Source organism: Chitinophaga sp. RCC_12, assembly GCF_041360695.1.
Classification (GTDB): Bacteria; Bacteroidota; Bacteroidia; order Chitinophagales; family Chitinophagaceae; genus Chitinophaga.
Genome location: NZ_JBFUPS010000003.1, coordinates 718,402 through 776,072 on the forward strand (window position 1 = coordinate 718,402; position 57,671 = coordinate 776,072).

At 47.4% G+C, this 57,671-nt stretch carries 45 protein-coding genes, 1 other RNA gene and 1 pseudogene (1 of these 47 running past the window's edge); 19 read left to right on the forward strand and 28 right to left on the reverse strand.

Annotated elements, in window-relative coordinates; genetic code table 11:
- The 3 genes in view from hutU to hutG are tightly spaced (at most 30 nt apart) and all read left to right on the forward strand, a layout consistent with a single transcriptional unit that may run on beyond the window.
- A protein-coding gene (gene hutU / locus AB6805_RS12615) for a urocanate hydratase (protein ID WP_370909777.1) crosses the window boundary here: on the forward strand, nucleotides 1-890 show its 3' portion. 781 nt of this gene lie to the left of the window's left edge; the window shows 890 of its 1,671 coding nt (coding positions 782-1,671); its start codon lies off the left edge, out of view; the stop codon is at nucleotides 888-890.
- A gap of 30 nt (nucleotides 891-920) precedes the next feature.
- The gene (hutI, locus tag AB6805_RS12620) at nucleotides 921-2,147 is read left to right on the forward strand and encodes an imidazolonepropionase (protein ID WP_370909778.1); all 1,227 of its coding nucleotides are present in this window, start codon (nucleotides 921-923) and stop codon (nucleotides 2,145-2,147) included.
- The gene (gene hutG / locus AB6805_RS12625; RefSeq protein WP_370909779.1) at nucleotides 2,144-3,148 is read left to right on the forward strand and encodes a formimidoylglutamase; all 1,005 of its coding nucleotides are present in this window, start codon (nucleotides 2,144-2,146) and stop codon (nucleotides 3,146-3,148) included. Before hutI ends, hutG begins: the two co-directional genes overlap by 4 nt.
- Nucleotides 3,149-3,178: 30 nt before the next feature.
- On the opposite strand, the gene AB6805_RS12630 is transcribed toward hutG, so the two are convergent.
- Together AB6805_RS12630 and purU are read right to left on the reverse strand one after the other, a co-directional pair.
- On the reverse strand, nucleotides 3,179-4,012 hold the full coding sequence (locus AB6805_RS12630) for a CHAD domain-containing protein (RefSeq protein ID WP_370909780.1): 834 nt from the start codon (nucleotides 4,010-4,012) through the stop codon (nucleotides 3,179-3,181).
- 33 nt (nucleotides 4,013-4,045) lie between these two features.
- Nucleotides 4,046-4,915: a formyltetrahydrofolate deformylase gene (purU, locus tag AB6805_RS12635; RefSeq protein ID WP_370909781.1), complete on the reverse strand. Its 870-nt coding sequence runs from the start codon at nucleotides 4,913-4,915 to the stop codon at nucleotides 4,046-4,048.
- Between the two features lie 56 nt (nucleotides 4,916-4,971).
- On the opposite strand from purU, the gene AB6805_RS12640 reads away from it, so the two are divergent.
- Complete coding sequence (locus AB6805_RS12640) at nucleotides 4,972-5,442, forward strand: metallophosphoesterase (protein WP_370909782.1); 471 nt, start codon at nucleotides 4,972-4,974, stop codon at nucleotides 5,440-5,442.
- A 31-nt stretch (nucleotides 5,443-5,473) separates the two neighbouring features.
- On the forward strand, nucleotides 5,474-6,523 hold the full coding sequence (locus AB6805_RS12645; RefSeq protein WP_370909783.1) for a DUF4421 domain-containing protein: 1,050 nt from the start codon (nucleotides 5,474-5,476) through the stop codon (nucleotides 6,521-6,523).
- Here AB6805_RS12645 and AB6805_RS12650 read toward each other — a convergent pair.
- From AB6805_RS12650 to AB6805_RS12660, 3 genes are all read right to left on the reverse strand, one after another.
- On the reverse strand, nucleotides 6,520-7,101 hold the full coding sequence (locus tag AB6805_RS12650; protein ID WP_370909784.1) for a TIGR00730 family Rossman fold protein: 582 nt from the start codon (nucleotides 7,099-7,101) through the stop codon (nucleotides 6,520-6,522). The two genes, AB6805_RS12645 and AB6805_RS12650, sit on opposite strands and share 4 nt — an antisense overlap.
- A 9-nt stretch (nucleotides 7,102-7,110) precedes the next feature.
- Complete coding sequence (locus AB6805_RS12655; RefSeq protein WP_370909785.1) at nucleotides 7,111-7,728, reverse strand: metal-dependent hydrolase; 618 nt, start codon at nucleotides 7,726-7,728, stop codon at nucleotides 7,111-7,113.
- 85 nt (nucleotides 7,729-7,813) lie between these two features.
- Nucleotides 7,814-10,084: an aconitate hydratase gene (locus tag AB6805_RS12660; RefSeq protein ID WP_370909786.1), complete on the reverse strand. Its 2,271-nt coding sequence runs from the start codon at nucleotides 10,082-10,084 to the stop codon at nucleotides 7,814-7,816.
- Between the two features lie 209 nt (nucleotides 10,085-10,293).
- Here AB6805_RS12660 and AB6805_RS12665 point away from each other — a divergent pair, with 209 nt between their 5' ends.
- Nucleotides 10,294-10,515 (forward strand): PspC domain-containing protein, encoded by a 222-nt coding sequence (locus tag AB6805_RS12665; protein WP_089894158.1) that lies wholly within the window; start codon nucleotides 10,294-10,296, stop codon nucleotides 10,513-10,515.
- A gap of 70 nt (nucleotides 10,516-10,585) precedes the next feature.
- Here the strand turns inward: AB6805_RS12665 and AB6805_RS12670 are convergent, their stop codons facing one another.
- Together AB6805_RS12670 and kdsA are read right to left on the reverse strand one after the other, a co-directional pair.
- Nucleotides 10,586-10,987: a hypothetical protein gene (locus tag AB6805_RS12670; protein WP_370909787.1), complete on the reverse strand. Its 402-nt coding sequence runs from the start codon at nucleotides 10,985-10,987 to the stop codon at nucleotides 10,586-10,588.
- Between the two features lie 118 nt (nucleotides 10,988-11,105).
- A complete protein-coding gene (gene kdsA, locus AB6805_RS12675; RefSeq protein ID WP_370909788.1) occupies nucleotides 11,106-11,927 on the reverse strand; it encodes a 3-deoxy-8-phosphooctulonate synthase in 822 nt (273 codons plus the stop codon).
- 245 nt (nucleotides 11,928-12,172) lie between these two features.
- Between kdsA and AB6805_RS12680 the strand changes: the two genes are divergently transcribed.
- On the forward strand, nucleotides 12,173-13,111 hold the full coding sequence (locus AB6805_RS12680) for an NAD-dependent epimerase/dehydratase family protein (protein ID WP_370909789.1): 939 nt from the start codon (nucleotides 12,173-12,175) through the stop codon (nucleotides 13,109-13,111).
- Nucleotides 13,112-13,342: 231 nt separating this feature from the next.
- Here the strand turns inward: AB6805_RS12680 and AB6805_RS12685 are convergent, their stop codons facing one another.
- The 9 genes from AB6805_RS12685 to AB6805_RS12725 all read right to left on the reverse strand — a co-directional run bounded on the left by AB6805_RS12685 (nucleotide 13,343) and on the right by AB6805_RS12725 (nucleotide 21,193).
- Entirely contained in the window at nucleotides 13,343-14,593 is a 1,251-nt protein-coding gene (locus tag AB6805_RS12685; RefSeq protein WP_370909790.1) for a sulfate adenylyltransferase subunit 1, read from the reverse strand.
- An 81-nt stretch (nucleotides 14,594-14,674) separates the two neighbouring features.
- Complete coding sequence (gene cysD / locus AB6805_RS12690) at nucleotides 14,675-15,583, reverse strand: sulfate adenylyltransferase subunit CysD (protein ID WP_370909791.1); 909 nt, start codon at nucleotides 15,581-15,583, stop codon at nucleotides 14,675-14,677.
- A gap of 34 nt (nucleotides 15,584-15,617) precedes the next feature.
- Entirely contained in the window at nucleotides 15,618-16,301 is a 684-nt protein-coding gene (locus tag AB6805_RS12695; RefSeq protein ID WP_370909792.1) for a phosphoadenylyl-sulfate reductase, read from the reverse strand.
- A 389-nt stretch (nucleotides 16,302-16,690) separates the two neighbouring features.
- The gene (locus tag AB6805_RS12700; protein ID WP_142683316.1) at nucleotides 16,691-17,110 is read right to left on the reverse strand and encodes an Rrf2 family transcriptional regulator; all 420 of its coding nucleotides are present in this window, start codon (nucleotides 17,108-17,110) and stop codon (nucleotides 16,691-16,693) included.
- A gap of 151 nt (nucleotides 17,111-17,261) precedes the next feature.
- Nucleotides 17,262-17,981: a 4-hydroxy-tetrahydrodipicolinate reductase gene (gene dapB, locus AB6805_RS12705; RefSeq protein WP_370909793.1), complete on the reverse strand. Its 720-nt coding sequence runs from the start codon at nucleotides 17,979-17,981 to the stop codon at nucleotides 17,262-17,264.
- Nucleotides 17,982-18,022: 41 nt separating this feature from the next.
- Complete coding sequence (locus AB6805_RS12710; RefSeq protein WP_370909794.1) at nucleotides 18,023-18,661, reverse strand: DUF5683 domain-containing protein; 639 nt, start codon at nucleotides 18,659-18,661, stop codon at nucleotides 18,023-18,025.
- Nucleotides 18,662-18,722: 61 nt separating this feature from the next.
- Entirely contained in the window at nucleotides 18,723-19,640 is a 918-nt protein-coding gene (locus tag AB6805_RS12715) for a ParB/RepB/Spo0J family partition protein (RefSeq protein ID WP_370909795.1), read from the reverse strand.
- Complete coding sequence (locus AB6805_RS12720; protein WP_370909796.1) at nucleotides 19,624-20,445, reverse strand: ParA family protein; 822 nt, start codon at nucleotides 20,443-20,445, stop codon at nucleotides 19,624-19,626. Before AB6805_RS12720 ends, AB6805_RS12715 begins: the two co-directional genes overlap by 17 nt.
- A gap of 67 nt (nucleotides 20,446-20,512) precedes the next feature.
- The gene (locus AB6805_RS12725) at nucleotides 20,513-21,193 is read right to left on the reverse strand and encodes a metal-dependent hydrolase (protein ID WP_370909797.1); all 681 of its coding nucleotides are present in this window, start codon (nucleotides 21,191-21,193) and stop codon (nucleotides 20,513-20,515) included.
- A gap of 344 nt (nucleotides 21,194-21,537) precedes the next feature.
- On the opposite strand from AB6805_RS12725, the gene AB6805_RS12730 reads away from it, so the two are divergent.
- The 4 genes from AB6805_RS12730 (at nucleotide 21,538) to lon (ending at nucleotide 27,204) form a co-directional block, all read left to right on the forward strand.
- Nucleotides 21,538-22,803, forward strand: a complete 1,266-nt coding sequence (locus tag AB6805_RS12730) for a metallophosphoesterase (protein WP_370909798.1) — start codon at nucleotides 21,538-21,540, stop codon at nucleotides 22,801-22,803.
- A gap of 123 nt (nucleotides 22,804-22,926) precedes the next feature.
- Nucleotides 22,927-23,847: a hypothetical protein gene (locus tag AB6805_RS12735; RefSeq protein ID WP_370909799.1), complete on the forward strand. Its 921-nt coding sequence runs from the start codon at nucleotides 22,927-22,929 to the stop codon at nucleotides 23,845-23,847.
- Between the two features lie 113 nt (nucleotides 23,848-23,960).
- Nucleotides 23,961-24,578 carry a porin family protein gene (locus tag AB6805_RS12740; protein WP_370909800.1) on the forward strand — a complete coding sequence of 206 codons (618 nt, stop codon included), beginning with the start codon at nucleotides 23,961-23,963 and terminating at the stop codon, nucleotides 24,576-24,578.
- Nucleotides 24,579-24,801: 223 nt separating this feature from the next.
- A complete protein-coding gene (gene lon, locus AB6805_RS12745) occupies nucleotides 24,802-27,204 on the forward strand; it encodes an endopeptidase La (RefSeq protein WP_370909801.1) in 2,403 nt (800 codons plus the stop codon).
- Nucleotides 27,205-27,353: 149 nt separating this feature from the next.
- On the opposite strand, the gene AB6805_RS12750 is transcribed toward lon, so the two are convergent.
- The gene (locus AB6805_RS12750) at nucleotides 27,354-28,085 is read right to left on the reverse strand and encodes a pyridoxine 5'-phosphate synthase (RefSeq protein WP_370909802.1); all 732 of its coding nucleotides are present in this window, start codon (nucleotides 28,083-28,085) and stop codon (nucleotides 27,354-27,356) included.
- A gap of 97 nt (nucleotides 28,086-28,182) precedes the next feature.
- Complete coding sequence (gene ahcY, locus AB6805_RS12755) at nucleotides 28,183-29,511, reverse strand: adenosylhomocysteinase (RefSeq protein WP_370909803.1); 1,329 nt, start codon at nucleotides 29,509-29,511, stop codon at nucleotides 28,183-28,185.
- 517 nt (nucleotides 29,512-30,028) lie between these two features.
- Between ahcY and AB6805_RS12760 the strand changes: the two genes are divergently transcribed.
- Genes AB6805_RS12760 through AB6805_RS12775 form a run of 4 tightly spaced genes read left to right on the forward strand, consistent with a single transcriptional unit; the run spans nucleotide 30,029 to nucleotide 44,967 of the window.
- Nucleotides 30,029-39,295 (forward strand): Calx-beta domain-containing protein, encoded by a 9,267-nt coding sequence (locus tag AB6805_RS12760; protein ID WP_370909804.1) that lies wholly within the window; start codon nucleotides 30,029-30,031, stop codon nucleotides 39,293-39,295.
- 58 nt (nucleotides 39,296-39,353) lie between these two features.
- Nucleotides 39,354-40,268 (forward strand): type IX secretion system membrane protein PorP/SprF, encoded by a 915-nt coding sequence (locus AB6805_RS12765; protein WP_370909805.1) that lies wholly within the window; start codon nucleotides 39,354-39,356, stop codon nucleotides 40,266-40,268.
- A 21-nt stretch (nucleotides 40,269-40,289) separates the two neighbouring features.
- Nucleotides 40,290-42,440: an OmpA family protein gene (locus AB6805_RS12770; protein ID WP_370909806.1), complete on the forward strand. Its 2,151-nt coding sequence runs from the start codon at nucleotides 40,290-40,292 to the stop codon at nucleotides 42,438-42,440.
- A 43-nt stretch (nucleotides 42,441-42,483) separates the two neighbouring features.
- Nucleotides 42,484-44,967 carry a Calx-beta domain-containing protein gene (locus AB6805_RS12775; protein ID WP_370909807.1) on the forward strand — a complete coding sequence of 828 codons (2,484 nt, stop codon included), beginning with the start codon at nucleotides 42,484-42,486 and terminating at the stop codon, nucleotides 44,965-44,967.
- A 277-nt stretch (nucleotides 44,968-45,244) separates the two neighbouring features.
- Here AB6805_RS12775 and AB6805_RS12780 read toward each other — a convergent pair whose 3' ends face one another.
- The 7 genes from AB6805_RS12780 to rplU all read right to left on the reverse strand — a co-directional run bounded on the left by AB6805_RS12780 (nucleotide 45,245) and on the right by rplU (nucleotide 50,132).
- Complete coding sequence (locus tag AB6805_RS12780) at nucleotides 45,245-45,739, reverse strand: N-acetyltransferase family protein (RefSeq protein ID WP_370909808.1); 495 nt, start codon at nucleotides 45,737-45,739, stop codon at nucleotides 45,245-45,247.
- 4 nt (nucleotides 45,740-45,743) lie between these two features.
- A complete protein-coding gene (locus AB6805_RS12785; RefSeq protein WP_370909809.1) occupies nucleotides 45,744-46,379 on the reverse strand; it encodes a DsbA family protein in 636 nt (211 codons plus the stop codon).
- 62 nt (nucleotides 46,380-46,441) lie between these two features.
- Nucleotides 46,442-47,146, reverse strand: a complete 705-nt coding sequence (locus AB6805_RS12790; RefSeq protein WP_370909810.1) for a PrsW family intramembrane metalloprotease — start codon at nucleotides 47,144-47,146, stop codon at nucleotides 46,442-46,444.
- Nucleotides 47,143-48,831 carry a helix-hairpin-helix domain-containing protein gene (locus AB6805_RS12795; RefSeq protein WP_370909811.1) on the reverse strand — a complete coding sequence of 563 codons (1,689 nt, stop codon included), beginning with the start codon at nucleotides 48,829-48,831 and terminating at the stop codon, nucleotides 47,143-47,145. The genes AB6805_RS12790 and AB6805_RS12795 overlap by 4 nt, the downstream gene beginning before the upstream one ends.
- 120 nt (nucleotides 48,832-48,951) lie before the next feature.
- Nucleotides 48,952-49,383 (reverse strand): hypothetical protein, encoded by a 432-nt coding sequence (locus AB6805_RS12800; protein ID WP_209863763.1) that lies wholly within the window; start codon nucleotides 49,381-49,383, stop codon nucleotides 48,952-48,954.
- 64 nt (nucleotides 49,384-49,447) lie between these two features.
- Nucleotides 49,448-49,726, reverse strand: a complete 279-nt coding sequence (rpmA, locus tag AB6805_RS12805; protein WP_079468897.1) for a 50S ribosomal protein L27 — start codon at nucleotides 49,724-49,726, stop codon at nucleotides 49,448-49,450.
- A 49-nt stretch (nucleotides 49,727-49,775) separates the two neighbouring features.
- Nucleotides 49,776-50,132, reverse strand: coding sequence for a 50S ribosomal protein L21 (gene rplU, locus AB6805_RS12810; RefSeq protein ID WP_235015888.1), 357 nt, complete (start codon nucleotides 50,130-50,132; stop codon nucleotides 49,776-49,778).
- Between the two features lie 384 nt (nucleotides 50,133-50,516).
- Between rplU and AB6805_RS12815 the strand changes: the two genes are divergently transcribed.
- The 4 genes from AB6805_RS12815 to ssrA all read left to right on the forward strand — a co-directional run bounded on the left by AB6805_RS12815 (nucleotide 50,517) and on the right by ssrA (nucleotide 55,141).
- Nucleotides 50,517-52,016 (forward strand): GH3 auxin-responsive promoter family protein, encoded by a 1,500-nt coding sequence (locus tag AB6805_RS12815; protein ID WP_370909812.1) that lies wholly within the window; start codon nucleotides 50,517-50,519, stop codon nucleotides 52,014-52,016.
- Nucleotides 52,017-52,105: 89 nt separating this feature from the next.
- Nucleotides 52,106-53,272: a 1-deoxy-D-xylulose-5-phosphate reductoisomerase gene (locus AB6805_RS12820; protein ID WP_370909813.1), complete on the forward strand. Its 1,167-nt coding sequence runs from the start codon at nucleotides 52,106-52,108 to the stop codon at nucleotides 53,270-53,272.
- Nucleotides 53,273-53,356: 84 nt separating this feature from the next.
- A complete protein-coding gene (gene rseP, locus AB6805_RS12825; protein ID WP_370909814.1) occupies nucleotides 53,357-54,691 on the forward strand; it encodes an RIP metalloprotease RseP in 1,335 nt (444 codons plus the stop codon).
- 76 nt (nucleotides 54,692-54,767) lie between these two features.
- Nucleotides 54,768-55,141, forward strand: a transfer-messenger RNA (tmRNA) gene (gene ssrA / locus AB6805_RS12830).
- Between the two features lie 91 nt (nucleotides 55,142-55,232).
- Here the strand turns inward: ssrA and AB6805_RS12835 are convergent.
- From AB6805_RS12835 to AB6805_RS12845, 3 genes and pseudogenes are all read right to left on the reverse strand, one after another.
- Nucleotides 55,233-55,409: a helix-turn-helix domain-containing protein gene (locus AB6805_RS12835; RefSeq protein WP_370909815.1), complete on the reverse strand. Its 177-nt coding sequence runs from the start codon at nucleotides 55,407-55,409 to the stop codon at nucleotides 55,233-55,235.
- Nucleotides 55,410-55,629: 220 nt separating this feature from the next.
- Nucleotides 55,630-55,963, reverse strand: a pseudogene (locus tag AB6805_RS12840) (sigma-54 factor interaction domain-containing protein); the annotation flags it as partial.
- A gap of 115 nt (nucleotides 55,964-56,078) precedes the next feature.
- Entirely contained in the window at nucleotides 56,079-57,542 is a 1,464-nt protein-coding gene (locus AB6805_RS12845) for a TlpA family protein disulfide reductase (protein ID WP_370909816.1), read from the reverse strand.
- Nucleotides 57,543-57,671 lie beyond the last annotated feature (129 nt).

Here is a 57,671-nt window from a genome sequence, read left to right on the forward strand (position 1 = left end):
TACCGGATATTCTTACTGATCAAACCTCTGCACACGATCCGCTGAACGGGTATGTACCTAATGGTATTACGCTGCAAGCCGCGCTGGAACTGCGTAAGAGTGATGCCGCAAAATACCGGGAGCTGTCGCTGAAAAGCATGGCGCGTCATGTAGGCTTTATGTTGCAGCTGCAACAGAAGGGTGCCGTTACCTTTGATTATGGTAATAACATCCGCGAATTTGCCCGGGAAGGCGGAGAGTCCAATGCCTTCAACTTCCCCGGATTTACGCCGGCATATATCCGTCCGCTCTTCTGTGAAGGGAAAGGACCCTTCCGCTGGGTAGCCCTATCCGGCGATCCGGAAGATATTTATACCACCGATCGCGCGCTGATGGAAGCGTTCCCCGAAAATACCCATCTGATCAACTGGCTGAAACAGGCGCAGGAGAAGGTGGCGTTCCAGGGATTGCCTGCACGCATTTGCTGGCTGGGACTGGGTGAACGCGAAAAAGCGGGGCTTATTTTTAATGAGCTGGTGAGAACAGGAAAAGTGAAAGCGCCGATTGTGATTGGTCGTGATCACCTCGACTGCGGCTCTGTGGCCTCTCCCAACCGTGAAACCGAATCTATGAAAGACGGCTCCGATGCCGTGAGCGACTGGACGTTGCTCAACCTTATGGCCAATACCGGCGGCGGCGCTACCTGGGTGTCTTTTCATCATGGCGGCGGCGTAGGGATGGGATATTCACAACATGCCGGCATGGTAGTGCTGGCGGATGGTACCGACCGTGCAGCTGAGTGCTTACGCCGCGTGCTCTTCAATGATCCGGCACTGGGCATTTTCCGTCATGCGGACGCGGGTTACGAAAAGGCACAGGAATGGGGACAGAAATTTAATATCAGCATTTAATCACAGCGGTTAACCGCTCAATCATGGCCCATGAAAACATTAATCGGTCCTTTTGCCCAGATCCTGCCAATGACGGGCTTGTCGCTGAAAGGCGCCCTGCACGATGAACAGTTGACCGTGATAGAGAAAGGCGGGGTAGTGGTGGAAAACGGCGAGATCATTGCGATAGCAGGGTACAAAACCTTGTTGCAGAAATACCCGGATTGTGAAATCGCTTTCCAGGATACACCGCTGGTGTTATTACCGGGATTTATTGATTGTCATACACACATTTGTTATGATGGTAGCCGCAACCGTGATTATGCCATGCGCATAGCCGGTAAAAGTTACCTGGAAATAGCCCGTGCAGGCGGTGGTATATGGGATTCCGTTACCAAAACGCGTATAGCCGATCTTGTTACCCTTACGGAGAACACTGTGGCCCGCGCTAACCGGCATCTGAAAGAAGGCGTTACCACTATGGAAGTAAAAAGTGGTTACGGCCTGAACCTGGAGAGTGAATTGAAAATGCTGCGCGCCATACAGCAGGCGGGACTGCATACGCCTGCCACGCTGATTTCCACCTGTTTGGCCGCGCATATGAAGCCGCGTGATTACGCTGGCAGTGAACAAGCTTACCTGGAATGGATTTTAACGGAACTGTTGCCGGTGGTGCAGCAGGAGCAGCTGAGTAACCGGGTGGATATTTTTATAGAAGAAACTGCTTTTTCTGCAAAGGCTGCTGCCGGTTTCCTGCAACAGGCCATGCAGCAGGGATTTGTGGCAACCGTGCATGCGGATCAGTTCAGCGCAGGCGGAGCGGAAGTTGCCGTGAATGCGCGGGCGTTATCTGCCGATCATCTGGAAGCCAGTACTGAAAAAGAAATTGCTTTACTCGCTAATTCTGATACCGTTGCAGTAGTTTTGCCAGGTGCTTCACTGGGATTAGGTATGTTGTATGCGCCGGCGCGCAGGCTGCTGAATGCAGGTGCATGTGTAGCTATTGCGAGCGACTGGAACCCCGGATCGGCCCCTATGGGCGATTTGCTGATACAGGCTGCCGTAATGAGCGCCGCCGAAAAGTTATCCACCGCAGAAGTACTGGCTGCGCTGACCGTAAGAGCGGCGCCCGCATTGCAACTGAAAGATGCAGGCCAGCTGCTGGCAGGTTACGCCGCTGATATGCAGGCTTATCCCACCGCGGATTATCGCGACATACTTTATTACCAGGGTAAGATGAAGCCGTCACTGGTATGGAAGAAAGGAGTTTTAGTATGATAACAAAAGAAAGCTATCAGCCCACAGCAAGTGGTTCCTGGACCGGTCGTATGGATGGCACTGACCCCGACCTGCTGCGCTGGCACCAGGTAATCACGGTAACCGACCTGTTGCAAACGCCCTTGCCGGTATTGCAGCCGGGGCAGAAAGGTATTGCCCTGCTGGGCTTCGCCTGCGATGAAGGCGTGCGCCGCAACAAAGGCAGGGCAGGTGCTGCAAAAGGACCCGCCGCCATACGGAAGGTGATTGCCAACTTCCCGGTTCACTTCAACGCACAAACGGTGTTGCTGGATGCGGGAGATATCCTTTGCCCCAACGGCGAGCTGGAAAATGCACAGCAGGTACTTAGCGAAACGGTGAACACTATCCTCACCGCAGGTTACCTGCCGCTGTTACTGGGCGGTGGTCATGAAATTACGTATGGGCATGCCAGTGGTATCCGCCGGTTTGCAGGAAAGCAATCCGTAGGCTTTATCAACTTTGATGCACATTTTGATATCCGTGTTCCCGGTGAAGAAGGCGCCAGCTCAGGTACCGGTTTCTGGCAACTGGCGCAGGATGCGAAACAATCCGGCGTGCCTTTTCATTACCTGGCCCTCGGTATCCAGAAGAACGGGAATACCCGCCAGCTGTTTAATACTGCAGGAGAAGAAGAAGCGACTTATGTAAGCGCAGATGCTTTTCATTTGCAGGATAAAGACACGTTGTTTGCCGCCATACAGCATTTCCTCAGCCAGGTAGATAAAGTATACCTGACCACCTGCCTGGATGTATTTGCAGCACCCTTTGCACCGGGAGTAAGTGCCACTGCTTATAATGGGATTATGCCGGGAGGTTTGTTCCTGCAGTGTTTCCGCAAAATACTGGAAAGCGGTAAAGTGGCAGGAGCCGATATTGCAGAATTGAATCCTTCACTGGATATAGACAACCGCACTGCGAAACTGGCTGCAGCGCTGGTTTTTGAGATAGTGATGGCGTATAGCGGGGAAGAAGCATTTTAGCGTGTAGCCGTTATCTTTAACAGGTACACGTTAAAACACGGCAGTGGCTTTCAGTTCCTTAACCTGCCAGGCGCATTGCGCCAGTTGTTCTTTCATGTCCATTTGCAGCAGCTGTATCAGCTGTTGTGCATTTACCGGCAGCGTAATCTTCTCTTTCTTCAGCTGCGCTGCCGTTGCCTTTACAAACAACAATAATTCGCTGGTATCATGCCATTGGCCAAGGAGCTCACCCGCTTTACGGGTAGGTGTGGCGAGGTTTTCTGTGAAAACAGCAGGGAGTACCTGTTCCAGTATATTGAGCTGATAGTATAACGCTTTTACTTCCTTCCTGACTTCGTGCCATACCGTGTGATGCGCTCTGCTGGCAGGTACGGTGATTTTTTGATGCTGTTGTTCCAGGTAGCTGATCAGCGCGGCAGTAGCGGCATTGGTGTCGGTATTGGCAATAGCTTCCTTAAATCTTTCCGGCAGCGACTCCAGTTTTTTCAGGGAGCAGTATTTCACTGTGGCGGCTAACATTTCACTGGCAGTAGCGGCTTTGCTTTGCAGCAGGAGATGCGCAAATGAAAAGCGCCACGATACTTTTTTTTCATAGCTGCGCAGGTTTTTTTCCTGGAGGTGCGTATCCCTGGAAGCTCCGCCGATCGACTGTATCAGCCTGGCGGTGCGTAAATGTTTACCTGCACCAAACGAATAATCCGGCAGCTGTTTTACCAATGAAAAAAAGGCCCGCAGCTTTTTTACGCCTACCCGCATGGCGTGTGTGGCATCAGCGTCACCGGGAGCCTCCCGCAGGGTGGCATATGCGGTGGTGACCGTATCGCATTCCTTCCGGAGATAATGATATAAAGCCGTTTGCAGCATATCTTTTAAAGTTAACAAAATCCGCCGACACCATCAGAACACAATGGTTTTGTTGCCATGCAGGATCACGCGGTTATCAATATGCGCTTTCACGGCACGGGTGAGCACCTGCCGCTCAATGTCGCGGCCCAGCATCACCAGGTCCTCCACGGTGTGCTTGTGGCTTACCCTGGCCACATCCTGCTCAATAATCGGGCCTTCATCGAGTTCGTTGGTAACGTAGTGGGCGGTGGCGCCAATCAGCTTTACGCCTCTCGTATAGGCGTTGAGGTAAGGGCGCGCACCGGCGAAGGCAGGCAGGAAAGAGTGATGGATATTGATGATCCGTTGCGGATAATGACTTACAAACTGTGGCGACAGGATCTGCATGTACCTGGCCAGTACGGTGAAATCCACCCGGTGCTCTTCCAGCAGCCGCATGGCAACGCGCTCCTGTAATTCTTTGGTACCGCTGCTTACCGGGAGGTAGTGAAAAGGGATCCCCAATGCCGTGCATTCCTTTTCCAGGGAAGCGTGATTCGAGATCACGAGCGGGATATCTACCGCCAGCTCACCGCTTTTCCATCTCCATAATAATTCCAGCAAACAATGATCATACGCCGATACCATGATAGCCATACGTTTGCGGCGATCGCTGTAATCTATTTTCCATTCCATTTGCAGCGGGGTAGCTACCTGTTGCTGGAAAGCCGCTTCCAGCGCGGACTTATCAAGTTGCTCCAGCTGGAATTCCATGCGCATAAAAAATAATCCTTCCCGTGGATCGGTACTGTGTTGACTTGCATCCAGTATATTTGCACCCAACAGGTAGAGGAACTGTGATACGCCGGCTACGATGCCCGGCCGGTCGGGACAGCAAATAAGCAAACAGGCGGTGATATGAGGGACTTCTTGTTTTAACATATGACTACCAAAATATAAAATAATAATACAATTCTCCGTTGAAAAAGATAGGACTAATGTCGGATACCCACAGCTATTTGCACCCACAGGTATTCAAATATTTTGAAGAAGTAGATGAAATCTGGCATGCCGGCGACATCGGCAATGTGGATCTGGCCGATAAACTGGAAAAATTCAAGCCTTTCAGGGCCGTTTCCGGGAACATCGATGGGGCAGATATCCGTATCCGTTACCCCGAAACCCTGCGTTTCAACCTGGAAGGAGTAGAGGTGATGATGACACATATTGGTGGATATCCGGGGAAATATGCCCCGGGCGTGAAGGAACAGCTGAAGCAGCATCCGGCCAAACTGTTTATCTGCGGGCATTCGCACATCCTGAAAGTAATGCCGGACGCGGCACTTCATTTGTTACATATGAACCCGGGTGCATGCGGACAACAAGGATGGCACAAGGTAAAAACGCTGCTGCGTTTTCAGCTGGAGGCTGGCAATATTCAACAACTGGAAGTGATAGAACTGCCCTGATCAACATCATTGCTTATAACCTACAACGTTTATGAACCTACGAATTTTAGCATGGCTGGTAGTATTGGGACTTGGATCTGCGCAGGCAAAGGCGCAGGGAAGATTCCTGAAATGGCTGAAAACAGAAAATGATACGGCGTATATCGAAGATCATACGGAAGATATTACCTTCCGGCTGTACGGCTCCCGCAAGTACACCAAGTATGACATCGTAGACCGGAAAACGAAAACTGATGTCCTTTACCGTCCCAATACTCCTTTTAATGTGGGGTTTGGCGCCAATTACCGGTTTATAGGACTTAACATCGGGTTTAACCTGCCGTTTATTAACAGCAACGAGAGGTACGGCAAAACGAAATACATCGATCTGCAGTCGCATGTATACCTGCGTAAAATTGTAGTAGACTTCTACGGTCAATATTATAAAGGCTATTATGTAGCCAACCCGGAGGAAGTATATGGTAAAGCCTATACTGCGCTGCATCCTTATCCGCAGCGGCCTGATATCAGGAACACCGACTTCGGCCTGAATGTGGGATATATCTTCAACGACAAACGTTTCTCTTACCGCGCACCTAACCTTCAGAATGAATACCAGAAGAAAAGTGCGGGTTCGCTGATCATAGGCGGAGAAATGTTCTTTGCCGGCATCAAAGGCGATTCTTCCCTCATTCCCACCAATATGGCAGATACCGCATTTCTGCGGGATGAGCATTATCATAAGACCGGCATTTATTCCCTGGCTGCGAATGTAGGATATGCTTACACCTTTGTGCTGAAGGAGCACTTCTTTTTATCCTTATCGCTTACCGGCGGTTTAGGAGGAAATATCACCACGCTGTTCCTGGAAAACGGGAATGTGAGCCGTAAAGCGGGACTGCAATTCAGTAATACGGTGCGCGCCTCGCTGGGGTATAATTCCAGCCGTTATTTTGCAGGGATCCATTATGTGGGCATGAACACCCGCAGTGGCATGTCGATACCACATACTTATCAAACCTTTGGTACAGGCAATTTCAGGGTGAGCCTGGTGCGCCGTTTCACCCTGGAAAAGCCGTTGTGGAAATCAAAGACTATCTAGCTTTGCGCCGGTGAAATCCACTTGGACCTGGCCGGTGGCTGGTATTTTTCCATTTGTAATAACAGGTCGCTGATATCATTGCTGCATAACAGCATATCACGGTTCTCTGCCGTGAGGAAGCCTTTCTCAGACATGGTTTGCGACAGGGCCATCAGGGCGTCGTAGAAGCCATTTACATTCAGCAGTCCGATGGGTTTTTTATGCAGGCCCAGTTGTCCCCAGGTGAGCATTTCAAACAATTCCTCCATGGTGCCGAAGCCGCCGGGCAGCGCGATAACGCCATCGCACAATTCATTCATCTTCGTTTTGCGTTCGTGCATGGTGTCTACCAGGATCAGTTCTGTGAGGCCGGTATGCGCCAGTTCTTTCTGTTGCAGGAAGTGAGGCAGTACGCCAATGGCTTTGCCGCCGGCATTTAAGGCGCCATCTGCCACTGCGCCCATCAGTCCTACGTTAGCGCCGCCATACACCAGTGTAAGGTTGCGTTGGGCCAGTGCGGCGCCCAGCAGGGTGGCCTGTTGCATGTAAACCGGGTCATGTCCGGCGCTGGAGCCACAGTAAACAACAATTCGATTCATATCCTTTGATTATAAAGTGTTCAATTCAGCCCGGATGTTGGTGCGGGCGGCTGTTTCATATTGTTCCCGGAACGCCGGTGTTACATAAATAGCGGGCATTTCCAGGAAATGCTGTAATACTTTTTTACGGCCGGGGTTATACACCTCATCGGGGTAAACCTGGTACTCCTGCCTGATTTGCCGGGCGTAGGCCTGGTATGTTTCCGGTGCGGCGCCGAGTATTTGCAGGTCGAAGTCCAGGAAGTAATCCAGGTCAGGGTCCTGATAGGTATTGATATGTGTTTTGGTAGCGATAATGAAATCGCTGATGCTGGCGGTTTTTTCCGCCGGGTAATTAATTTTATGCAGATGGGTGACTGCCGCTGCAGCGCTGCGCTCTTCATTATCGGGTTGCTGCGGGTTATAAATGATATCATGAAAGAAGATGGCAAAAAGTACGGCTTCCGGATCTGTGAGCTGATGCGCATATGCCTGTTGCAGGCTCACCAGCTGCTGTATATGCGACCAGTTGTGATAATACCTTCCGGGCGATTGGTAGGCATCCAGCAGGGCTGCGTAGGAGCTGTTAACCAGCGCCACATCCGTATTAGGATGAAGGGAGGACCAGATGACGTTTAATGCTGACATACGCAGGGTTCTTTTCGGGGAGTAATTTAAAAAGAAAACGGGCAGAAAAAATTCCTGCCCGTTTCTTTTATGCTGAGTAGCCTGATTAAGCTTTTTTCGCAGCTTCTGCACGGATTACGTTCAGTGCGCCACCGGCTTTAAACCACTCGATCTGTTGTTCGTTGTACGTGTGGTTTACAGGGAATTCGCTGGTGCTGCCATCTTTATGATGAAGCACAACAGTGAGTTGTTTACCTGGAGCGAAGGTAGTAAGACCCAGGATGTCGATGGTATCATCTTCCTGGATCAGGTCATAATCCTCTTTGTTAGCGAAGGTCAGACCCAGCATACCTTGTTTTTTCAGGTTGGTTTCGTGGATACGGGCGAAAGATTTCACCAGGATGGCACGAACGCCGAGGTGACGGGGTTCCATAGCAGCGTGTTCGCGGCTGGAGCCTTCACCGTAGTTTTCATCACCTACTACCACTGCACCGAAGCCGTGCGCTTTGTAGTCGCGCATGGTAGCAGGTACCGGGCCATATTCGCCGGTAATGGAATTCTTAACGGTATCGCTTTTATCGTTGAATGCGTTGATCGCACCAATGAGCATGTTGTTGGAGATGTTATCCAGGTGACCGCGGTATTTCAGCCATGGACCAGCCATAGAGATGTGATCCGTGGTACATTTACCTTTTGCTTTGATGAGCAGTTTCAATCCTTTCAGATCGGTGCCTTCCCATGCAGCAAACGGCGCCAGGAGTTGTAAACGGTCGGAGGTAGGGGATACTTTCACCTGCACACCGCTACCATCGGCAGCAGGGGCCTGGTAACCGGCATCTTCCACGGCAAAGCCTTTTGGAGGCAGTTCAAAACCTACCGGTTCGTCCAGCATTACTTCTTCCCCGTTTTTGTTTTTCAGTTTGTCGGTCAGCGGGTTGAAGGTAAGATCACCTGCGATCGCCAGTGCTGTTACAATTTCCGGAGAAGCCACAAATGCGTGGGTAGAAGCATTACCATCATTTCTCTTCGCGAAGTTACGGTTGAAGGAAGTGATGATAGAGTTTTTACGGGTAGGGTCGTCGATATGACGGGCCCACTGACCGATACACGGACCGCAGGCATTTGCCAGTACCACACCGCCTACCTGGTCAAAGGTATTCAGTAAACCGTCTCTTTCGATGGTAAAACGTACCAGTTCAGAGCCGGGAGTGATAGTGTATTCAGATTTCATTTCCAGGTGCTTGTCGATGGCCTGTTGTGCCAGGGAAGCAGAGCGGGAAATATCTTCGTAGGAAGAGTTGGTGCAGGAACCGATGAGGGCTACTTCCAGTTTCTCAGGCCAGTTGTTTTCTTTTACTGCCTGTGCAAATTTGGAGATAGGCCATGCCAGATCCGGGGTAAACGGACCGTTTACGTAAGGTTCCAGTTCGTCCAGGTTGATTTCGATCACCTGGTCGTAGTATTTGGAAGGATCTGCGTATACATCTGCATCGGGGCGGAGATGGTCTCTTACTTCATCAGCCAGGGTAGCTACTTCTGAGCGACCGGTGATTTTCAGGTAATCGGCCATTTTGCTGTCGTATGCAAACAGGGAACAGGTAGCGCCTATTTCAGCACCCATGTTACAGATGGTTGCCTTACCGGTAGCGCTGAAGCTATCCGCACCTTCGCCGAAGTATTCCACGATAGCGCCGGTACCACCTTTTACGGTGAGGATACCTGCTACTTTCAGGATAATATCTTTGGCAGAAGTCCAACCGCTCATTTTGCCTGTCAGTTTCACACCGATCAGCTTCGGCATTTTCAGTTCCCAGGGTAAGCCGGCCATTACATCTACCGCGTCAGCACCGCCAACACCAATCGCCACCATGCCTAAACCGCCGGCATTAGGGGTGTGGGAGTCGGTACCGATCATCATACCACCCGGAAACGCGTAGTTTTCCAGCACTACCTGGTGAATGATACCAGCGCCTGGTTTCCAGAAACCGATGCCGTATTTATCAGAAATTGAGGAAAGGAAATCGTAAACTTCTTTATTGGTGTCAATAGCCGTTGCCAGATCTTCTGTAGCGCCTACTTTAGCCTGAATGAGGTGATCACAATGAACAGTGGAGGGAACCGCAACTTTATCACGACCGCAGGTCATAAACTGGAGCAATGCCATCTGGGCGGTTGCATCCTGCATAGCTACGCGATCCGGCGCAAATTCAACATAAGATTTGCCTCTTTCGTAGGGCGTGGTAGTCGGTGCATACAAGTGAGCGTACAAAATCTTCTCAGCCAGTGTCAGCGGGCGACCCAGCATTTTACGGGTTGCTTCCACCTTACCCGGGAGTGCCGCATACACTTTTTTAATCATGTCAATATCAAACACCATGGGAAAAAAATTATTTAAGAGCGGTTAAAAATTGCTCGCAAAATTAACTAAAATCAGCAAGTTTTTAAATTAAATACTTAACATCGGGTCAACTACCTGAAAACTTCCTGTACTTTTAAAGTTCCGCTGATATTCAACGCGGTACAGGGAATAGCCTTGCCAGCCGTTTTTTCCTTGTTTTTCCAGCCGGAATTTGATAAATTTGGAGTATGAACCGGATAAAAGACTTTGTGGAATGGAAGGCGTTCGGTGTATGTGCCGCTATAGGAGATAAACTTGGCGTAGCCACGTCCCGTATTCGCATCTTTTTCATTTATGCCACTTTCCTGACAATGGGCTCCCCACTCATTGTATACATGATTCTTGCCTTCTGGGTAAATATGAAGAATTACATTCAAAATGCCCGGAGGAATCCACTACGTTATTTATAAGTTATTGATATAAAGAAAAGAGGTGGTTCGCGTTATCCGTGAACCACCTCTTTTCTTTTAAATATTTTCCTTACTCCAGGTGAAACAATGTCATCTGGTGATAATGGTTCTGCAATTCATTTAACGTGATCGGCTCTGTGAGATTCCTGGTTTCATCCCGGTAATGCAGTTGCATCAGCGGTTTGCTGCCTTCTTCAAACCAGCGGATAGAGAAGGGTCCTCTCACATACAATGTTCCTCCTGCCTTCGATGATGCCGTTTCATCTTTATGAAATTGCAGTTTCAGCAGGGTGGCCTCGGTCAGATGAATAGGTTCCAGGTTATCAAGATCGTACCAGAACTCATTTTCATCCGTAGCCACCAACACTTTCTTATCCTCATGATCTACCTGCAAAATCTTCCCTTCCTTTTCTGTCCCGCCATAATTTGTGATAATGGTATCACCTGATTTTAATTCGTGGATATTAATCATAGTGAACTGAGTTTTATGTGTTTCATGAATTTACTGAAAAAAGTGCAAAGCTTCATGCAAAGAAAAAAGCTATTACCACCTGAGGTGATAATAGCTTTTTTGCTTTATGTGGTTTGGATTAAAACTTTCTCACTACCTGGCGGAGTTCCACCAGTTGTTCCAGCAATGGTTCCAGTAAATCCAGGCGGAGCATGTTGGCGCCGTCGGATTTTGCGCAGGAAGGATCGGGATGTGTTTCAATGAACAGGCCATCTGCGCCGGTAGCGATAGCTGCTCTGGCGATGGTGCTGATCATTTGCGGGTTACCACCGGTTACGCCGCTGGTTTGGTTGGGCTGTTGTAAGGAGTGGGTACAATCCATTACCACGGGCTCACCCAGGTGTTTCATGATGGGGATATTGCGGTAGTCTACTACCAGGTCCTGGTAGCCGAAGGTGGTACCACGTTCGGTGAGGATGATATGATCATTACCGGCTCCCTTGATTTTTTCCACGGCAAATTTCATGGATTCGCCGCTGAGGAACTGTCCTTTCTTTACATTTACCACCTTGCCTGTTTCTGCAGCGGCCAGCAGGATGTCTGTTTGGCGGCAGAGGAAGGCAGGGATTTGCAATACATCCACGTAAGCGGCTGCCATAGCAGCTTCTGCGGCGGAGTGAATATCTGAAGTAACCGGTACATTAAAAGTTTTACCAATTTTCTGCAGCAGTTCCAGTCCTTCCACATCACCGATTCCGGTGAAGGAATGCACGCTGGTACGGTTTGCTTTACGGTAAGAAGCCTTGAAAATATAAGGGATCGCTAATCTTTTACAGATGGTGGATACTTTTTCCGCCACTTCCATTAAAATGGATTCTTCTTCAATCACACAGGGACCAGCAATCAGGAAGAAATTTTCGGGGTTGTATTGCTCTTTGAATAAAGATTTTAAATGCTTCATATCTTGAAAAAATTGTGTCATTTAATTGAAGGTGCAAAGATAGGCATTCTCTGGCAAAGGGAGGTGAGGAAGCCACGCTATTTGGGGTAATTGTCATAACATTGTAATCCGAAAACCATGTGCATAACCTGGCGTTAATTTTATTGTTATAGCATTGTCATGCGCTGAGGCGGGGTGAATGGAAATAGCCGCGAACCCGTTAATATTACGGTCCGATTTAAAATAGCTTACAATTATATTTTTGTATGAAGAAAGATAAGATACTGGTTATAGGCGCCTGCGGACAAATTGGCGTGGAGCTCACCCTGGCTTTAAGAAAGATGTATGGGGATGCGAATGTGCTGGCTTCAGATCTGCGTGAAGAGCATGATTTGCTGAAAGGAACCGGTCCGTATGTGTCGCTGGATGTGATGAACAAGGAGATGCTGCATGTGTTGGTGATCCGTCATAATATCACCCAGATCTATCTGCTGGCGGCGATCCTGTCGGCCACCGGTGAAAAGAATCCATTACTGGCGTGGCATATTAACATGCAAAGCCTGTTGAACGTACTGGATATTGCGAAAGAAGAAAACCTCGATAAAATATACTGGCCAAGTTCCATCGCAGTATTTGGTCCTAACTCACCATCGCAGGAAACGCCGCAGCACACGGTGATTGAGCCTACCACCATTTATGGTATCAGCAAATTTGCGGGTGAGCGCTGGTGTGAATACTACAACCACCGCTTTGGTGTGGATGTAAGGAGTTTACGTTACCCCGGCCTGATCAGCTATAAATCAGCGCCCGGCGGCGGTACCACGGATTATGCGATTGAAATTTTCCATGAGGCGAAAGAGCATCAGCAATATACCAGCTTCCTCTCTGAAAACACGTACCTGCCAATGATGTACATGCCGGATGCGATCCGCGCCACCATTGAGCTAATGGAAGCAGACGCCTCCAAGATTGCAGTGCGTTCCGCCTATAACCTGGGCGCCATGAGCTTTTCCCCGAAAGAAATAGGCGCAGAAATAAAGAAACACATTCCCACCTTCACCATGGCCTACGAACCGGATTACCGCCAGCAAATCGCCGATGGCTGGCCCAACAGTATCGACGACAGCCAGGCACGGGCCGATTGGGGCTGGAAGCCGGAGTTCGACCTGGCAGCGATGACGCGGGACATGCTGGAGCATATATAGGAGATCGCCGCGGATTTTGTCTTTCTCGCTGATTACGCTGATTATACTGATTTTCTGGATTTTTACTTTTGGATTTTTTTAGATTTCTTTGATTTTTTTAATAATAATTAAGGGAGATAAAAGCGAATATAATCCGCTTCTATCTCCCTTAATCCTTTATAAAATCAAAAAAACAAAATCAAATTAATCAGTATAATCAGCGTAATCAGCGAGAAAGACAAAATCCGCGCATTAGCCTTCGATGAAGCCCACCGCTACAGTGGTGTTGTTGAATTCGTCGATGAGGATGAAGGCGCCGTTGGCCGGATTGCTCTCGTAAGGATCGGCAAATATCGGCGCTGCGGTTTTCAGCGTAATTCTGCCGATGTCGTTTAGTGTCATGGATGTTTTGTCTGTTACCTGTACGTGGTTGGTTACGTCTGTTACGTAGTTGATCTGCTGCACTTTTGCTTTCACGCGGTTAACGCCATGTTGCAACAGGTAGGTTTTGCCGGAAGTAAGCGGCAGCTGGTCCATCCAGCAGATATTGGCGCTTATTTCTTTTAGTTGCGGTGGTATTTCGTTTGTTTTTACGAGCATGTTACCGCGACTGCTGTCTATTTCACCTTCCAGGGTAATCACCACGCTTTCGCGTGCATGCGCTGCCGGTAGTTGTTTTTCAAATTGCTCAATGGTTTTGATGCGGCTCTTTTGCCCGGAGGGCAGGGAGATCACTTCATCGCCAACAGAGAAATGCCCGCTGGCCACTTTGCCTGCAAAGCCACGGAAATCGTGGTATTCGGTGGTGCGTGGACGGATTACGCTTTGAATGGGGAAACGGGCCGGGTGGTTACGGTCTTCATGATCGAAAGACACCTGTTCCAGGTATTCCAGCAGGGTGCTGCCGTTGTACCAGTTGATAGCACCCGTGCGGCTGGCCACGTTTTCGCCATACAGGGAGGAGATGGGAATAAACTTCACTTCCTGTCCTTTAAAGCCGGCGTTATCGAGCATTTGCTGGAAATCTTCCACTATCTGGTTAAAGCGGGCTTCGCTGTAATCCACGAGGTCCATTTTATTTACGCAAACCACCAGGTACGGAATACGGAGCAGGTTGGCGATAAAGAAGTGGCGGTGTGTTTGTTCCACGATGCCTCTGCGGGCATCGATGAGGATCAGCGACACCTGTGCATTGGAGGCGCCGGTTACCATGTTGCGGGTATATTCGATATGCCCGGGGGTATCGGCAATGATGTATTTACGGGTAGGGGTGGAGAAGTAGATGTGGGCCACATCTATCGTAATTCCCTGCTCACGTTCTGCTACCAGTCCGTCGGTAAGCAACGACAGGTCTGTAAAGTCCAGTCCTTTGCGTTTGCTGGCAGCGTGGAGCGCTTCCATTTTATCTTGCGGAATAGAATTGGTATCGTATAATAAACGGCCTATTAAGGTACTTTTACCATCGTCTACACTACCGGAAGTGGCTATACGTAAAACCTCCATTATTTTTATTTTTTTGCTTTTAGCGGCTGGCGTTAAAAGATGTGTTTAATTAAGTTAAAGTGTGTATTACAGGGAATGCTGCTAGAAGTATCCTGCCTGTTTTCTCTTTTCCATAGCGGCTTCAGAGCGTTTGTCATCTATACGTGCGCCACGTTCGGAGATCTTTGCTTCCATGATTTCGGCAATGATATCTTCCAGTTTATCGGCTTCAGATAACACAGCGGCGGTACAGGTCATATCGCCTACGGTACGGAAGCGTACTTTCTGGCGGAATGGTACTTCGTCGGCGGTGGTATTGAGGAAAGAGGAGTAAGGCCAGTAGAGACCGTCGCGTTCTATAATTTCTCTTTCATGGGAGAAATAGATAGAAGGTATTTCCAGTTTTTCACGAACGATATAATTCCACACGTCCAGTTCTGTCCAGTTGGAGATGGGAAATACGCGTACGTTTTCACCAATATTGATTTTACCGTTGAGGATATCGAACAGTTCGGGGCGTTGCATTTTGGCGTTCCATTGACCGAATTCGTCTCTTACGGAGAAGATCCTTTCTTTGGCGCGGGCTTTTTCTTCGTCGCGGCGGGCGCCGCCGATGCAGGCGTCAAATTTTCCTTCTTCGATGGCATCCAGGAGGGTAACGGTTTGGAGGGCGTTCCTGCTGGCGTATTTGCCGGTTTCTTCCTGGGCTTTACCCTGGTCGATGCTGTCCTGTACATTTCTAACGATGATGTCCAGTCCGAGTGAATTCACGAGCCAATCACGGAATTCGATGGTTTCCGGGAAGTTGTGGCCGGTATCCACGTGAAGCAGGGAGAAAGGAATTTTACCGGGATAAAATGCTTTCTGTGCCAGTCGTACGAGTGTAATTGAATCCTTGCCTCCGGAGAACAGGAGCACTGGTTTTTCGAACTGTGCTACGGTTTCGCGGAGTATATAAATGGCTTCATCTTCCAGTGCCTGAGGAAATTCCCAATTTATTTGATTAGTCATGGACTATAATAATTTATTCTAAAGCAAATGTTGTTTATCCGTGCAGACCGCATTCTTTCTGCGACTGTTCCCACCACCACCGGCCGGCGCGCGGATTTTCTCCCGGCTCAATGGCGCGTGTACAGGGGGCGCAGCCAATGCTGATGAAGCCTTTATCGTGCAGTTTATTGTAGGGCACGTTATGTTGGTCCAGGTAGGCCAGTACTTCGTCGTAGCCCCAGTGGATCAGCGGATTAAATTTATAGAGGTGGCGATGTTCATCCCATTCGAGGATTTCCATGCCTTGCCGGTTTTCGGATTGTTCTGCCCGGAGGCCGGTGATCCAAACCTTTACGCCTTCCAGGGCCCGGTTGAGCGGTACAATTTTGCGGATGCCGCAGCATTCTTTGCGGTTTTCCACTGATTCGTAAAAGCTGTTGGGTCCTTTGGCGGAAACCAGTTTTTCTACCGCGGCCGTGTCGGGGTAGAAAACTTCTACAGGTTGTTTATAACGGGCCATGGTGAGGTCCATTACATCGTATGTTTCCTGAAAGAGGCGGCCCGTGTCCAGGGTAAAAACTCTAACCGGCAATTGGTTACGCCAGATAATATCTGATATCACCTGGTCTTCCTGGCCAAAAGAGGTGGAGAATGCTACAGCGCCGGGGTATTGTTCCAGCAGGTACTGTATGGCCTCCTCAACCGGTTTATTGACCAGCGCGGTGGTAATGTCTGTCATGTAGATCTTCCTTATTGAATTGATATGTCTAGTGCCAGCGGAGCGATTACGGTCACTCCTTCAACAAAAATACATAAAACCTATAAAAAAGATAGACTAATAAGGTAAAAAATTATTTCTTTCGGGTAAAATGGCTGTGGTGGCGGGTGGAAATTGGGCGTGGATGGAGCCTGGGGGCTATTTACTGTGGACGGAGAAAAGAAGTAGCTTATATGTGCTGTAAACTGGGGGCATATCCGCTGTGGACTGGGATAGGAGTGGCTTTACACTGGGAGTATCCGTGCTGTAAACCCGGAGGTGACCTGGAGGGGAGGTGGACTTGATCCTGAAACCTGCTACTGTAGCGGAAAAGCCGGCGTTTTGGCCGGCTCGGATATTTTACACCCTGATTAGCTGTTCCGGGTCAGAATGTCTTTCAAAGTTTTGTTCTCGAGGATTTTCAGGGCGGAGTCCCTTACCCGGCCCATTACTTCGTTGAGGCCGCAAACGGCTTCATCGCGGCAGTTTTCGCAGCGTTCGTAGTAATTGAGGCTTACGCAGGGAAGCAGCGCAATGGGTCCATCGAGCAGGCGGATGATTTTGGCCAGTGCGATCTCTTTTGGAGGTCGCATGAGGTAATAACCGCCACCTTTTCCTTTTTTACTGCCGAGGATGCCGGCATTCTTCAATTCCAGCAAAATATTTTCCAGGAATTTGATAGAGATATTTTTTTCCTGTGCAATTTCAGATATAAGGATGGGGCCTTTATCTACGTTCTCTGCCAGGTGTACTAATGCGTGAAATGCGTATTGCGTTTTTTTCGATAACATACTGACTTTTTTGCATCCCTCCACGGATGAACTAATAGTGCCGTGCACACTTTATATTCCTGCAAAGATAAGCAGTTTTTAGCTGCCAGCAGTGAGTGGCTGGCTTTTAGCCACCGGAGCGGTATCCGGCGGCTAATGCGTTTAGCTGCTGCTATCCTAAATTTAATACATCCCGCATGGTGAATACGCCGGTTTTACCTTTCAGCCATTCTGCCGCTACTACTGCGCCGGCTGCAAAGCCTTCACGGGAATGGGCGGTGTGGGTGATGGTAATATCGTCGATCGCGGAGGTGTAATTTACGGTGTGTGTACCCGGCGCCGGATCAATCCTTTTAGAGATGATGGGAAGGGCTTCCGGTTGGTTGCTTTCTTCGTTTACCCAGCCGGTTTTACGGGGCAGGGAGGCCAGCACCTGTTCTGCCAGTGTAATGGCGGTACCGCTTGGCGCATCCTTTTTATGGGTATGATGGATTTCTTCCATCTGTACGTTGTATTGTGGCTGGCTGGCCATGAGGGCCGCCAGTTTCTTATTCAGTTCAAAGAAAATATTTACGCCGATGCTGAAATTGGTGGCGTGGAGGAAAGCCTGGTTTTTTTCCAGGCAAAGCGCTTTTATTTCCGGCAGTTTATCGAGCCAGCCGGTGGTACCGGATACTACGGGCACATTTGCCTCGAAGCACTTTACGATGTTGTGGTAAGCTGTTTCAGGGGTGGTAAACTCGATGGCTACATCTGCCTGGCCGAGGTGTTCTTTTTCCAGCAGGTGTTTGCTGTTGACGTCTACCCGGAGTATTATCTCATGTCCTTTGGCAGTGGCAATAGCATCTATTGCCTGTCCCATTTTACCATATCCGATGAGCGCTATTTTCATGACCCTTGCAAGTTGTATTTAAGTGGATGTATTAATGATGATCAGCGGCCGGCAAAGTACCGGCTTTTGGTCTTTTTGCCGCCGATGGAAATGTTGATGCCGATGCCCAGTGTACGGTTGTTGATCAGTGTGGGAGACACGCGCATACTCAGGTCGTCTGACATATCAAAGTTGCGGAGGTGTGCGAATACCGTAGCGTCTATAATGTTTACGCCATAGGCCAGGATGAAGAACAACACGGAATAGTCCACATACTGCCGGAACTGGTCGCGGCCCAGCTTCAGTGATTCCGTATCATAAGGTTTCGTATCCGGGCTGGTGTCGTTTGTATCCGGGTTGCCGTCTACGCGGAGGCGGTAGGCATCCCGGTACAGTTTGTAGGTCTTCATATTATCCACGAAGAAATACACGCAGGTGCCGATGGCGGCGTATGCGAGCGGAATTTTCCAGTATTCCCTGTTATATGCCTGTCCCAGACCTGGCACCACGGCGGAGTAAAGGGCTGCTTTACGCGGGCTGTGGGGGAGTTTGGAATCGGGAATATAGGCGCTGTCGGTGAAGATGGCTTTATTGGCTTTCACGGTATCCGTACCTGGAGCAGGGATGGGCCGGATGAGCGTATCCATTGTTTTGGCCACCGGGCGCAGGGTATCCTGCTGCGCGTGCAATGGCGCTGCCATTACAACCGCGATTAAAAACAACAAAGAGTATCGTAGTGAATGAAATATGTAATGCGCCTTATTAGCCACCGTATATATCTATTTTTTCGAGGATACTATCCAGCTCTTCATCCGAATAGAATTCAATTAAGATGCTGCCTTTACCGCTTTTTCCCCTGTCCAGTTTTACTTTGGTAGAGAAGTGAGTGGCCAGTTTGTCCTGTATTTTCTGAAAAGCAGGAGGTAGTTTTACTTTGGCAGCTTTTTGCTGATGATTTTTATCGGCCTGATTGATGGTGCGGGCCAGTTCTTCTGTTTGGCGTACTGACAATCCGTTTTTCAGGATTTCGTTATACAGGAAAAGTTGGTTTTCCACATTTTCCACGCCGGTAAGTACGCGGGCGTGGCCCATGCTGAGCTGGCCGTTGCGAACGGCTACCTGGATATCCGGGGGCAGTTTCAGCAGGCGTATATAGTTGGTAACGGTACTTCTTTCTTTGCCCATGCGGTCGGCCACCTGTTCCTGGGTGAGACTGCATTCATCCATGAGTCTTTTATAGCTGAGTCCAACTTCAATGGCGTTGAGGTTTTCCCGTTGCAGGTTTTCCAGCAGGGCGAGTTCCAGGAGTTCCTGGTCGTTTACCTGGCGGATATAAGCGGGAATATCTTTGAGGCCGGCAAGTTTGCTGGCTCTCAGGCGCCGTTCACCGGCGACCAGCTGGAATTTTTTGGCGCTGATCCTGGATACGGTGATGGGTTGGATAACATCGTGCAGCTTGATCGACTGGCTTAGCTCCTGTAAAGAAACCTCATCAAAGTCACGACGCGGCTGTTTCGGATTGGTGGCAATCAGATCCAGTGATATGCGTTCAATACCGGTAGCAGCAGCTACTACCTTATCACCCAGGGCGCCGGCAGTTTGCTTCAGATCTGTATCCATGTTTTGAAGCAGTGAGCGGATGCCCTTGCCTAACGCCTCTTTCTTACTTGGATTGGTCATCGTTAATAGCTAGGATTTTGTCTTTAGATTTAATTTTGGTGAAATTATGTTTCTGCAGGATTTCCTTGGCCAGGTTGAGATAGTTAATCGCACCTGTGCTGGCTGCATCATACATAATAACGGATTTGCCGAAGCTGGGAGCTTCTCCCAGTTTGGTATTGCGGTGGATGATGGTGTTGAACACACTTTCTTCGAAATGTTGTTTTACTTCATCCACTACCTGGTTGCTGAGGCGCAGACGGCCATCGTACATGGTCATCAGGATGCCTTCAATTTCCAGTTCTATATTCAGCCGGCTTTGTACAATTTTGATGGTGTTGAGCAGTTTGCCGAGTCCTTCGAGTGCAAAAAATTCGCATTGCACGGGTATGATCACCGAGTTGGACGCCACGAGGGCATTTACGGTGATAAGGCCGAGGGAAGGGGAGCAGTCAACAATAACGAAGTCGTAGTCCGCTTCCACGGTATCGATCACCTGTTTCATCACCCTTTCCCTGTTGGGATGGTTGATGAGTTCCAGTTCTGCACCTACGAGGTCTATATGGGAAGGCAATACCTTCAGGTTGGGAGTATCAGATTCCAGGATAACGTCTTTGGCCAGCACGTCATTCACCATACAATCGTACAGGCTCTGCTGCACATTGCGCAGGTCGAAACCCAGCCCTGTGGTGCTGTTTGCCTGCGGGTCGGCGTCAACCAGCAGTGTCTTAAATTCCAGCACAGCCAGGCTGCTTGCCAGGTTTATTGCACTTGTAGTTTTTCCTACGCCACCTTTTTGGTTAGCGATTGCGATTATTCTAGCCATTGTGTAATTTAAAAAATCAAAGGTTATTTATAGGATAAAGGATAAATCAGCTATGATCACTTCTTCCTCAAACCTCTATAGTACTGCCTATTTCAGGCAGTAACAGTTCAAGCCCGGCATCAATAAACTGCATCTTTGCTTCGTCTGTGTCAATCTTAACGTAGCCGAAAGTGTTGTAGTGTACCCCTATTATCTTCTCACATTCTATCATTTCAGCGGCCGCAATGGCATCTTCGATGCCCATGGTGAAGTTATCGCCAATTGGCAGTACTGCAAAATCCAGGGAAGTAACAGCTGGTATCAGCTCCATATCCACGGTGAGTGCGGTATCGCCGGCATAATAAAAATTCCCTTCTTCCGTCATAAATATAAAACCCATGGGATTGCCGCCGTAGGTTCCATCGGGTAAACTGCTGGAATGTTGTGCTACCACGCATTTTACCGTACCAAAATCAAACTTCCATTTTCCGCCGGTATTCATGGGATGTACCTTTTCGATTCCTTGTTTACCTGCCCAGGTGGCAATTTCAAAATTGGATACTACTGTTGCATTTGTCCGTTTTGCCAGGTCTACCAGGTCGGCCGTATGATCTTCATGTCCGTGGGAAACAAAAATATAGTCCGCCGTTATGGCATGGATATCCACCTTAGCCGCCAGTTCATTATGGGTGATGAAAGGATCAAAAAGGATCTTTTTCCCCATAATCTCCACCGCAAAACAGGAATGTCCATAGCAAGTATACTTCATAATCAATCCATTTGAATACATCACGACAACTTCGGGGAAATCTGCTCTCCCTCATCCGTGATTAATCTACACCTTATATTTAAAAGTAACTCTATTAAAAGTAGCGTAATCGGACAAAAATACAACGATTACCTAAAATTCGGGCGCTGTAGTATATTTATTTATACACAAAGTGTTCGCAGAACAAGCCCCGTAACCTGTTAACGGGGTAAAAAAAAATAAAACATACAATTCTTCCCGTTGTTATTCGTCTAGTATAATTACAAGCACCGGTTTTAACTTTTCAGACCCGGTAAGTTGTGTTAAATTGCTTCATTATTACGTATCTATATTAAATTTCTATAATGCGACCCGGACTGAATTCCGTCATACTCATTGTTTTCCTGCTGTTGCTGGATATTTACGTTTTCCAGGCCATCAGGGCCATGGTGTATATGTCTACTCCCAAAGTAAGGAATATCACTTATTCCATTTACTGGTTTATATCTCTCAGTTGTGTGGTGATGATAGCGTTGTTGCCGTATATCAACTGGCATAACTGGTCGCCTACGCTGAAATCCTACCTGATGGCTATTTTCATGGGCCTGGTGCTGGCAAAGCTGCTGGTGACCGTGTTCCTGCTGATAGATGATATCCGAAGAGGGGTACTGTGGCTGATCCGCAAATTCAGCAGTGCGCCTGCAACGGCTGTAAGCCCGGCAGCGGGCGGATTATCGCGTTCACAGTTTATTAACCGGCTGGGACTCATCACCGGCGGCGCTTTTTTTGGCACGCTGCTGTACGGCTTCTCCAATAAATACAACTACCGGGTACATAAAATAAAAATGGCCTTTAAGCAATTGCCGGCCTCTTTTAAGGGATTGCGGATTGTGCAGATCTCTGATATCCATTCCGGCAGCTTTGCTAACCGGGAAGCGGTTATGAAGGGGATTAAAATGATCAATGACCAGAAGGCCGACCTGGTGCTGTTTACCGGCGACCTGGTCAACGACCGGGCGGTGGAAATGGCAGAATGGCTGGATGTATTCCGTGAAGTGAAAGCCCCGATGGGCGTGTATTCCACCCTGGGTAACCACGACTACGGCGATTATTACCCCTGGCCGGATAAAAACGCCAATGGCTACAGCGCATTGCAGCACCAGAACCTGGAGGAGTTGAAAGCGGTGCATGGCAAGCTGGGCTGGAAGCTGATGATGAATGAGAACGTGGTGCTGGACCGCAACGGTGAGCAGATTGCGCTGATTGGTATTGAAAACTGGAGCGCCATCAAACGTTTTCCCCGTTACGGCGATCTGAAAAGGGCTTACGAAGGAGCGGAACATATTCCGTTTAAAATTTTGCTGTCGCACGACCCCACCCACTGGGATGCGCAGGTGCGTACCGAGTATCCCGACATTGCCCTGATGCTGGCGGGCCATACCCACGGTATGCAGTTTGGTGTGGAGATACCCGGTTTGAAATGGAGTCCTGCCCAATATTTTTATAAAGAGTGGGCCGGGTTATATAAGAAGGGCGAACAGTTCCTGTATGTAAACAGGGGCTTCGGGTTTCTTGGCTATCCAGGAAGAGTGGGTATTTTGCCGGAAATTACGGTGATCGACCTGGTATAAGAAGGTATTGTGCGCATTGACCGACAGAAAAGCATTGTTTAACCACACATTCGTCCTGTTCGCGGATGCCGGGTTAAATGAAAGTGATTTACGCTTATCTTGCAGCGACGTACTTTTTAAAACATGCGCCTATACTTCTTTACCTTCCTGTTGTTATGTAGCCGTGTAGCATCGGGACAAAGCCTGGCAGAGCTGGAGCGACAGCTGGATTCGCTGTTGCAGAAACAGCAGAAAAGCGAAGTAGTGGCTGGTATCGGGTATGGGAACAATCCTGCTTATGGCAGTAAAGTAGCTAACTTTGAATATCCCCTCGTTTTAAAAACATTCATCGCACCTTCTTTAAGTTATTATCACAAAAGCGGCCTGTATGCCGGCGTTAGCGCGTATTATCTTTTTAACTCGGTAAATAAGCCCTGGTTTGAATGGGACTTCACGGCCGGTTACGACTATACGAAAAACAGGAACTTTCTTACCGGTATCTCTTATACAAAATATATTTTCGCCGATTCTTCAGATGTGCCTTCCACCCCGATCAAGAATGAAATTTTCGCCTACTTCTATTACCGGAAGTGGTGGCTGCAACCCGGCTTGAGCCTGGATTACGGCTGGGGAAAGCACGTATCGGAGGGCTTATATACCAAAGAAACGCTGCATGGCAATGATTTCAATGTGATAGCGTCTGTAAGGCATCCTTTTATTTTTTCCGGCGTGGTGGGCCGGTTTGATGTACTGATGGTGACGCCTTCTGTGAACATGACGCTGGGAACGGCTAACTATTACAGTAATCTCAAAGCATTTCAATATATCAGCCGGTCGCCCCATATGGTGAAGCTCCGCAACCCTCCCGGGAGCGCTCCCGGTGGCGAGCTTAATTTTGAAGATCACACCGAATTTGAACCCCGCGCAATAGATGTTTCCATGAATGTATCCTATTTTATCGGGCGGATAAACCTGGCGCCTTCCTATACGGTTTTTAAGCCCTTAACCGGTACAGACCAGGGTATTATGAGTTACTTCACGGCCCGTATTTTATACAGTTTTTGATTTTATTAACAAATAGCACGGAATTTGTAATTACTGGAAATGTAATTACAACATAGGGGTATTTTTTACTCCGGACGTCTATATTTTAACCATTACTAACAATACATAGATTTATGAAAAAACTGTTTTTCGCCGTAGCAGTGCTGATGATAGCTGCTGTTTCAACCGTGTCAACTGTTAATGCACAAACGAAATTCCTTCGCTTTGGTGTGAAGGGGGGTGCTAATCTTGGAAAGCTTGATGGTACCGGTTTTCAGGATGGATTTAAGTTAGGTTATCACATCGGTGGGTTTGCCCAGGTGAATCTGGTGAAAGGATTCGGGGTTCAGGGTGAGTTGATCTTCTCTTCTACCAAAACAAAAACTACAGACGATTTCAGTGAAATTTATAATACTGGAAACCTGGAAGATAATGGTAAGAAGATTACTATGAGCTACCTGAGTATTCCTTTGCTGGCCAACATTGACCTGGGAACACCGCGTTTGAAACTACAGGTAGGACCTCAGTTCAGCGCATTGGTGAGTGATAAAAAAGTATTGGGCGCTGCCAATGAAGCATTTAAAGGCGGCGACATTTCCGGTGTAGCCGGTTTGTGGCTGCAACTGCCAATTGTTAATGTGAGTGCACGTTATGTGATTGGCTTTAATGACGTAAACAATTACAAAGATGTAGCTAACACCAGCAACTGGAAAAACCAGAGCATCCAGCTGGGTGTAGGCGTATCCTTCTAGTTTCCCGCGTTCAGCGTTAACTTTTGATGAAGCAGCAAAGATTAAAGTGTATACTTTAACTTTGCTGCTTTTTTTGTGATAAAAGGAACACTGTTGCGCGTTCTTCCGTTCCTGCCAGAGCGTCACTTGGCATCAAACTTGACTATATAGGGATACATAAAAAAACGAGGACTTTTGCCTGGTTGTATGACAGAATGTCCTCATGAGGCTTTAAATATCTCAGATGAACAGATTTTATTTAGGAAATTCGGAAGATGAAATGGAGTTCATGCCTATTATCCCTTTGAATGAAGACGGGGAAGGACAAGAGGATGAAAAGATTCCCGATGAACTGGCATTATTACCATTACGAAATACAGTATTATTTCCGGGTGTTGTGCTGCCGATTACGGTGGGCCGGGATAAATCCATAAAAGCGGTCAATGACGCCTACAAAACCGACAAGTCGATCGGGGTGGTAGCGCAGAAGGACAGTACGATAGAAGATCCGGGTGTGGCGGATCTGAGTGAAGTGGGTACCGTGGCGCGTATTGTAAAGCTCATTAAAATGCCTGATGGTGGCACCACTATCATCATACAGGGCCGCAAGCGCTTTAAGATAGATGAAATAGTGACGGAAGATCCCTATTTCAAAGCCAGGATCAGTGTATTGCACGATGAAGCGGCGGAAGACGATTCAGAATTTGAAGCGTATATATCTTCCATCAAAGACCTGGCAGCACAGATCATCCAGCTTTCTCCCAACCTGCCTTCAGAAGCAAGCATCATTTTAAAGAACATTGAGAATCCTTCTTTCCTGGTGCATTTTGTTTCTTCCAACCTGAATTCAGATTTGAAAGAGAAGCAGCAGTTACTGGAGATCAATAACCTGCGTACCCGTGCAGAATTGCTGATGAAGCTGTTGCAAACAGAATTGCAGCTGGCAGAGCTCAAGAATAAAATTACCAACAAAACCAAGGCCGACCTGGACAAGCAGCAGCGGGATTATTTCCTGCAGCAGCAGATGAAGTCGATCAAGGAAGAACTGGGTGGAGATGCCAACGACCGGGAGCTGAAGGAAATGAAGCGCAAGGCCGAAGAAAAGAAATGGCCGGCTGCCGCTGCGGAAGCTTTTGCGAAGGGGATTGAGAAACTGGAGCGTATGCATCCGAGCACACCGGATTACAGTGTGGTGTACAATCACCTGGATCTGTTGCTGGACCTGCCCTGGGGCGAGTATACCACGGATAGCTATGATCTGAAGAAGGCGAAGAAGATACTGGACCATGACCATTATGGCATGGAGAAAATAAAGGAGCGCATCCTGGAATACCTGGCAGTGCTGAAACTGAAGGGGGATATGAAGTCGCCCATCCTGTGTTTCGTAGGTCCTCCGGGTATTGGTAAAACTTCCCTGGGCCGATCTATTGCCAACGCTGTTGGCCGTAAATATGTTCGCCTGAGCCTGGGTGGTTTGCACGATGAAAGTGAGATCCGCGGGCACCGTAAAACCTATATCGGCGCGATGCCGGGCAGGGTGGTACAGTCGATCCGCAAAATCAAATCATCGAACCCAGTGATGATCCTCGATGAAATTGATAAGATCGGTAACGATATGCGCGGCGATCCGAGTTCCGCATTGCTGGAGGTACTGGACCCTGAGCAGAATGCTACTTTCTACGACAATTACCTGGAGCTGGAGTACGACCTGAGCAAGGTGTTGTTCATTGCTACCGCCAATAGTATCAGTTCTATTCACCCGGCGTTGCGCGACAGGCTGGAGATCATTGATCTGAGCGGGTATTCCATTGAAGAAAAAGTAGAGATTGCCAAGAGGCACCTGTTGCCCAAGCAAAAGGATGCACATGGTTTGAAGGATACGAAGGTAAAGATCAGCAATACGGTGATAGAGCAATTGATTGCCGATTACACCCGTGAGAGCGGGGTGCGTGAGCTTGACCGGCAGTTTGCCGCTATTATGCGCAACCTGGCGAAGCAGGTGGCGATGGATGAGAAATTACCGGATGCGTTAACCGAAGAGGGGCTTCAGAAGATATTGGGTAAACCCCGTTATTCCAATGAAATCTATAAGGTAGGTAATCCGCCGGGAGTAGCGGTGGGGCTTGCCTGGACCTATGTAGGCGGGGATATCCTGTTTATAGAAAGCAGTTTGAGCGAGGGTAAGGGTGATCTGAAGCTGACAGGCAACCTGGGTAATGTGATGAAGGAGTCGGCTGTTACAGCGCTGACTTATCTGCAATCCCATGCAGAGGAAGCGGGTATTGATCCGAAGAAGTTTACGCAGAAGAGTGTGCATGTGCATGTGCCGGAGGGCGCTGTTCCAAAGGATGGTCCGAGTGCGGGCATCACGATGCTTACAGCGTTGGCTTCTGTATTTACAGGCCGGAGAGTAAAATCCTACCTGGCTATGACGGGTGAGATCACGCTTCGCGGACAGGTGTTACCGGTAGGTGGTATTAAGGAAAAGATACTGGCCGCCAAAAGGGCAGGTATCCGTGAAATTATTCTTTGCTGGCAAAATGAAAAAGATATTAAGGAGATCAATCCATCTTATATTAAGGGGATGAAGTTTCATTATGTGAAGCAAATGAACCAAGTGCTGGAAATAGCGTTATTAAAGAAGTAAGTGTGTAACATTGCTGTCAGTCATGACGGCAAACTATATACTGTTCATACCGGTTTTGTTGTGACCCCGTTATGAACTTCATGTTGATTGTTTTAAGGGTTGATAAAGCCATTCCAATAATACGGAATGGCTTTATTGTTTTGTGTAAGTTAGTCGGCCAGTTGTCTTTTATACAGCTGGATGGTATTTTCCAGGCCGAAGTAGAGTGCATCTGCCACGAGTGCATGGCCGATGGATACTTCTTTCAGCTGTGGTATGTGCAGTTTAAAGAAGCGGAGGTTATCGAGGTTGAGGTCGTGGCCGGCGTTAAGGTCCAGGCCAATAGCGGTGGCTTCTCTTGCGGTGTTTTTATAGTCGTTGAACAGCTGCAGGTTTTGCGGCTGTGTGCGCGCGTTCGTATATTCTTCTGCGTAAGGACCGGTATAGAGTTCTATGCGGTCGGCGCCGGCGGTTTTAGCGCCTTCTACTTTTGTAACATCTGCATTGAGGAAGATGGAGACCCTGATCCCTGCTTTTTTGAGGGTGGAGATCACGTCTTTCAGTTGCGACTGGTGTGCGATGGTATCCCATCCGGTGTTGGAGGTGATGGCATCCGGCGGATCGGGGACCAGTGTGCATTGGTGAGGTTTAACCGCCAGTACGAGGTCCATAAAGTCCTGGGAAGGGTATCCTTCGATATTGAACTCTGTGGTGACCAGTGGTTTCAGGTCTCTTACATCCTGGTAGCGGATATGGCGTTCATCGGGGCGGGGGTGAACGGTGATGCCGTCGGCGCCGAAGCGTTCACAATCCTGGGCCACTTTTAATATATCCGGTAGATTGCCTCCACGTGCGTTGCGCAGGGTAGCAAACTTGTTGATGTTTACACTCAGCTTTGTCATGTGGCAAAATTACGGCTTTTAGCTTTTACAAAAAATGCAGCGAAGAAAAAGTAGTGACTTCTTCTCCGCTGCATTTGTATTTGTTAGTCGTAAAAAACTAGTATCTGTAGTAGTCTGGTTTGAATGGACCTTCTGCCGGAATACCGAGGTATTCAGATTGTGCGGTGGTCAGTACATCCAGTTCCACGCCTACTTTTTTCAGGTGGAGACGGGCAACTTTTTCATCCAGGTGTTTAGGCAGTACGTATACTTTGTTTTCGTAGTTTTCTGAGTGGAGCCACAATTCCAGCTGAGCCAGTACCTGGTTGGTGAAGGAGTTACTCATTACGAAAGAAGGGTGGCCGGTAGCGCAACCGAGGTTTACCAGGCGGCCTTCTGCCAGCAGGATGATATCTTTACCATCGATGGTGTATTTATCTACCTGTGGTTTGATTTCAACTTTGGTGTTGCCGTAGTTTTTGTTTAACCAGGCTACATCGATTTCGATATCGAAGTGACCGATATTGGAAACGATGCATTTATCTTTCATCAGTTTGAAGTGTTCGCCGGTGATGATATCGCGGCAACCGGTGGTGGTTACGATGATATCGGCTTCTTTAACGGCGTCGTTCATTTTCTTTACTTCATAACCTTCCATGGCGGCCTGTAAAGCGCAGATAGGGTCAATTTCAGTAACGATAACGCGGGCGCCTGCACCTCTCAGTGATTCAGCGGAACCTTTACCTACGTCGCCAAAACCGGCAACAACAGCTACTTTACCGGCAATCATCACATCTGTAGCGCGACGGATCGCATCTACGCAGGATTCGCGGCAACCGTATTTGTTATCGAATTTGGATTTGGTAACGGAGTCGTTGATATTGATCGCAGGCATTGGTAAAGTACCAGCTTTCATGCGGTCGTATAAGCGGTGAACACCGGTAGTGGTTTCTTCACTCAGTCCTTTGATATGCTGGATCAGCTCAGGGTATTTGTCGAACACCATGTTGGTCAGGTCACCACCATCGTCCAGGATCATATTCAGCGGACGGTCGGGGCTGCCAAAGAACAGGGTTTGTTCAATACACCAGTCGAAGTCTGCTTCATTCAGACCTTTCCAGGCAAATACGGGTACCCTTGCGGCGGCGATAGCAGCGGCGGCGTGGTCCTGCGTAGAGAAAATATTGCAGGAGCTCCAGCGCACCTCAGCACCGAGGGCTACCAGGGTTTCTATTAATACGGCAGTTTGGATAGTCATATGCAAACAACCAGCAACACGTGCACCTTGCAATGGTTTGCTGTTACCATATTCTTCTCTCAGTGACATCAGTCCGGGCATTTCGGCTTCTGCCAGTTCTATCTCTTTACGACCCCAGGCCGCGAGAGACATGTCTTTTACCTTGTATCCGAGGCTAAAGTCAATGTTTGATTTTGCAATTGTTGACATTCTGAATTGTTTTTTGCAAATCTATGGTTATTTTAACTTTTAACATAACCGCATCGCATATATAAGGCGTTATCTACCCTAAAAATTTGTTAATCACTGTTTCCGGCCCTCTCACTTATGGTTAGATAAATTAATTTGATTTAATATAAATATTATTATAGATTTGCTAATTAAAATATATGATTTTATATTTAATTGTTTAGGGATGTGTGACAAATGGAAGGGTATAGCATAATTATAAAAATCATAAAAAACGCCCATTAGCGCGTCTTAGGCACCCACCACTATACGATTATAGAGATTATAAATTGCCGGCGGCTGGTTTTTCAGTTTCATTAGAAGAGAAGAAGGAGCAATATTAGAAGCCTGCCGGGAGAGCCAATTACAGAGATTCGCATATAGGGTTTTACAAAGGACTGTTTTTCACATTTTTGACTTAAAATCTATATGTATAAATAGAAATTTACACGCTTATATGTTACTCCTTTCCTATCCTACGAAATTAAATAAGCAAGGTATGCCCCATCGTATCCCCGTGTTCCTGTGCCAGGCGTTATTCCTGATAGCCGCTTTTTTCCTGATCAGTACGGGTGTACAGGCGCAGGTAACCATCAATCCCCTTGGAGGAAATACGCTTACCGATGGATTGAGGATAAAGATCAATACGGATGGCACCTACGAGGTAACCAGGAACGGGAGATCTGAATCCAGGAAGGAAAATTCAAGTTCCGTGATGGGGATCCGGTCGAATTTCAAGATGCAGAATACCACCGGATTTATCACTCCCACTCCGTTTGAGATTAACTTTGAGAAAATATCCGAGGTAATGGGTTCCGGCACCGTTGCGGACCCTTATAAGGTTTGTTTGGTGGACTCCCTCTCGTATTATGAAAATGCAGGAAGGGGCCCATTTGTTGCCACCGTGCTGATGACTATCACCTACGTGGTGCCCAACAGTTACTTTGTACTGGATTATACTTTTTATAACGACAGGCCCTCCACCACTTTTTACCTGTACCTGAGTGAATTTCCCACCATGCAGGATGATCCGGTGGGGCCTATACTGGATAATAACAGAAGCGCTACCGGGTATATGAATCCTCCGGGTGGGGGACCCAATCCGGATATCATTGGTTTTATAAGACCGCCGGGTTTTAATTCCGATTATCCCAATGCTACGGTAGGGGAATTTTCACATACCTATCACGCCTATAACACGTTTTCTTCCTACGTGGCCAAGTCGGCAGGAGACAGGCAGAACTTTAACAACTTCATGCTGGTAAACGCCATTGATGAAGGCGGCGTAAACACGGCTCCTAAAGGGTTGGCAGCAGGTATCACCCTGGGTGCGAAACCCACGCTTAAAGCTATTGGTACCCGCGTGGCAGTTGATTATGGATATGACAATACACCGGTGCACATTAATCTCCAGGGATCGCCCCTTAGTACCGGCACCGATCCTATTTCCGTGTCGTTTGAAAAAGACTCGGCCACCGGCCTGGAAGGAAATAACGGAGATCTCGCCTCACCGGATTTGTACCTGGTGGTGAACAATACCGCTACCATTACCTCGGAGATGTATGTGAAAGTGGCGCTGGTGCCTCCGTCTGGAGGATCGCATAATGCGGTGCAGGGGACCGACTTTACTTTTTACGGCGGTTTTATGATTCCTGCGAAAGCATATGTACCCGGGGATAAAATACGATTGAGCAACATAAAGATCATTGGTAACAACGCCCTGGAATACAGCAGGCATATGACCTTTCAGCTGGTACCCGTTACCGAAAATAAACTGGTGAACATCACCGGGCGAACGACCAGCGTATACACTATCCAGGATGATGAACCCAAACATATTACCTTATCGGTTCCGGCAAAGATCCGGGAAGGCATTATTGATTCGGTTCGTGTAACACTTCCTCCAGGAGTGCTGGCTTCTGAAAGAACCCAGGTGGATTTATCAGTGGTGGCCGGCACAGAGGCTGTTGCATCAGATTTTACCTATAACAACATTGCTTATATAGAGAAAGATTCCAACGGGGTAAATATCCCGGTAAGACCTGTAAAAGACAGTATCCTGGAAAAAGACGAACTGGTGAATTTCAAAGCGGATGCGGTGGTGATGGGACAACCACAAACTTCTTCCAAATCGCTCCACATTGAAGATGCTACCCGGCTTGATCCTACTTTAACGGTGCTTTCTTTTACAACAGATGCGCCGGCGTTGCTGAAAGAGCCTTACGACGGACTGGTAACCATATCTTTACCAACCGGTGTTACTACCGATCTGCCTATTGATGTGAGCATCAATAAAAAAAGTACTTCTACTGCCACTGATGGCACGGACTATGAGCTTACCGGCCCCGTTACGATTCCACAGGGGGCTGGTCGCATCACGGTTCCGTTCAAGATTAAAAGTGATAACGCCATAGAAGGAACAGAGAAGATAGAAATTGAACTTGCCGCATCAGACCCTATACCTTCCACTACTTATACCACAACTGTTACACCGTTTGTAGTAAATATCACAGATGCACAGTTGCCAATGACGGCTCCTGTTATCTTACATATTGCTGCCAACAGCATTAATGAAGGCACGTCTCCGGGCGTATGGGCAGAACTGCCAGCGGGTCTTACCACCGAAATCCCTATCCAGGTTAACTTTACGCCCGGCGGCTCTTCAACAGCGGCAGCGGGCACCTATACTTTCCCATCGGGTACCGTTACCATACCAGCAGCCAGGATACTCTCTGATACGGTAATTGTTGGAACCACCACCAACCAGGTGTTGGATGATACCCGCAAGCTGGTATTAGTGGGAAGCACCACGGATGCAGGTATTCTGATAAAGGACAGTCTTACCCTGACCATCAATGACGCGACCTCTCCTGCCCAGAAGAAATTATCCATTGCCCCCCTGACGTATCATCTGCCTGAAGGCGACAGTACCCGTTTTACTATTGCGCTGCCTGCCGGATATACTTCTGCAAAAGACATTGTAATTGCGCTGACAAGAAAAGTGGCCGGCTCTGACGCCGGTGTAACAGATTTTGGCTGGATGACGGAAGATACCCTCCGGTTACCGGCCAACACCCCTTCTCCTTATACTACTACTTATACGGTTATCAATGCGGTGGGTGATGATCATATTATTGAAAAAGATGAACGACTGGGCCTGGCAGGCAGTGTGTTTGGTTTAACCGGATACACCGTGTCAGATACAGCGGTCATCATTGATGATGCCACCCGCAGGAATACTACCAATACAAAGATCGCCTTTACGCTGCCATCCGGTGCGGTGAATGAAAACAGTACCAATAATATTGGTTTCAGTTTACCTGCCGGTGTAACCACTGAGATACCGGTTAAGATTACCATGGGTGGCGCTACCGGCACGGCTACACGTAATACTGACTATTACCTGCCTGCAGATACAACGTTTACCGGTGCTTCCGGCGTGGCGGTATTGAAAGTAGCATCGGATATTTTAGTGGAAGATGCAGAAGATATACATATTACTCCTTCGGTAAGTGATGCGCTCAGCACCGTGTACACCTTCCTGCCGGCAACAATGGACATGAGCATTAAAGATGCGCAGTATCCTTTCCCTGCGGGTGATTCCGTGTTGCTGACCAGCACGCCTGATCCGGTAACAGAAGGCGGTTCTGCTATCATTACAGCCACTTTCCCGCATGGCTGGAAGGCCGGTAAAAACTGGACCATCAACCTGGCGAAGGATGCGGTGCGCTCTACGACAGCTGATACCAGTCATGGTACCATCCCTGCCTCCGTGACCATTGCCACCAACGCCGCATCCGGCACTACCGCAGCTATTACCACTAAAACCAACAACGTATTCGACGACGGCGGCTTTATCAAAGTAGATGGCAATGCCGGCAATATCAATATGCCGGCCACCAGCGCTATCATTAATATTACGGATGGTACTGATCCTGCGCAGAAGAAACTGACGCTGACAGCGGTCACGTCCCCGCTTGCGGAAGGCAGCAGCACTGCCTTCACGGTGTCGTTACCAGCGGGTTATGCAGCCGCTAAAGATGTAACGATTGCACTGTCAACCAATCCAACCGGCACGGATGCAGCAGCGGCCGACTATACCGCATTGCAGACAAGCATAGTGTTCCCGAAGAACAGCAACACCTTCACTACGGCTGCACCGGTTATCAAAGCTGTTGCGGATGAAGTGATAGAAAAGGATAAACAACTGAAGATAAAGGGTACCGCTACCGGCTATACGATTACTGATGCGGCTATCCAGCTTAATGACGCTACCCGCAGGGATGTTGCTAAAACAAAGATCACCTTCACGTTGCCATCGGGTGCGGTGAATGAAAACAGTACCAATAATATTGGTTTCAGTTTGCCTGCCGGTGTAACCGCCGAAATACCAATTAAGGTTACATTGGGTGGCGCTACCGGAACAGCTACACGTAATACAGATTATTACCTGCCTGCGGATACAACGTTTACCGGTGCTTCCGGCGTGGCGGTATTGAAAGTAGCATCGGATATTTTAGTGGAAGATGCAGAAGATATACATATTACTCCTTCGGTAAGTGATGCACTCAGCACCGTGTACACCTTCCTGCCGGCAACAATGGACATGAGCATTAAAGATGCGCAGTATCCTTTCCCTGCGGGTGATTCCGTGTTGCTGACCAGCACGCCTGATCCGGTAACAGAAGGCGGTTCTGCTATCATTACAGCCACTTTCCCGCATGGCTGGAAGGCCGGTAAAAACTGGACCATCAACCTGGCGAAAGATGCCGTGCGCTCTACGACAGCTGATACCAGTCATGGTGCCGTCCCTGCTTCCGTGACCATTGCCGCCAACGCAGCATCCGGTACTACCGCAGCTATTACCACTAAAACCAACAACGTATTCGACGACGGCGGCTTCATCAAAGTAGATGGCAATGCCGGCAACACCAATATGCCGGCCACCAGCGCTATCATTAATATTACGGATGGTACTGATCCTGCGCAGAAGAAACTGACTTTAACAGCGGTCACTTCCCCGCTTGCGGAAGGCAGCAGCACTGCCTTCACGGTGTCGTTACCAGCGGGTTATGCAGCCGCCAAAGACGTAACGATTACACTGGCAGCCAATCCAACCGGTACCGATGCAGCAGCGGCGGACTATACCGCATTGCAGACAAGCATAGTGTTCCCGAAGAACAGCAACACCTTCACCACCGCTGCACCGGTTATTAAAGCCGTTGCGGATGAAGTGATAGAAAAAGATAAACAACTGAAGATAAAGGGTACCGCTACCGGCTATACGATTACCGATGCGGCTATCCAGCTTAATGACGCTACCCGCAGGGATGCTGCTAAAACAAAGATCAGCTTCACGTTGCCATCGGGTGCGGTGAATGAAAACAGCACCAATAATATTGGTTTCAGCTTACCTGCCGGTGTAACCACCGAAATACCAATTAAGGTTACATTGGGTGGCGCTACCGGCACGGCTACACGTAATACAGATTATTACCTGCCTGCGGATACGACGTTTACCGGTGCTTCGGGTATTGCACAGTTAAGGGTTGCATCAGATATCCTGGTAGAAGATGCAGAAGATATACATATCACTCCTGCAGTGAGTGATGCACTCAGCACCGTGTACACGTTCCTGCCGTCAACGATGGATATGAGCATTAAAGATGCGCAGTATCCTTTCCCTGTGGGCGATTCCATTATCCTCACCAGCACGCCCGACAGCATTTACGAAGGAAGCAGTGCGGTGATAACGGCCACTTTCCCACATGGCTGGAAAGCCGGTAAAAACTGGGTGATCAACCTGGCGAAAGATGCTGCCGCTTCTACCGTGGTGGATGCGCGTCACACGGCGGTACCAGCCAGTGTGACCATCCTGAACAACACATCCGCTGCATCTACCCCGGCCATTACAGCGGGTACCAATGCCATACTGGATGATGAAGGAAAACTGATCATTGAAGGCAACAAAGGTAATACTAACATGCCAGCTACCAGTGCAGGTGTGTATATCAAAGACTACACAGAGAAGCAACCGAACGCAAGAAAAATGACGCTTACCCCGGATGCCACACTGGTGCCGGAAGGCAATAAGGTGATGGTGACGGTATCGGTGCCTTATGCATCTACAAAAGATGTAAGCATACAGCTGGCGGTAAATAATGCGCTTACTACCGCTAAAAATATTGATGACTATACGCTGTCGGCCACTTCTTATGTGTTGCCGCACGGACAAACCACTGCTACCTTTGAGCTGCTGAAAACAGTGGCTGATAAGGTGCTGGAGAAGAATGAAACACTGGTGGTGAATGCTACCGTTAACGGGTATACGATTAATAACCTGCCGCTGGCGATACAGGACCTTACCCGCAGCGATGCCGCTAACCTGGTATTGAATGTTAGCGCCTGGAAAACACCACTGACAGAAGGAGATAGCGGCGCAGTAACTATTAGTTTACCTGCCGGCGTTACCACTGATGTACCTGTTCATATATTACTGCCACAATCGGCAGGCAGTGCGGAAGCAGGACTGGATTACGCCCTGGCGCCCGACGTTTATCTGAACAGCGGCAACAGTATCGTTACCGGTTTGAAGATTAAGAAAGATAATTTCACAGAGGGGCCGGAGAATTTTACCATCAATACCAGCGCTACAGATGGCATCAGCACTTACACTATCGATAAACCGGTGTTCACCATTGAGGATGATCCAACGCAGTATCCGCTGCCAGCGCCTGTGGTACTCAACAGTACATTGGCTGCTATTGATGAAAATGGTTCCGGTGCAACGCTGAGTGCGCAGCTGCCCAACAACCTGCTGGCAGGCAAGGACATCACGGTGCATGTAACAAAAGATAATACGCTGAGTACCGCGGTAAACGCAGATCACAATGCCTTACCATCTCCCTATGATATTATTATTAAAAAAGGACAAAATAAAGGTACTCACATCTTTGTGCTGAAGGCATTGAAAGACCTGGTACTGGAGGATGATGAAACCGTGGTATTTAAAGGCAGTATTACAGACGCTACTTTTAATACCGCTGTTGTAAAAGATACTACCATTACGATCAAAGACAGAACACATGATGATCCGGTTACCGGGTTTATACATCTTACTGCCGTAACAGCGGGTACCAAAGTACTGGAAGGAAATACTTACCAGATGAAGGTAAGCCTGGCGCCAGGTGTTACTGCCAGCAAGGATATTATTGTTACCCTGAACAGGGATGCAGCATCCGTGGCAACAGCAGCAGATATTGATAATCTGCCGGCTACCGTAACCATTCCCGCAGGTGTACCGGATGCTACTTTCTCCTTTACAGCCAAAACAGACTTTGTACTGGAGAAACCGGAGCTGTTATGGATCGCCGCAACGCCACAGGGTTTTGCAGGTATGAAAGGAGATAAATTATCTGTAACGATTGATGACGCTACGCGGTTGAACCCTGATAACCTGAAAGTGGAAATGCGTATAGACTCCTCCGTTATACACGAAGGCAGCAACAGTGATGTGACCATCGGGTTTGTGAACAGCCAGATCATTTCTTCCGAAGATGTAGTGATCAATATCAGCAGAAATGCCGTATCTACTGCAGATGATGCAGATTACAGCGGTGTACCAGCACAGGTAACGCTGGCTGCCGGAGCGCATAATAAATTATACCAGCTGAAATTAACAGGCGATAATATCCTGGAAGGAGACGAGCAACTGCAGTTTACCGCACAGCTGGCAACAACAGGTTATACACTTTCACAGCCAGGTATGGTACTGATCCCTGAAACAGGTGATATGCGTGTGGTATTGCAAAAGAACAAAGATGCCGCAGAACCGGCTACAAACGGGGCATACACAGTGAAACTGCCGGGCAGCAGCCTCGCAGCAGCTGATGTGAAAGTAGTGTTTTACGTAAGCAGCATTGCCGGCACGACCAACATTGCACCGGTACAAACATCCGCAGTGATTCCTGCCGGTCAGAATAGTATATCCGTTCCCGTGAATGTGATCGACAATAAAGTGATAGAGGGAGATGAACAGGTGAAGCTGGCACTGATGCTGGCACAGATGAAGCGGTTCAATAAGAACATCGCGCTGGATGTAGATGATAAGGATACCGTTACCCTGATAGTGCATGATGATGAAAGTACTGCTCCGGGCCGGGAAATGATGATTGCAAAAACAGCAGATGCCACCGAGCCGGATGTACCAGGGTCTTTCCGTGTGCGGTTCTCCGATACACAGTTATCTGCCGTGAAAGATGTGAATGTAACCTATACCGTTAGCGGTACCGCTGTAGCAGACACCCGTTACCGTAAGTTGAGCGGCACGGTGATGATCCCCGCCGGCCAGAATGGTGCAGACATTAAAGTGACACCGATCGATAACAATATTGTAGAAGGAGATGAAGATGTGAAAGTACTGCTGGGCGTAGTGAGCAGCAGTATGGCAGGTATTACCTGGCCGTTATCTGCGAGCGCCGCCGCTGATGTAATGATTCATGATAACGATACGCTGGTGGTGGAAATATCAGCAGAAGCTGTTACTGCGGCTGAAGGAAGCGGTGTGAAGTTCACCTTGAAATCGCCCGCATCTGCGGCCTACGATGTGCCGGTACGCCTTCGCATTACGCAGGATGCCGCCCGTACGTTTACCACCGGTGAAGGTACCGTTAGTGGTAACATCTTAACCATCAACATGCCCGCGCTTACGAAGCAACACTCGTTTATTATCACCACCGGTGATAACGATATCAATGACGATGACGGGTTCCTGAAAGCAGCGATACTGCCCTACATTGGCGGCAGCAGTACCCTGGTGTATAAAGCCGGGGCTACCGATACCGCAAGGGTTGCGATCACGGATAACGATCCGTTGACCCTCACTTTTGCTGCCGACAAATTCAGCGTGAAAGAAGGCAATACCGGGGAAAACACACCGCTGAGGTTTAATGTACAGCTGAGCAGGCAAAGTTCCCGTCCGATTACGATTAACTATGATTTTGAGGCTTCGGTAGATGGGGTATCTTATCCTTACATGGACTTCAAAGCTACGCCGGGTGCTGACTTCGACAACACGGTTACTCAAACGGTGATCCCGGCGCTGCAGACGATCGGGCAGGTAACAGTGAATATCAAAGGGGATACCACCTTTGAACAGAATGAAACCTTCATCCTGAAAATGACCACAGTATCAGTTCCCTCCGGCCAGCATACGCCAACTTTAGGTGAGCCTTCCAAAGCTACCGGTGTGATCCTGAATGATGATCCGATGTGCGGCAGTTGTGATACAGATGGCGACGGATTAACAGATAAGCAGGAAGACATCAACAGCAATGGTGATCCGTTTGATGATGATACAGACGGAGACGGTATCCCTAACTTCCTTGACCTGGATTCTGATGGAGATGGTGTAACGGATGCTGTTGAAAAGTATAGTACGGATGGCCGCCAGATCAATAATAACAGCGGTAAGATCCGCGTACATCCGGCGCTTTCCCCTAACAACGATGGCATGGGAAATGACGTGATGTATATTGAAAATATCGACAAGTATCCGAATAATGAGGTGGTGATATTTAATCGTTGGGGCGGCACCGTATTTAAGTTGCAGCACTACGATAACAAATCGAAGAACTTCCGTGGTAAGGCAAATGCAGGCGGCAGTTCAGGAAATGATGTACCGGATGGTTCTTACTTCTACAATATTGAAGTAGAGATAGATGGTAAGAAGGAGCGATACACCGGGTTTATTGTGATAAAACGTTAACGGGCATACGAATTTTAAGCAGGATGCATCTGACAAAAAAATATTTAAGCTGATACCTATGAAAAAGCATCTTATGAAAGCTTTAGGGGTTACTATTTTATGCTGGTGTTGTTGTTTACAGGTTGCTGCGCAGCAGGAACCGTTGTACTCGCAGTATATGTTCAATGGCATGATCATCAATCCGGCTTACCCTTCTATGGATGAATCTTCCAGTCTTACGGCAGTAGGCCGTAACCAGTGGGTAGGCGTGGAAGGCGCTCCTAAAACGGCCACAGCTTCCTTTTATACTCCTATTAAAGCCACCAATACCAGTTTTGGCGTGTCGCTGATGAATGAAAAGATCACGGTGAATTCGCAGACGGCGGTGAACCTGAATATTTCCCAACGTGTGAAGCTCAATGAGAAGATTTACCTGGCCCTGGGGCTGAAGGGCGGCATGTCGCACTTCAGGGAAGACAACAGCTCCCTGACAACTACTGATCCGGTGTTTGCGCAAAATCAGAGTTACTGGAAAACGGATGTGGGTTTTGGTTTCATGTTGTTTACAGACCGGTTCTTTATCGGGTTGTCGTCGCCTACTTTTAAAAGTTTTGACCTTGGTAACAGCGTGAATAAAGTGGTGGTGGAATCGCACTATTACCTGCAAACGGGTTACCTGATCAATATTAATGATGATGTGAAGTTAAAGCCGAACGTGTTGCTACGCCAGGTGAAGGGAGCGGGTTTTCAGTATGATCTGAATGCCAATATCCTTCTGAAGAACCTGATCTGGTTGGGTGCATCGTGGCGTTCTGAGAAAACGATGACGGGGTTGGTGCAAGTGCAGGCAACGAAGAACCTGCAGATCGGTTATTCGTATGATACGCCTATGCAATCGAATCTGAAAGGTGCGCAAACGGTGTCGCATGAAGTGATGATTAATTACCGCTTCTCGTGGTCGAAGTGGAAAGTGGTAGCACCGCGTTATTTCTAATTTTTAAAAATCAAGAATGGTATGCGAAAATACAGTTTCTCTTCCCTCATACTTTTTCTGAGCATTGTTTCCCTGTTTGTTTCCTGCAGTTTTGTAAAAGACCGAGTGCAAATAGGTGGCTTGGGAAGTATGGCTAAGGTAAAGCGTGCGGAACGGCTTTACAAGAGACAAGAATACGAGAGAGCGATCTCTTTGTGTAATGAAGTAATAAATAATGGCGGCAGTGAGGAAGTTTTACGCCGGGCTAAATTACAGCTGGCGCGGGTATACTTTGAAACCAGGCAGTTCGAGAAAACGATCAGTTTGTACGACGAGCTGTTGTACAAGCCGGAAAAAGACGTGCTGGTAACGGATGTAACCAATTACATTGATTTGCTGAAGCGCACCGGAAGGGTGGTGAAAGCCCAGGAAATCAGCGCGGTGTATGCCAATAACTATAAGAACAATGCGCGATTTACCAACCTGAAAGAGTCGCTGGTGAATTACTATGGTTTCTTTAACCGTGATTCCATGGAGAATATAAGGGTGGACAGTCTTCGCCTGAACTTGCCCGGGTACCAGTATGGACTTGCCTTATACCGCAATAACATTGTTTTTCTTTCCAATGATATCCGGAAAAACGAGCAGCAATCTTTTTATACCAATTCCAAATTATACCAGATTTCTGAAGATGGGGTAGAGCCTTTTAACAATAGCCTGCGCGGGGTATTACAGGTAGGACCTGCTTCTTTCTTTGATAACGGGCAAAAGGTGATCTATACTTCCAACCGGTTTACGGATGTGAAGAACGATAAGAATTCCTATATTAATTACAATAACGGTACGCAGTTGTTATCTGCTGTTTACCAGCCGGATCATGATCTGTGGAGTAAGCCGCTGCCGGTGAAGCTGGGGAAAAACCTGGAAACATATTCTTTCCTGCATCCATCAGTTGCACCTAATGGTAAACGTTTGTACTTTGCATCCGATATGCCTGGTGGTCAGGGTGGTACCGATCTTTACTACACCGACTGGGACAAGGAAGCCAAACGGTGGAAAGCGCCGGTGAACCTGGGTCCGCAGGTAAATACCAATGGAAATGAACTGTATCCTTTTGTGGTAGGTGATAAGTTGTTCTTTTCTTCCAATGGCCTTCGTGGGTTTGGTGGACTGGACATCTTTATGATAAATATTAAAAAACCGGAAGAAGGAACTGTACATTTGCCGTATCCTGTGAATACGCAGTTTGATGATCTGAATCCCGTACTGGATGAAAGCAAACTGTTATTATATTTTACATCAGACCGTTCAGGCGCGCATGATAACGATCACATCTATGTGTTAAACCTGAAGAAAAATCCTTTGAAACAGCTGGACCTGCCTTATCCCGGCAAGCCAGTAAAAGAAGACGACCGGGTGCCTTATACCATGAATCAGACGGATACCCGTCAACAGCTAACTTTAGTTGGAACCAAACAATACGACAATCTCCCTCTGGCAACGCCGGTGATAGATAGCGTTGTGTTAAAACCGGTTCCTGCAGTAGCCGTTGCCGTTAGTCCTGAGCGCAACATGGTGGATTACACCAATACAGCAGCAGACAGTTCTCCCGAAATTATTCCCTGGCAAAATGATCATCCTGGTAACAGCAATGTTCAACCGGTAGTTGCGGCCACCACTACAGTACAACCGGCCTATACCGGCCAGGCTGCCTACAGCAGCCCGGAAATGGTATCGTGGCAGCAATCGGTTAGCGGCCCTCATGCCATTGCTAACGGTATGGGTTATACGCTGGTAAAAGACAGTGTTGTGAAAGTGCTGGAAGCATTGTGGAGAGTGCCCGGTGTGATTTACTATGACCTGAATTCTTTTGTGCCACAGGACCAGGAATGGCGCAAGCTGGATTCTATTTTCCGGATATGGAAATCGAACCCGCACCGGATCATACTGGTGAACGGGCATACAGATATTATTGGTACCGAGCGGTATAACCTGTCGCTGTCGAAGAACCGGGCTGTTTACATCCAGGAGTGCCTGCTGAGCAGGGGAGTAGCGCCTGATAAAATCAGGATCAATTATTTCGGATCTACCCGCCCGGTATGGATGGCGGGCAGCCAGCGGCTGGAGGCTAACAGGGAGTACTTTATACAACTGCAGGGCATCAACAGAAGGTGCGAGATTAAGATTCAATAAACTATTTATCGGTTATTTTTTAGCGTATATCAAACTAATACAAATGAACAAATTTTCCTCACTAATGCTATTACTGGCGGTAGGCACACAGGCCTTCGCACAGGAGATGCCTGTTGTGTTTAACAAGAGCTTCAGTGCTCCCAAAAACCAGTATAAGAAACTGGCTATTGCGGAGAACAATGCTATTGTTGCCATCGGGGGCGGAACAGATAACGGTTGTATCACCAAGTTGTCTGCAACGGGTACTCTTATTTACAATGCCAAACTGAATAAAGGCGGGCTGGTAGCCTACCAGGACCTGCTTTTGCTGCCAAAGAATGAACTGGTGGCAGTAGGCGGTGGTACCATTGCATATGGCAATGCGCGTATCACCAAATTATCTGCTACGGGCGAAGTAGTATTTGACAAGAGCATCGGTAACGGTCAGGGTGGCTATTTTACCCGGATCATTACGGATCGTCATGGCAACTATATTACCGTTGGCGTGGATGGCAGTAAGCCTGCGCAGGCCCGCATCACCAAGATGTCGCCCGATGGCAAAGTAGAATTCGATAAAGGTTTTGGTGCACACAATGTTTTTACCAATGTACTGATAGATGAAGATGACAACATTGTTGCTGTAGGTGGCGACGTGGGTGACGGACAGGGAAAGGCATACATGGTAAAAGTGGATGGAAAGGGAGAAAAACAATTTGAGCTTTCTTTTGGTAAACCCGGCGCTACATTTGAAAAGATGTTGCTGCTGGAAGATGGCGCTGTGCTGGCGATGGGCGGTGGCGCTTATGGTACCGGCAACGCCAGCCGCATTGCCAAAGTAAATGCGGAAGGCCAGGTAGTATTTGATAAAGAATACAGTACCGCGGATGGTAAGTTCAATGCCATCAAAGTGAACGACCTGGGTCAAATCTTCGCCTGTGCGGAAGAAAAAGACCATGGCCGCATTGTTAAGCTGCGTCCTGATGGTACGGAGTTATTCAACAAAGAAACAGATGCTGCTTTATACGCACTGGAAGTAGGCAAAAACGGCAAAGTAGTGGCGGCAGGTGGCAATGTGAGCAACAACACGGGTAAGATCGTGAAGCTGCTCCCGGACGGTACTGTTTCCATTGATAAAAACCTGGGTTCTGTATTCCAGCACCTGTTACTCACCGAAGACGATGAAATCTGTGTGGTGGCAAAAGAAGGCTATCGTATGATTAAGCTGAGTCCTGATGGTGAAATGATGTTCGACAAGCAGCTGGGAAAGTATGATGCAAAAACTACACTGGCTTCGCTGTTGATGAGCCCTTCCGGTGAAATCCTGGCAGCAGGCGGTGGTGACGAAGATGGCAACCGTATCATTAAGATCAGTCATGGCGTATCTATCAACGATATAGCTGTTTCCGAGCCACTGAACGGTTTATCCAATGCTACACTCACCATTACCTTATCCGGGTTTTTAAGAAGCAATGGTGTTCGTACACCCGTTAACGTTCATTATAAAACGATTCCGCATAAAGGCGGCGCCGGTTCAACCGACTTTGATGTTACCGAAGGAACTATTTCCTTTGTGCCTTCTGAGTTTGCCGCGGGAGCTATTATCTCCAAATCCATCCAGATCCCTGTAAAAAGCGATAACCTGCTGGAAGGTAAAGAAGCTTTCCATGTAGAAGTGCTGGATGCGTCGGAGTTATATCTTACCAAGTCAAAAGGAGAGGTAACCATCCTGGATCAGCCGGCTATGGTAAAATTCATTGGTGGTAACAACGGCGCTGAGCCAGCTACCGATGTAGTGTTTTCTGCCGGTTTGTTCAAGCGGGATAATACGCCATTGATCAACGCCACCTCTAAACCAGTGAGGTTGACTTACAAGTTTGGTAACGGCACTGCACTGCCGGGCGCCGACTTTGTAAGCAGCATCAAAGCGCCTTTTGTGATCGACAGCGGCGCTACTACTGCGAGTTTGAATGTAAAGATAAAAGACGATAACCGTTTTGAGCTGGCGGAAACCGTTGTGCTGGTGTTAAGCGAAATTAAAGCAGAAAATGAGGCGGTGGTAGGTTATAACGGCGATGTAACTTCTATTTCTGCTTCCCAGTACATACAGGACCAGGCGGCTTACATTACCCTGGTAAAACTGACAGATGCCAATGAATCTGCTACGGCGCCTGTGAGTATGTTTAAATGTATCCTGGTGAAAGCTGCGGATCAAACCGTGCAGACGAATTGTACCGGTAGTGATATCAACATCTTCTTTGGTGTGGATTCATCCAGTACGGCGGCTTACGGTAAGGATTATGTGATCATGAACGGCGACATGGTAAAGATTACCGGTGATTGTGCTTTTAGTGAAACTGATATACAGGTAGCGCTGGTAAACGACCGTGTAAAAGAAATAGATGCGCTGGTATCTGTGAAACTGCGTGATGCTACTGCTGCTGCCAACGCAGGGGTATTGAAAATTTCGCCCGAGCTGAAACTGAATAAGGCGGTTGCTGTTATCCATGATGATGATAACGATGAAGGCACCGTGCTCACAGCCAAATAATAACGGCTTGGATCAATAACCGATATACGCGCTTCAGGCACACCTGCATTCCCGCATAGTCAGCTATGCGGGAATTTTTTTTAGAAAGATATTAAACTTAAAAGCAGCATCTTTTATATTAGAATATAAAAGATACTGCTTTTTTAATCTATGGATAAATCCGCTTACCGGGCGTTATCGTACATAACCTTAGATTAACATTATTTTTTTTAAAAAAGAGTTGTGTCTTTTAATGGTTAACTTGGGAATAGCCTGGTATCTCCTTACCGGGCTTTTTTTATAGTGGTTTACGCATCACATAATCGTCCATGATGTATCCGTTGCCGATATCTGTTTGCTTTTCTTTATACACGCTGAATCCCTGTTTTTCATAAAACTGTTTTGCTTTATTGAAGCGGTTTACGTCGAGTTCGAGGGTATTTGCGCCACGGCTTTTTACCTGTCCGGCCACGTGTTCCAGGAGGAATTTGCCGATTCCTTTTCCCTGGTAGTTCCCATCGAGATAGATTTTATGCAGTTTAAAGATGCCGGGGGCATCGGTAGTGCTGTAGGCGGCAAACCCGATGGGGCTGTTATCATCCTGCAAAATGAGAAACTGGTGTTGCAACTCCGTGATCTGTTTGTTCAGGGCGGAGGTGCTGTACATCATGTCTATCATATATTCTATTTGTTCCGGGGTCAGAATAGACTGATAGGTAGGTCTCCATATCTTTTCTGTTAGTTCCTGTATAACAGGAATATCGTTTACGGTAGCTGTTTTGACGTGGTACATAAAGTTATAAGCTGTTATTTTCTCTCAATATATTTTGTATGGTTTCTTCCAGTTTATCCAGGGGAGTATATCCCCGTGCGCAGAGATAAAGTTGTTTGCCGGTATCGAGGATGGCCGCGGGGAACCCGGTGATGCCCCAGTTCTGGATCAGCTGGAATTCCTGTTGGGTTTCGTAGCGGTAGTTTTCATCATGCAGGCGGCTGATGAATTCATCTTCCGGCAGGCTGAACTTTTTTATCAGCGAGCGGTAGGTGCTGTCGTTGTTAAGGCTCTGGCCATTATAGTTGAGTGCCACCTGCATATCGTGTGCAAAGGTGATGGCATTTTCCGGCTGGTATTGTTTAAATACCGTGAGGGCGACACTGGGTTTTTCGGAGTCCATAATTTCTTCCGAGGGAAGTAACTTCTCCAGGAAGGCAGCGCCGAATTTCACGCCTGTGGCGTTTTCCACGTTGGTATGTTCCCGCTGGATGTATGCCTTCATCGAAGAGAAGGGATGGCGGTTATCGCCGGTGATCATTCCGCCGGAGAGGATATTGAATTCCATGTTCCCGCTGCTGCGTTCCTGCAGTTGCTGTATCACGGGGGTGAAGCCATAGCACCAGCCGCAGAGCGGATCGTAAATATAAATGAATCTCATAGCAATCGGCTTTTAAGGCTCCTGACAAAGGTAACTAAAAGCTGACTGCCAAAAAGGTGGTATCAGGTGTTCTCTTCTTCAAAAAAGTGTTCCTCAGACAGTTTTTTAGAGAGGGCGCTATCTTTTCGTATAGCCTTGATGGATAGGCGTACCGCAAAGATGAGGGTGATCACGGAGGCTCCCATGAGGAAGATATTATTACCGAGAAAAAGGAAAAAATCGAATGTTCCGTGAAAGAAAATGGCAACCAGGAGTGCCTGGAATAGCAGCGAACTGCTTTTCTGCGGCACAAATTTAGCCATGCCGGCATAATACCCCATTAGTACTGCAAAGGCGCCGTGGGCGGGTACGGAGAGGAACATGCGGGCGATCCCGGTGCCCACGCCGAACCTGCTTACATACGCAATATTCTCCAGTGTAGCGAAGCCCATCCCGATCATCACTGCGTATACGATGCCATCCAGCGGTTCGTTGAATGCTTTTTTAGGATAGGCGAAGAGCAGCAGTACGAGGAATTTGGCCAGTTCTTCCGAGAGGCCTACTACGCCATATGCGAATGCAGCAGTTCCCAGGAGAGTACCATTATTTTCGCGGAGGCCCAGTTCCACAGCGAGACCCTGCACTGCCAGCGGCAGTGCTACGCAGAGCATGCCGAGCAGGAAACTTTTTACCAGGAGGCTGGTGGGTTCCCGGTCGTATTTGTCTACCAGGTAAATAAAGAGACAGATAGCAAAACCCGGCGCCACCGCCAATGCCAATAGCATCATGAAAGGATATTTTTTTGTTGCTTACGCTGCAGCAGGTAATTATTCAGCATGTCAACAGTGTAACTGCTAAGATTGTTTGTTTTTGTAATGCCTCCTTTTTGTGCGGCGAGGGTACCGTACCTGATATCCTGGAAACCGTGGATGCTGTGGGCATCGGGATCTATGGAGATGAGCACCTTTTTTTCCAGTGCATAATGCAGCCAGGTCCAGTCGATATCCAGCCGGCGCGGATGCGCGTTGAGTTCTACTACCACGTTATTGGCGGCGCATGCATCTATGATGGCTTTATGATTTACCGGATAGCCGTTGCGGCTCAGGAGCAGGCGGCCGGTCATATGCCCGAGGATAGTAGTGTATGGGTTTTCGATGGCTTTCAGCAAGCGGGCCATTGCTTTGTCTTCTGTCATTTTGAGATTGGAATGCACAGATGCAATTACGAGGTCGAATTTTGCCAGGATTTCATCCGGGTAATCCAATGATCCATCGTTGAGGATATCGGACTCTATGCTTTTAAAAATGCGGAACGGCGCCAGTTTTTTATTCAGTTCATCAATCTCTGCGTGTTGTGCCAGGATCCTTTCTATATGGAGGCCGTTGGCATAAAAAGCGGAGCGGGAGTGATCGCTGATCACGAGGTATTCGAAGCCTTGTGTTTTAGCGGCGATGGCCATTTCTTCCAGGGAGGATTCGCCGTCGCTCCAGTTGCTGTGGGAGTGGATAATACCTTTGATATCGGAGGCGACGATGGGTTCCGGCAGTTGACGGTTGCGGGCCAGCGTTAATTCGTTGATGCCTTCCCGTAGGAAAGGGGGTATATAGTCCATTCCTGCAGCGCTGAAGATAGCTTCTTCCGAGGCGGCGTTGTGAAGGAATGCGGCGCCGCCTGCGGCGTTGAATTTATCGATAAACGCGGGTGAGCCGGTGGTAGTAAATAAGGTAGCCGCGAAGCTGTCGGCAGTGCAGCTATGTGTTATTACTTTGAGTTTTTCGTTCAGCTGCCATACCAGGTTACCGGCATTGGCGGCGGTGAGTGAAAAACCGGGGAGGGCGGCGAGTTGCTGTTGTACTATCTCCACCGGGGCGGCGATGAGTAGTTCTATTTCATCGATGATGATGCTGTTGCGGCGAAACGCGCCGGTGAGCGAAACCGCGGCGGGGGCCAGGAGCTGCTGCAGCTGTTTTTCCAGTTCGTGCCCGGTGGTAGCCACTTCCGCGAAGAGGAAGCGGTGGCGGTTAGAGAGATAGAATTCGATATTTTGGCGAACGCTTTCCTGTGTTTTAGCGCCGAAGCCTTTGAGGAGCATGAGGCGGTTTTCGTTGCAGGCATAGAGGAGTTCGCCCATGGATTCTATTTCCAGCTCTTTCCAGATGGTGGCGATTTTTTTAGGTCCCAGGCCTTTGATCTTCATGATTTCGAGGATGCCGGCGGGGGTAATTTCTATGTAGTGGTTCAGGAGGGAGCATTGTTGGGTATCCAGCATTTCGAGGATATTTTTCCCGGTGGATTCCCCGATGCCTTTTATCCGGAATATTTCATCGCGGGGGGTATCTTTCAGTGGACTGGGCAGCTTTTCTATGGTGAATGCTGCGCTGGCGAAGGATTTGGCTTTGAAGCTGTTTTCTCCGTGAATGTCCATCAGTTTGGACAGGAGGGAGAAGTTATCTGAGATTGAATAATTATCCATGCCGTAAAAATACGGAGTTACGCGGAAATTGTGGAGGGGGAATGTATTGGGAAATGGGCATAAAAAAAGATCCCGGCATAGATGCCAGGATCCTTATAACTACATTTTGTAATTCCGATCTTAGTTAGCCGGAGCTGGAGGAACTGTTGGTGCAGCAGCAGGTGCTTTTTTAGGAGCAGCTTTCTTCTTTGCAACAGCTTTCTTAGCAGGAGCGGCTTTCTTAGCAGCAGCTTTCTTTTTAGGAGCAGCTTTCTTAGCAGCAGCTTTTTTAGGAGCGGCTTTCTTAGCAGCAGCTTTCTTTTTAGGAGCAGCTTTCTTAGCAGCAGCTTTTTTAGGAGCAGCTTTCTTAGCAGCAGCTTTCTTTTTAGGAGCAGCTTTCTTAGCAGCAGCTTTTTTAGGAGCGGCTTTCTTAGCAGCAGCTTTCTTTTTAGGAGCAGCTTTCTTAGCGGCGGCTTTTTTAGGAGCAGCTTTTTTAGCAGCAGCTTTCTTAGGAGCAGCAGCTTTCTTTTTAGGTGCAGCTTTCTTAGCAGCCGCTTTTTTAATTGTTGCCATTGTTTTTTGAATTTGGGTTAGTAAAAAAATTGGGTATTAAAAAAAACTTTATGGCTAACACTGATTAGGCTTCCGCCTGAGCAGTGGTATCAAATGCTTTAACAGAAACGTAAGTCTTGTTTTCGCGACCTTTTCTGAATTCCACTACACCGTCTGCTACTGCGAAAATGGTAAAATCTTTACCAACGCCTACGTTTTGACCGGGATGATAAACCGTACCTCTCTGACGAACGATAATGTTGCCGGAGATAGCTGGCTGACCACCGAAGATTTTTACTCCCAGCCTTTTGCTGTGGGAGTCACGGCCGTTTTTTACACTACCTTCACCTTTTTTATGTGCCATTGTATTACTACTTTAAACTTGTCTAATAAATAAGTTTAGCTTAACAGGATTAAGCTATTTCATTGATTTTGATTCTTGTAAAGTGGGTACGGTGTCCAACTTTCTTTCTGAAGCCTTTTCTTCTCTTCATCTTGAAAGCGATGACTTTGTCACCCTGAACATGAGCCAGAATCTCTGCTTTTACTACTGATTTTACATCAGTGCCTACGGACAGCGCACCAGCATTATCTGTTAACAGTACATCGGAAAACTCCACCTTGTCTCCAATATTTCCTTGTAACTGCTGTACAAAAATTTCCTGGTCTTTTTGTACTTTAAATTGCTGACCTGCGATTTTTACAACTGCAAACATAATTATCCAAAATATAATTTCCGCAAAAGTAACCTTTTGTTTTCTAATAGACAAAGTTTTTCGGTCTTTTTTAAATCACCATGTATAAACACATATGAAGGACCGCCTAAAGCTTAATCTTTTCAAAGATACATACTTTCTTGAATTTTAAATTATTTTAACAAATAATGATTTCCGGCGCCGGACCGCCATATGCACATTTTTATGCTATTTAGGGATCATTTAAAAACAGCTATCTTGCTGTGCAAACCAACGCAATTTTGTATACTTTTGTCGTTTACACGAATAAAAACAGATAGGATGAGGACATTTATTTACCTGCTTATTTAATTGCCAGAGTGGAATATTTCTTCCGGAACTCCCTAAAAATCAGTGCAATTAAATCTCCAGATAAATAAATATGCTCAGCTTTAGTCTCTCAATTATAAAACAACAGGCATGAAGTTTAAATCACTGCTGGCCAAACCATTTGCTTCTATCGTACATAATAAGATAAAGAAGGAAATGTTAAGGGCGGTAGAAGATCAGGATAATATCCTGCAGGAGCTCTTGAAGACAGGCAGAAAGACGGAATTCGGAACAGATCACAAGTTTAGCGGGGTACAAACCCACGAAGAATTTAAACAGGCTGTGCCTTTGCGGGATTATGAGCAGTTTAAGCCTTATATTGAAAAAATCAAGGAAGGCAAACAAAATGTACTGTGGAAAGGGCAACCGATTTACCTGGCTAAGACCTCCGGAACAACCAGTGGCGTTAAATATATCCCCATCTCCAAAGAATCTGTTAACAATCATATAGATACTGCGCGTAATGCGTTGCTGAACTATATGGGGGAAACGGGCAGTACGGCCTTTGCCGATGGTAAAATGATTTTTTTATCCGGTTCGCCGGAGCTAGAAAGGGTGGGAGGCATTCCTACCGGCCGGTTGAGCGGTATTGTAAACCATCATATTCCCCGGTACCTGCGTACCAACCAGCTGCCATCGTATGAAACCAATTGTATAGACGACTGGGAAACGAAGCTGGACAAGATTGTGGAAGAAACCATTAACCAGGATATGACGCTGATCAGCGGCATACCTCCATGGGTACAGATGTATTTCGACCGCCTGATGGAGCGTAGCAATGGTAAAAAGATCAGGGAAATATTTAAGAATTTTGATGTGATGGTATACGGTGGGGTGAATTTTGAGCCTTACCGTTCCAAGCTGATGGCATCTATAGGTGCGCCGATTCACACAGTGGAAACGTTTCCTGCCTCTGAAGGCTTTTTTGCTTTCCAGGATTCGCAGGAGCGGGAAGGTTTGCTGCTGAACACCAATTCAGGGATCTTTTATGAGTTTATCCCAGCGCAGGAAATTTTTAATGAGCATCCTACGCGACTGTCGCTCAAAGATGTACAAACCGGTGTAAATTACGCGATGGTGATCAACAACAACGCCGGATTATGGGGGTATAACCTCGGTGACACGGTAAAATTTGTTTCCACCAATCCGTATCGTTTGCTGGTAACCGGCCGTATCAAGCATTTTATTTCTGCGTTCGGGGAGCACGTGATAGGAGAAGAAGTGGAACACAGCCTGATGAAGGCAGCAGCGGAGGAAAATGTGCAGATCACAGAGTTTACGGTGGCCCCGATGGTGCAAACCAATGGCGAACTGCCTTACCACGAATGGTTTGTAGAGTTTGAGAATATGCCGGCCAACATGGAGGCATTTTCCAGAAAAGTAGATGAAAACATGCGTCAGAAGAATATTTATTACGATGATCTGCTGACTGGTAATATTTTGCAACCCCTGAAGATAAGGACTGTACGTAAGCAGGGCTTTATCGATTATATGAAAGCTATTGGAAAACTGGGAGGTCAGAACAAAGTACCTCGTTTGAGTAACGACAGAAAGCTGGCAGATGAGCTGGCAGCGTATTTACAAAAATAACCGGCGATTCAGGGCGGGACGGCTGTCAGGCTATTTTACCGGCAGCTGATTCTTCATTTTTTGTTAACTGTAAAACGTAAATCACCGTAATGAATAAACGAAAGATTGCCATTTTCGGATCCACCGGATCCATTGGCATACAGGCACTGGAGGTGATCGCTGCGCACCCCGACAGGTTTAGTGTAGAAGTGTTGACTGCACAGCAAAATGCTGACCTGCTGATTGAGCAGGCGCTGAAATTCAAGCCCAATGCGGTAGTGATAGGCAGTGAAGCAAAGTACAAACAGGTAAAAGACGTATTATTTGATAAAGGCATCAAAGTATTTGCCGGTCCGAAAGCGATGGTGGAAGTAGCCGCCTGGAGTTCGATCGACATGGTACTGGCCGCCATCATGGGTTTTGCCGGCCTGGCGCCTACTTTATCTGCTATTGAACAGGGCACCCCGGTGGCATTGGCCAACAAGGAAACCCTGGTAGTAGCCGGTGATATTGTAATGGCTACCGCCCGCAGGAAGAATGTACCCATTATACCGGTAGACTCTGAACATTCCGCCATCTTCCAATGCTTGCTGGGAGAGCCTTTCAGTAAGGTGGAAAAGGTGATCCTCACCGCATCGGGTGGCCCTTTCCTTGGTAAAAAGCCGAACTTCCTCATCAATGTAAAAAAAGACCATGCCCTGCAGCATCCAAACTGGAGCATGGGCGCTAAAATAACCATTGATTCCGCCACCCTGATGAATAAAGGGCTGGAGATGATTGAAGCACGCTGGCTGTTTGGCCTGGCGCCGGAAAACATTGAAGTGGTGATACATGCGCAATCCATTATTCATTCGATGGTGCAGTTTGTGGATGGTTCCCTGAAAGCACAGATGGGGTTGCCGGATATGAAACTGCCTATCCAGTATGCGTTGGGATACCCCGACAGGCTGGCCAATGACTTCCCCCGTTTCTCTTTCCGTAATTATCCTACGCTTACTTTTGAGCAGCCGGATACCAAAACTTTCCGTAACCTGGCCATTGCTATTGAGGCGATGCACAAAGGTGGAAACGCTGCGTGCGTAATGAATGCCGCCAATGAGGAAGTGGTGAATGCTTTTCTGAAAAACAGGATAGGTTTCCTGCAGATGACAGAAGTAATTGAGGAAACGCTGGGTAAAATACCGTTTATTGAAACCCCCACCCTGCACGATTATTATGAATGCGATAATGCCGCACGTGAACACGCTGCATCCCTTATCAATTCTATCGTTATATAAATTGCCAGTAAAAATTAACAAAGAGTTTTGCCGGAATATGTATTAAAACTGATATATTAGGCAGATTAAAGCAGAAACAATTAAATGACTACAGAGGTAATATTGGTGAAAGCCGGACAGTTGTTACTGTCACTTTCTATTTTGGTAGTGTTGCATGAGTTAGGCCATTTTATCCCGGCCAAGTTGTTCAAAACCAGGGTGGAAAAATTCTATTTGTTCTTTGATCCATGGTTTTCCCTCTTCAAAATAAAGAAGGGTGAAACAGAGTATGGTATCGGCTGGCTGCCGTTGGGAGGATATGTAAAAATATCCGGGATGATAGATGAAAGTATGGACAAAGAGCAGCTGGCAAAGCCCCCGCAGCCGTGGGAGTTCCGTGCCAAGCCGGCGTGGCAGCGTTTGATCATTATGATCGGCGGCGTTACCGTTAATATTGTCCTTGCGTTCTTTATTTATGCGATGATCTTATGGCACTGGGGTGAAACCTACCTGCCTACTTCTGCCGCAAAATATGGCGTGGTAACAGATTCCCTGGCCCGCAGCATTGGTATGAAAGACGGTGATAAGATCGTTACCATTGATCACCATCACGTGGAAGCCTTTGAGGCGATTCCCGGAGATGTAATCCTGTCGGAAGCCAAAAGTATCCAGGTAGATCGAGATGGCAAAACCCTTGATCTTCCTATTCCTGCTGGCTTTACCAGGCAGCTGCTGAAGCAGAAAGCGCCTTTTGCCATGCCCCGTCTTCCTTATATTGCTGACAGCACCCTTCCGGGATCTGCGGCCGCAAAGGTAGGTGTGAAGAGCGGCGACCAGCTTATTGCTATTAATGGTGCAACATATCTGTACTATCATGAGTTTGCAACGGAGATCAGGAAGCACAAGAATGAAAATGTGATAGTGACCCTGGTTCGTGGCAAGGACACGTTGAACCTGGCCGCAAAGTTGAGTGAGAAAGGTACATTTGGTGTTTATCCAAGAGATCCTTTTGAGTATAAAGTAAAGAAGTATACTTTCCTGGAATCTATCCCGGCCGGTTTTCACAAGAGCGTCGACAAACTCGTAAAATATGTGCAGCAGCTCCGCCTGATCTTTGTTTCCAAAGAAGTGAAGGTGAGTGAGTCGCTGGGAGGATTTATGTCCATTGCCAAACTGTTCCCTGATGCGTGGGACTGGCAGATGTTCTGGGAGATGACTGCATTTTTATCCATTATCCTGGCATTTATGAATATCCTGCCTATTCCGGCGCTGGATGGCGGCCACGTGCTTTTCCTGTTGTACGAGATCATTACAGGCCGCAAGCCGAGCGAGAAGTTCCTGGAGTATGCGCAGATTGCAGGTATGCTGATCCTGTTTAGTTTGCTGTTGTTTGCAAACGGGCTGGATGTGTGGAGAAACCTGCTGAGTGGATTATTTTAAAAATATTACTGGCATTTGATTGTGATGAATGATCAAATGCCAGTTTTTTATAGTATCTTTGTAAACTGTTTTACAGGGGGATGCCTGGTTTTGACAGCATAGATCTTTGAGAGTGTAAGCATGCCGTGCGTTGGATAATTAGCACGATAATCTGAATATTCAAACTCTAATTGGCGAATCTAACTACGCCATGGCTGCCTAATTATAAATTAGACACCCATTATAGCCGCTTGAAGTTGTCGCCTTATGCGACTTCCGCCGCCGAATCATAAACCCATAGGGATAGGTATTCATGGTTTCTGTGAGTGAATACTGAAGCTACAACGGATAAGGAGATGGTTGGTTTGTTACGCCCCTGCCAGATCCCGACAAAACAATGCGTAAATAAGCATGTAGAAAGCTTTCGGCGAATATGTTTGGACGCGGGTTCGATTCCCGCCATCTCCACGTAGTATATTAAATTATAATGTGTAACGCGTAAGTGTTACACATTTTTTTTGCCTCTGCTCTAAGCTTAAGTGAATAAGGGTTATATATTCCCTTATACACTGGTAAAATCCCGCCTTCTTATATTCAACTTAGCCATTTTTGATTCGAGGGTAGTAGGTTTAATATTCAATAATTCCGCGGCACCATTGGCGCCGCGTATCCGGCCTTTTGTTTTTTTGAGAATGGAAATGATATAGTCTCTTTCTGTTTCCTGATGCAGGTACTTCATCTCTTCGAGGGTGTTGATACCCGTGCTGACAGGGAGATTCGTCTATCATTGATGCAGCAATGCCATTAAATGGCTTATTAAACGACCTGCAAAACCTCTCTGCAAAAAATATGGATAGTGCTTCGATATCAGTTTTTCGTTCCCGCAACGGGGGCAGCGTGATGGGGAAAACGTTTAACCGGTAATACAGATCAAGCCTGAAATTTCCGTTTGCAATTTCCTTTTCAAGGTTTCGGCTGGTAGCAGCCACAACACGGATATTAACTTTTACAGGTGATCTGCCACCTACATATTCGATTTCCCTTTCCTGTAAAACGTAACAATTTCACCTGCATGGCAAGTGGCAATTCTCCAATCTCATCCAAAAAAATAGTGCCACCATCAGCCTGTTCGAACCGTCCTTTTCTTTTTTCAATGGCGCCGGTAAATGCACCCTTTTCATGGCCGAAGAGTTCAGATTCCACTAATGTTGGAGGAATGGCAGCACAATTTACCTTTATGAATGGCCCGTTTTCTCTGAGTGAAGACATGCACGTCATAGAGCTGGATAGCATATTCAGGTTTTAGAACAGGTGTAAAGATCGTGACGGAAATTATTGAAGGTGGAAATCAATGAGGAATAAATATTGCACGAGTACGCGTTGTATAAGTGCAAAGAATTTTTCCTCCCTATTTCAGCAAATTTTCAATAGCCCCCTTCAATGATGCATCACTGGGTCGTGGCGCATTGTTATTGGATAGCTTACCTGTTTTATCGATCAAAACATAATGCGGGATACCATTTACATTATACGCTTTACATACCGGGTGGTCTGTCCATCCTTCCGCCACCAGGTTTATCCCTTCCAGATGATATTTCTTAAGGGCATCTTTCCATTTCACTTCTGTTTCATCCACACAAATATTCAGAAATACTACCTCTTTATGCTCAAAGTCTTTATGCAGCTGCGGCACATGGTTTTGGATATCATAAATGCAGGGCCCGCAGCCTACTCCCCAAAAATCAATGTACACTACTTTTCCTTTATAATCTTTTAGAGAGATATTTTTCCCGGTGGCATCCGTTAAAGTGAAATCAGGCGCCGGGCTTCCCGGTTTTAAATGTGCAATCGTGGTATAATATTGCTGCAGCGTATCCTTCAGGAAAGGCGTGCTGCAGGAATTCATAAACGCATCATATACTTTTTTTACATCGTTAAATTCATAATATTCAAACCCACTCATGATACTGCTGGTAATAAACCAATCCTTCATAGCCGTGAAAGGGATATTGGCCTCCGCCAGGTGATAATAGTCCATTGTGTAATTAGATTTTGTATTGGGAGCGGTTTGGATACTTGTGCTTATAGTTGCATTAAACGGACGGGCCATGCGCAGATAATTATAAATGAAAGTACGGTATTCCGGTACGTTCCAAAACCAGTTTTCATTTAACGTTTTGTAATGGGTAGTTTGGATGGTGCTATGCTTTTGTGTGTACTTGCCAACGCTATCCGCTATAAAGCTCAGCTCAAACTTTGGCAGCAGCCGCAACATAAATAAAAGGTTCGAATACTCAAAATACAAGGCACTGATTTGCCTGGTAGAGAATTGGGAAAAAGTATCCGTTACTTCAAATATACTTTTTGCCTGGCTGTTAAAGAGCAGGTTTATCTTTTTAAATTTTTCTTCTGCAGTGAAATTTTTCATTTCAGTACTCAACTGTTGATTGAGATTACTAAATGGTTCCGACAGGACTTTATGCAGTTGTAATTGTTGCGTTATCTCTTTCGTGCGTCCCTCATTCTGGGCGCGGATGGTAAGGGAGGATACTTCCTCCTTCTGATCCCATTGCAGGTAAATCGTATCCTTGTCTGCCACCGTAAACCATGGACGATCCTCTTCCAGGTATAAGTAAATATGCTGCCGTTGCAGTACCGGCACCGTTTGTTCAAAACTTCCGTCGGCTTTGATCCGGATCGTATCTCCAAAACTGCCAAAAAAGGTGGACATCCCGAATTCGTACACTTTATCTTTATAATGCTTCACTTTTCCCTTGAGAACAAATTGCCCCGGATGGCTAAAATCCTGTGCATACAGGAAAACAGGGACCAGTAAAAAGAGAAGGAACAGTGGGAAAAGTTTGTGCTTCATAGCGGTATGTGGGTTTTAACGGAATCCGGTGACAAAATTTGTCAACCGTTATCATATAAGATAAGCAGAAAATTGATATGATCCAATCCTCTTGTATTTTTAAAACAAATGAATAAATTTGCGGTATGA

Coding starts and splice junctions, on each gene's coding strand:
- hutI (WP_370909778.1), top strand. CDS start 921: ATGAAAACATTAATCGGTCCTTTTGCCCAGATCCTGCCAATGACGGGC.
- AB6805_RS12785 (WP_370909809.1), bottom strand. CDS start 46,379: ATGAGATTCATTTATATTTACGATCCGCTCTGCGGCTGGTGCTATGGC.
- AB6805_RS12790 (WP_370909810.1), bottom strand. CDS start 47,146: ATGATGCTATTGGCATTGGCGGTGGCGCCGGGTTTTGCTATCTGTCTC.
- AB6805_RS12700 (WP_142683316.1), bottom strand. CDS start 17,110: ATGTTATCGAAAAAAACGCAATACGCATTTCACGCATTAGTACACCTG.
- AB6805_RS12680 (WP_370909789.1), top strand. CDS start 12,173: ATGAAGAAAGATAAGATACTGGTTATAGGCGCCTGCGGACAAATTGGC.
- AB6805_RS12630 (WP_370909780.1), bottom strand. CDS start 4,012: ATGCTGCAAACGGCTTTATATCATTATCTCCGGAAGGAATGCGATACG.
- lon (WP_370909801.1), top strand. CDS start 24,802: ATGAACAGATTTTATTTAGGAAATTCGGAAGATGAAATGGAGTTCATG.
- AB6805_RS12695 (WP_370909792.1), bottom strand. CDS start 16,301: ATGACAGACATTACCACCGCGCTGGTCAATAAACCGGTTGAGGAGGCC.
- ahcY (WP_370909803.1), bottom strand. CDS start 29,511: ATGTCAACAATTGCAAAATCAAACATTGACTTTAGCCTCGGATACAAG.
- AB6805_RS12820 (WP_370909813.1), top strand. CDS start 52,106: ATGAATAAACGAAAGATTGCCATTTTCGGATCCACCGGATCCATTGGC.
- AB6805_RS12730 (WP_370909798.1), top strand. CDS start 21,538: ATGCGACCCGGACTGAATTCCGTCATACTCATTGTTTTCCTGCTGTTG.
- AB6805_RS12725 (WP_370909797.1), bottom strand. CDS start 21,193: ATGAAGTATACTTGCTATGGACATTCCTGTTTTGCGGTGGAGATTATG.
- AB6805_RS12640 (WP_370909782.1), top strand. CDS start 4,972: ATGTCGGATACCCACAGCTATTTGCACCCACAGGTATTCAAATATTTT.
- AB6805_RS12760 (WP_370909804.1), top strand. CDS start 30,029: ATGCCCCATCGTATCCCCGTGTTCCTGTGCCAGGCGTTATTCCTGATA.
- AB6805_RS12655 (WP_370909785.1), bottom strand. CDS start 7,728: ATGTCAGCATTAAACGTCATCTGGTCCTCCCTTCATCCTAATACGGAT.
- AB6805_RS12770 (WP_370909806.1), top strand. CDS start 40,290: ATGCGAAAATACAGTTTCTCTTCCCTCATACTTTTTCTGAGCATTGTT.
- hutG (WP_370909779.1), top strand. CDS start 2,144: ATGATAACAAAAGAAAGCTATCAGCCCACAGCAAGTGGTTCCTGGACC.
- purU (WP_370909781.1), bottom strand. CDS start 4,915: ATGTTAAAACAAGAAGTCCCTCATATCACCGCCTGTTTGCTTATTTGC.
- AB6805_RS12765 (WP_370909805.1), top strand. CDS start 39,354: ATGAAAAAGCATCTTATGAAAGCTTTAGGGGTTACTATTTTATGCTGG.
- AB6805_RS12645 (WP_370909783.1), top strand. CDS start 5,474: ATGAACCTACGAATTTTAGCATGGCTGGTAGTATTGGGACTTGGATCT.
- rseP (WP_370909814.1), top strand. CDS start 53,357: ATGACTACAGAGGTAATATTGGTGAAAGCCGGACAGTTGTTACTGTCA.
- AB6805_RS12715 (WP_370909795.1), bottom strand. CDS start 19,640: ATGACCAATCCAAGTAAGAAAGAGGCGTTAGGCAAGGGCATCCGCTCA.
- AB6805_RS12750 (WP_370909802.1), bottom strand. CDS start 28,085: ATGACAAAGCTGAGTGTAAACATCAACAAGTTTGCTACCCTGCGCAAC.
- AB6805_RS12670 (WP_370909787.1), bottom strand. CDS start 10,987: ATGATTAATATCCACGAATTAAAATCAGGTGATACCATTATCACAAAT.
- rpmA (WP_079468897.1), bottom strand. CDS start 49,726: ATGGCACATAAAAAAGGTGAAGGTAGTGTAAAAAACGGCCGTGACTCC.
- AB6805_RS12800 (WP_209863763.1), bottom strand. CDS start 49,383: ATGGCAACAATTAAAAAAGCGGCTGCTAAGAAAGCTGCACCTAAAAAG.
- AB6805_RS12740 (WP_370909800.1), top strand. CDS start 23,961: ATGAAAAAACTGTTTTTCGCCGTAGCAGTGCTGATGATAGCTGCTGTT.
- AB6805_RS12835 (WP_370909815.1), bottom strand. CDS start 55,409: ATGAAGTACCTGCATCAGGAAACAGAAAGAGACTATATCATTTCCATT.
- AB6805_RS12795 (WP_370909811.1), bottom strand. CDS start 48,831: ATGGATAATTATTCAATCTCAGATAACTTCTCCCTCCTGTCCAAACTG.
- cysD (WP_370909791.1), bottom strand. CDS start 15,583: ATGACTAATCAAATAAATTGGGAATTTCCTCAGGCACTGGAAGATGAA.
- AB6805_RS12720 (WP_370909796.1), bottom strand. CDS start 20,445: ATGGCTAGAATAATCGCAATCGCTAACCAAAAAGGTGGCGTAGGAAAA.
- AB6805_RS12710 (WP_370909794.1), bottom strand. CDS start 18,661: ATGGCAGCGCCATTGCACGCGCAGCAGGATACCCTGCGCCCGGTGGCC.
- AB6805_RS12775 (WP_370909807.1), top strand. CDS start 42,484: ATGAACAAATTTTCCTCACTAATGCTATTACTGGCGGTAGGCACACAG.
- AB6805_RS12780 (WP_370909808.1), bottom strand. CDS start 45,739: ATGTACCACGTCAAAACAGCTACCGTAAACGATATTCCTGTTATACAG.
- AB6805_RS12660 (WP_370909786.1), bottom strand. CDS start 10,084: ATGGTGTTTGATATTGACATGATTAAAAAAGTGTATGCGGCACTCCCG.
- AB6805_RS12650 (WP_370909784.1), bottom strand. CDS start 7,101: ATGAATCGAATTGTTGTTTACTGTGGCTCCAGCGCCGGACATGACCCG.
- AB6805_RS12665 (WP_089894158.1), top strand. CDS start 10,294: ATGAACCGGATAAAAGACTTTGTGGAATGGAAGGCGTTCGGTGTATGT.
- AB6805_RS12685 (WP_370909790.1), bottom strand. CDS start 14,593: ATGGAGGTTTTACGTATAGCCACTTCCGGTAGTGTAGACGATGGTAAA.
- AB6805_RS12735 (WP_370909799.1), top strand. CDS start 22,927: ATGCGCCTATACTTCTTTACCTTCCTGTTGTTATGTAGCCGTGTAGCA.
- AB6805_RS12845 (WP_370909816.1), bottom strand. CDS start 57,542: ATGAAGCACAAACTTTTCCCACTGTTCCTTCTCTTTTTACTGGTCCCT.
- dapB (WP_370909793.1), bottom strand. CDS start 17,981: ATGAAAATAGCGCTCATCGGATATGGTAAAATGGGACAGGCAATAGAT.
- kdsA (WP_370909788.1), bottom strand. CDS start 11,927: ATGAAGCATTTAAAATCTTTATTCAAAGAGCAATACAACCCCGAAAAT.
- AB6805_RS12815 (WP_370909812.1), top strand. CDS start 50,517: ATGAAGTTTAAATCACTGCTGGCCAAACCATTTGCTTCTATCGTACAT.